Annotated in this window: 57 protein-coding genes (2 of these 57 running past the window's edge); 33 read left to right on the top strand and 24 right to left on the bottom strand. The window is 58.4% G+C overall.

All coding sequences use genetic code 11. The features are described from left to right. Window positions 1-863, bottom strand: the 5' portion of a protein-coding gene (gene ribA / locus AC2FD9_RS18845; protein WP_058272568.1) for a GTP cyclohydrolase II. 232 nt of this gene lie to the left of the window's left edge; the window shows 863 of its 1,095 coding nt (coding positions 1-863); its start codon is at window positions 861-863; its stop codon lies beyond the left edge, outside the window. 161 nt (window positions 864-1,024) lie between these two features. Between ribA and AC2FD9_RS18840 the strand changes: the two genes are divergently transcribed. Next, on the top strand, window positions 1,025-1,711 hold the full coding sequence (locus tag AC2FD9_RS18840; RefSeq protein ID WP_058272567.1) for a response regulator transcription factor: 687 nt from the start codon (window positions 1,025-1,027) through the stop codon (window positions 1,709-1,711). Between the two features lie 154 nt (window positions 1,712-1,865). Here AC2FD9_RS18840 and AC2FD9_RS18835 read toward each other — a convergent pair whose 3' ends face one another. Then, window positions 1,866-2,426: a hypothetical protein gene (locus AC2FD9_RS18835; RefSeq protein WP_496838347.1), complete on the bottom strand. Its 561-nt coding sequence runs from the start codon at window positions 2,424-2,426 to the stop codon at window positions 1,866-1,868. A 181-nt stretch (window positions 2,427-2,607) separates the two neighbouring features. Between AC2FD9_RS18835 and AC2FD9_RS18830 the strand changes: the two genes are divergently transcribed. The 4 genes from AC2FD9_RS18830 to AC2FD9_RS18815 all read left to right on the top strand — a co-directional run bounded on the left by AC2FD9_RS18830 (window position 2,608) and on the right by AC2FD9_RS18815 (window position 5,241). Then, window positions 2,608-3,396, top strand: coding sequence for an exodeoxyribonuclease III (locus AC2FD9_RS18830; RefSeq protein WP_496838346.1), 789 nt, complete (start codon window positions 2,608-2,610; stop codon window positions 3,394-3,396). Between the two features lie 76 nt (window positions 3,397-3,472). Next, entirely contained in the window at window positions 3,473-4,390 is a 918-nt protein-coding gene (trxA, locus tag AC2FD9_RS18825; RefSeq protein ID WP_496838345.1) for a thioredoxin, read from the top strand. Between the two features lie 27 nt (window positions 4,391-4,417). Then, entirely contained in the window at window positions 4,418-5,059 is a 642-nt protein-coding gene (locus tag AC2FD9_RS18820; RefSeq protein ID WP_282170494.1) for an LON peptidase substrate-binding domain-containing protein, read from the top strand. Next, complete coding sequence (locus AC2FD9_RS18815; RefSeq protein ID WP_496837976.1) at window positions 5,056-5,241, top strand: Trm112 family protein; 186 nt, start codon at window positions 5,056-5,058, stop codon at window positions 5,239-5,241. The genes AC2FD9_RS18820 and AC2FD9_RS18815 overlap by 4 nt, the downstream gene beginning before the upstream one ends. Here AC2FD9_RS18815 and AC2FD9_RS18810 read toward each other — a convergent pair. Then, a complete protein-coding gene (locus AC2FD9_RS18810; protein ID WP_496837974.1) occupies window positions 5,238-6,500 on the bottom strand; it encodes an FAD-dependent monooxygenase in 1,263 nt (420 codons plus the stop codon). The genes AC2FD9_RS18815 and AC2FD9_RS18810 overlap by 4 nt on opposite strands. A 54-nt stretch (window positions 6,501-6,554) precedes the next feature. Here AC2FD9_RS18810 and AC2FD9_RS18805 point away from each other — a divergent pair, with 54 nt between their 5' ends. The 4 genes from AC2FD9_RS18805 (at window position 6,555) to AC2FD9_RS18790 (ending at window position 12,722) form a co-directional block, all read left to right on the top strand. Next, a complete protein-coding gene (locus AC2FD9_RS18805; protein ID WP_496838342.1) occupies window positions 6,555-7,883 on the top strand; it encodes an amidase in 1,329 nt (442 codons plus the stop codon). 108 nt (window positions 7,884-7,991) lie between these two features. Beyond that, window positions 7,992-9,173 carry an aminotransferase class I/II-fold pyridoxal phosphate-dependent enzyme gene (locus AC2FD9_RS18800; RefSeq protein WP_496838340.1) on the top strand — a complete coding sequence of 394 codons (1,182 nt, stop codon included), beginning with the start codon at window positions 7,992-7,994 and terminating at the stop codon, window positions 9,171-9,173. 14 nt (window positions 9,174-9,187) lie between these two features. Further along, the gene (locus AC2FD9_RS18795) at window positions 9,188-12,085 is read left to right on the top strand and encodes a DNA translocase FtsK 4TM domain-containing protein (protein WP_496838338.1); all 2,898 of its coding nucleotides are present in this window, start codon (window positions 9,188-9,190) and stop codon (window positions 12,083-12,085) included. Between the two features lie 40 nt (window positions 12,086-12,125). Beyond that, on the top strand, window positions 12,126-12,722 hold the full coding sequence (locus AC2FD9_RS18790) for a LolA family protein (RefSeq protein WP_496838337.1): 597 nt from the start codon (window positions 12,126-12,128) through the stop codon (window positions 12,720-12,722). Between the two features lie 12 nt (window positions 12,723-12,734). Here AC2FD9_RS18790 and AC2FD9_RS18785 read toward each other — a convergent pair whose 3' ends face one another. Both AC2FD9_RS18785 and AC2FD9_RS18780 read right to left on the bottom strand, forming a co-directional pair. Next, the gene (locus tag AC2FD9_RS18785) at window positions 12,735-13,316 is read right to left on the bottom strand and encodes a transglycosylase SLT domain-containing protein (protein WP_058279757.1); all 582 of its coding nucleotides are present in this window, start codon (window positions 13,314-13,316) and stop codon (window positions 12,735-12,737) included. A gap of 60 nt (window positions 13,317-13,376) precedes the next feature. After that, entirely contained in the window at window positions 13,377-14,258 is an 882-nt protein-coding gene (locus tag AC2FD9_RS18780) for an AEC family transporter (protein WP_496838336.1), read from the bottom strand. A gap of 80 nt (window positions 14,259-14,338) precedes the next feature. On the opposite strand from AC2FD9_RS18780, the gene hspQ reads away from it, so the two are divergent. After that, window positions 14,339-14,665, top strand: a complete 327-nt coding sequence (gene hspQ, locus AC2FD9_RS18775) for a heat shock protein HspQ (protein ID WP_058272652.1) — start codon at window positions 14,339-14,341, stop codon at window positions 14,663-14,665. Window positions 14,666-14,699: 34 nt separating this feature from the next. On the opposite strand, the gene ggt is transcribed toward hspQ, so the two are convergent. The 3 genes from ggt to AC2FD9_RS18760 form a co-directional block, all read right to left on the bottom strand. Further along, window positions 14,700-16,277, bottom strand: coding sequence for a gamma-glutamyltransferase (gene ggt, locus AC2FD9_RS18770; RefSeq protein WP_282170486.1), 1,578 nt, complete (start codon window positions 16,275-16,277; stop codon window positions 14,700-14,702). Window positions 16,278-16,487: 210 nt separating this feature from the next. Further along, window positions 16,488-16,931 (bottom strand): ATP-binding protein, encoded by a 444-nt coding sequence (locus AC2FD9_RS18765; RefSeq protein ID WP_234416667.1) that lies wholly within the window; start codon window positions 16,929-16,931, stop codon window positions 16,488-16,490. 28 nt (window positions 16,932-16,959) lie between these two features. Further along, on the bottom strand, window positions 16,960-17,298 hold the full coding sequence (locus AC2FD9_RS18760) for an STAS domain-containing protein (RefSeq protein WP_108861130.1): 339 nt from the start codon (window positions 17,296-17,298) through the stop codon (window positions 16,960-16,962). Between the two features lie 102 nt (window positions 17,299-17,400). On the opposite strand from AC2FD9_RS18760, the gene AC2FD9_RS18755 reads away from it, so the two are divergent. Then, window positions 17,401-18,573: a thiolase family protein gene (locus AC2FD9_RS18755; protein WP_496838333.1), complete on the top strand. Its 1,173-nt coding sequence runs from the start codon at window positions 17,401-17,403 to the stop codon at window positions 18,571-18,573. A gap of 51 nt (window positions 18,574-18,624) precedes the next feature. After that, window positions 18,625-19,077 (top strand): GAF domain-containing protein, encoded by a 453-nt coding sequence (locus AC2FD9_RS18750; RefSeq protein WP_282120306.1) that lies wholly within the window; start codon window positions 18,625-18,627, stop codon window positions 19,075-19,077. Window positions 19,078-19,127: 50 nt separating this feature from the next. On the opposite strand, the gene AC2FD9_RS18745 is transcribed toward AC2FD9_RS18750, so the two are convergent. Then, on the bottom strand, window positions 19,128-19,517 hold the full coding sequence (locus AC2FD9_RS18745; protein ID WP_496838331.1) for an SHOCT domain-containing protein: 390 nt from the start codon (window positions 19,515-19,517) through the stop codon (window positions 19,128-19,130). A gap of 112 nt (window positions 19,518-19,629) precedes the next feature. Further along, on the bottom strand, window positions 19,630-19,911 hold the full coding sequence (locus AC2FD9_RS18740; RefSeq protein ID WP_282120305.1) for a DUF1294 domain-containing protein: 282 nt from the start codon (window positions 19,909-19,911) through the stop codon (window positions 19,630-19,632). 117 nt (window positions 19,912-20,028) lie between these two features. Between AC2FD9_RS18740 and AC2FD9_RS18735 the strand changes: the two genes are divergently transcribed. From AC2FD9_RS18735 to rarD, 10 genes are all read left to right on the top strand, one after another. Continuing rightward, complete coding sequence (locus AC2FD9_RS18735) at window positions 20,029-20,598, top strand: helix-turn-helix domain-containing protein (RefSeq protein WP_109310682.1); 570 nt, start codon at window positions 20,029-20,031, stop codon at window positions 20,596-20,598. Next, window positions 20,598-21,221 (top strand): LysE family translocator, encoded by a 624-nt coding sequence (locus AC2FD9_RS18730; protein ID WP_282170481.1) that lies wholly within the window; start codon window positions 20,598-20,600, stop codon window positions 21,219-21,221. Before AC2FD9_RS18735 ends, AC2FD9_RS18730 begins: the two co-directional genes overlap by 1 nt. Window positions 21,222-21,225: 4 nt before the next feature. Further along, window positions 21,226-21,606, top strand: coding sequence for a GFA family protein (locus AC2FD9_RS18725; protein ID WP_496838328.1), 381 nt, complete (start codon window positions 21,226-21,228; stop codon window positions 21,604-21,606). Window positions 21,607-21,621: 15 nt separating this feature from the next. Further along, the gene (locus tag AC2FD9_RS18720; protein ID WP_496838326.1) at window positions 21,622-24,072 is read left to right on the top strand and encodes a GcvT family protein; all 2,451 of its coding nucleotides are present in this window, start codon (window positions 21,622-21,624) and stop codon (window positions 24,070-24,072) included. Window positions 24,073-24,090: 18 nt separating this feature from the next. Further along, on the top strand, window positions 24,091-24,567 hold the full coding sequence (locus AC2FD9_RS18715; protein ID WP_496838324.1) for a cupin domain-containing protein: 477 nt from the start codon (window positions 24,091-24,093) through the stop codon (window positions 24,565-24,567). Between the two features lie 2 nt (window positions 24,568-24,569). After that, entirely contained in the window at window positions 24,570-25,622 is a 1,053-nt protein-coding gene (locus tag AC2FD9_RS18710) for an alcohol dehydrogenase family protein (protein WP_496838322.1), read from the top strand. A gap of 12 nt (window positions 25,623-25,634) precedes the next feature. After that, a complete protein-coding gene (locus AC2FD9_RS18705) occupies window positions 25,635-26,528 on the top strand; it encodes a homocysteine S-methyltransferase family protein (RefSeq protein ID WP_282120298.1) in 894 nt (297 codons plus the stop codon). A 10-nt stretch (window positions 26,529-26,538) separates the two neighbouring features. Next, the gene (locus tag AC2FD9_RS18700; protein WP_282120297.1) at window positions 26,539-27,513 is read left to right on the top strand and encodes a GlxA family transcriptional regulator; all 975 of its coding nucleotides are present in this window, start codon (window positions 26,539-26,541) and stop codon (window positions 27,511-27,513) included. An 89-nt stretch (window positions 27,514-27,602) separates the two neighbouring features. Continuing rightward, window positions 27,603-30,056, top strand: a complete 2,454-nt coding sequence (locus AC2FD9_RS18695; protein ID WP_496838320.1) for a GcvT family protein — start codon at window positions 27,603-27,605, stop codon at window positions 30,054-30,056. A 145-nt stretch (window positions 30,057-30,201) separates the two neighbouring features. Further along, entirely contained in the window at window positions 30,202-31,107 is a 906-nt protein-coding gene (gene rarD, locus AC2FD9_RS18690) for an EamA family transporter RarD (RefSeq protein WP_282170475.1), read from the top strand. Here the strand turns inward: rarD and AC2FD9_RS18685 are convergent. Together AC2FD9_RS18685 and AC2FD9_RS18680 are read right to left on the bottom strand one after the other, a co-directional pair. Next, window positions 31,098-31,808 (bottom strand): SGNH/GDSL hydrolase family protein, encoded by a 711-nt coding sequence (locus AC2FD9_RS18685; protein ID WP_282170474.1) that lies wholly within the window; start codon window positions 31,806-31,808, stop codon window positions 31,098-31,100. The genes rarD and AC2FD9_RS18685 overlap by 10 nt on opposite strands. A gap of 2 nt (window positions 31,809-31,810) precedes the next feature. Then, window positions 31,811-32,221, bottom strand: coding sequence for a nuclear transport factor 2 family protein (locus tag AC2FD9_RS18680; protein ID WP_496699363.1), 411 nt, complete (start codon window positions 32,219-32,221; stop codon window positions 31,811-31,813). A gap of 97 nt (window positions 32,222-32,318) precedes the next feature. On the opposite strand from AC2FD9_RS18680, the gene AC2FD9_RS18675 reads away from it, so the two are divergent. Next, window positions 32,319-32,966, top strand: coding sequence for an RluA family pseudouridine synthase (locus AC2FD9_RS18675; protein ID WP_496838318.1), 648 nt, complete (start codon window positions 32,319-32,321; stop codon window positions 32,964-32,966). Between the two features lie 2 nt (window positions 32,967-32,968). Here the strand turns inward: AC2FD9_RS18675 and AC2FD9_RS18670 are convergent, their stop codons facing one another. After that, window positions 32,969-33,154, bottom strand: a complete 186-nt coding sequence (locus AC2FD9_RS18670) for a hypothetical protein (RefSeq protein ID WP_058272537.1) — start codon at window positions 33,152-33,154, stop codon at window positions 32,969-32,971. Window positions 33,155-33,257: 103 nt separating this feature from the next. Between AC2FD9_RS18670 and AC2FD9_RS18665 the strand changes: the two genes are divergently transcribed. The 4 genes from AC2FD9_RS18665 (at window position 33,258) to AC2FD9_RS18650 (ending at window position 36,234) form a co-directional block, all read left to right on the top strand. Next, window positions 33,258-33,947 carry a helix-turn-helix transcriptional regulator gene (locus tag AC2FD9_RS18665; protein ID WP_496838316.1) on the top strand — a complete coding sequence of 230 codons (690 nt, stop codon included), beginning with the start codon at window positions 33,258-33,260 and terminating at the stop codon, window positions 33,945-33,947. Between the two features lie 108 nt (window positions 33,948-34,055). After that, entirely contained in the window at window positions 34,056-34,727 is a 672-nt protein-coding gene (locus AC2FD9_RS18660; protein WP_496838315.1) for a YiaD family glycine zipper/OmpA-like lipoprotein, read from the top strand. Window positions 34,728-34,841: 114 nt separating this feature from the next. Next, the gene (locus AC2FD9_RS18655; RefSeq protein ID WP_282170470.1) at window positions 34,842-35,384 is read left to right on the top strand and encodes an NADPH-dependent FMN reductase; all 543 of its coding nucleotides are present in this window, start codon (window positions 34,842-34,844) and stop codon (window positions 35,382-35,384) included. A 49-nt stretch (window positions 35,385-35,433) separates the two neighbouring features. Further along, window positions 35,434-36,234 carry an HTD2 family dehydratase gene (locus AC2FD9_RS18650; protein WP_282170469.1) on the top strand — a complete coding sequence of 267 codons (801 nt, stop codon included), beginning with the start codon at window positions 35,434-35,436 and terminating at the stop codon, window positions 36,232-36,234. Here AC2FD9_RS18650 and AC2FD9_RS18645 read toward each other — a convergent pair. After that, window positions 36,226-37,266: an NAD(P)/FAD-dependent oxidoreductase gene (locus AC2FD9_RS18645; protein WP_282170468.1), complete on the bottom strand. Its 1,041-nt coding sequence runs from the start codon at window positions 37,264-37,266 to the stop codon at window positions 36,226-36,228. The two genes, AC2FD9_RS18650 and AC2FD9_RS18645, sit on opposite strands and share 9 nt — an antisense overlap. A 49-nt stretch (window positions 37,267-37,315) precedes the next feature. Here AC2FD9_RS18645 and mnmC2 point away from each other — a divergent pair, with 49 nt between their 5' ends. Then, the gene (gene mnmC2, locus AC2FD9_RS18640) at window positions 37,316-37,981 is read left to right on the top strand and encodes a tRNA (5-methylaminomethyl-2-thiouridine)(34)-methyltransferase MnmC2 (RefSeq protein WP_282170467.1); all 666 of its coding nucleotides are present in this window, start codon (window positions 37,316-37,318) and stop codon (window positions 37,979-37,981) included. Further along, window positions 37,978-38,847, top strand: a complete 870-nt coding sequence (locus tag AC2FD9_RS18635; RefSeq protein WP_282120289.1) for a DMT family transporter — start codon at window positions 37,978-37,980, stop codon at window positions 38,845-38,847. Before mnmC2 ends, AC2FD9_RS18635 begins: the two co-directional genes overlap by 4 nt. Here the strand turns inward: AC2FD9_RS18635 and AC2FD9_RS18630 are convergent. Continuing rightward, entirely contained in the window at window positions 38,821-40,785 is a 1,965-nt protein-coding gene (locus tag AC2FD9_RS18630) for a lytic transglycosylase domain-containing protein (RefSeq protein ID WP_496838436.1), read from the bottom strand. The genes AC2FD9_RS18635 and AC2FD9_RS18630 overlap by 27 nt on opposite strands. Window positions 40,786-40,918: 133 nt before the next feature. On the opposite strand from AC2FD9_RS18630, the gene dapA reads away from it, so the two are divergent. Further along, complete coding sequence (dapA, locus tag AC2FD9_RS18625) at window positions 40,919-41,791, top strand: 4-hydroxy-tetrahydrodipicolinate synthase (protein WP_496838313.1); 873 nt, start codon at window positions 40,919-40,921, stop codon at window positions 41,789-41,791. Between the two features lie 126 nt (window positions 41,792-41,917). Here the strand turns inward: dapA and AC2FD9_RS18620 are convergent, their stop codons facing one another. The 6 genes from AC2FD9_RS18620 to pdxR all read right to left on the bottom strand — a co-directional run bounded on the left by AC2FD9_RS18620 (window position 41,918) and on the right by pdxR (window position 50,910). Beyond that, window positions 41,918-42,790, bottom strand: coding sequence for a dimethyl sulfoxide reductase anchor subunit family protein (locus AC2FD9_RS18620; protein ID WP_496838311.1), 873 nt, complete (start codon window positions 42,788-42,790; stop codon window positions 41,918-41,920). After that, the gene (locus AC2FD9_RS18615; protein WP_496838310.1) at window positions 42,790-43,539 is read right to left on the bottom strand and encodes a 4Fe-4S dicluster domain-containing protein; all 750 of its coding nucleotides are present in this window, start codon (window positions 43,537-43,539) and stop codon (window positions 42,790-42,792) included. Before AC2FD9_RS18615 ends, AC2FD9_RS18620 begins: the two co-directional genes overlap by 1 nt. 91 nt (window positions 43,540-43,630) lie before the next feature. Further along, window positions 43,631-46,444 carry a molybdopterin oxidoreductase family protein gene (locus AC2FD9_RS18610; protein ID WP_496838308.1) on the bottom strand — a complete coding sequence of 938 codons (2,814 nt, stop codon included), beginning with the start codon at window positions 46,442-46,444 and terminating at the stop codon, window positions 43,631-43,633. Window positions 46,445-46,522: 78 nt separating this feature from the next. Next, the gene (gene pta, locus AC2FD9_RS18605) at window positions 46,523-47,545 is read right to left on the bottom strand and encodes a phosphate acetyltransferase (RefSeq protein ID WP_496838306.1); all 1,023 of its coding nucleotides are present in this window, start codon (window positions 47,543-47,545) and stop codon (window positions 46,523-46,525) included. A gap of 4 nt (window positions 47,546-47,549) precedes the next feature. Further along, window positions 47,550-49,325, bottom strand: coding sequence for a sulfoacetaldehyde acetyltransferase (gene xsc, locus AC2FD9_RS18600; RefSeq protein WP_282153008.1), 1,776 nt, complete (start codon window positions 49,323-49,325; stop codon window positions 47,550-47,552). A gap of 124 nt (window positions 49,326-49,449) precedes the next feature. After that, a complete protein-coding gene (gene pdxR, locus AC2FD9_RS18595) occupies window positions 49,450-50,910 on the bottom strand; it encodes a MocR-like pyridoxine biosynthesis transcription factor PdxR (protein WP_058272523.1) in 1,461 nt (486 codons plus the stop codon). 134 nt (window positions 50,911-51,044) lie between these two features. On the opposite strand from pdxR, the gene AC2FD9_RS18590 reads away from it, so the two are divergent. Together AC2FD9_RS18590 and AC2FD9_RS18585 are read left to right on the top strand one after the other, a co-directional pair. Then, on the top strand, window positions 51,045-51,353 hold the full coding sequence (locus AC2FD9_RS18590; RefSeq protein ID WP_108861160.1) for an ArsR/SmtB family transcription factor: 309 nt from the start codon (window positions 51,045-51,047) through the stop codon (window positions 51,351-51,353). Then, window positions 51,346-52,374, top strand: coding sequence for a permease (locus tag AC2FD9_RS18585; protein WP_496838304.1), 1,029 nt, complete (start codon window positions 51,346-51,348; stop codon window positions 52,372-52,374). Before AC2FD9_RS18590 ends, AC2FD9_RS18585 begins: the two co-directional genes overlap by 8 nt. Window positions 52,375-52,412: 38 nt before the next feature. Here the strand turns inward: AC2FD9_RS18585 and AC2FD9_RS18580 are convergent, their stop codons facing one another. Both AC2FD9_RS18580 and AC2FD9_RS18575 read right to left on the bottom strand, forming a co-directional pair. Then, on the bottom strand, window positions 52,413-52,802 hold the full coding sequence (locus tag AC2FD9_RS18580) for a hypothetical protein (RefSeq protein WP_108861162.1): 390 nt from the start codon (window positions 52,800-52,802) through the stop codon (window positions 52,413-52,415). A 51-nt stretch (window positions 52,803-52,853) separates the two neighbouring features. Continuing rightward, window positions 52,854-53,615, bottom strand: coding sequence for a DUF1013 domain-containing protein (locus tag AC2FD9_RS18575; protein WP_108861163.1), 762 nt, complete (start codon window positions 53,613-53,615; stop codon window positions 52,854-52,856). Between the two features lie 128 nt (window positions 53,616-53,743). On the opposite strand from AC2FD9_RS18575, the gene AC2FD9_RS18570 reads away from it, so the two are divergent. Continuing rightward, window positions 53,744-54,385, top strand: a complete 642-nt coding sequence (locus AC2FD9_RS18570; RefSeq protein ID WP_496726606.1) for a ribonuclease T2 family protein — start codon at window positions 53,744-53,746, stop codon at window positions 54,383-54,385. Here AC2FD9_RS18570 and AC2FD9_RS18565 read toward each other — a convergent pair. Next, on the bottom strand, window positions 54,382-54,519 hold the final stretch of the coding sequence (locus AC2FD9_RS18565; protein ID WP_496838301.1) for a hypothetical protein. Its footprint extends 351 nt past the window's final position; only the last 138 of its 489 coding nucleotides appear in the window; the start codon falls outside the window, past its right edge; it ends in the stop codon at window positions 54,382-54,384. The genes AC2FD9_RS18570 and AC2FD9_RS18565 overlap by 4 nt on opposite strands.

The raw sequence follows: 54,519 nt of genomic DNA, 5'->3' as shown, positions 1-54,519 counted from the left end.
TTGGCCTCGACCGTGTCAAAACCCTGATCCTGTAGGAAATAGGCCCGCATTTTGTTGGCAAGGCCGATGCCGCGTCCTTCTTGATTGAGGTACAGCAACACGCCAGCGCCCTCGGACCCCATCTGGGCAAGCGCACCACGCAGCTGGGGTCCGCAATCGCATTTCAAGCTGCCCATCAAGTCGCCCGTGAAACAGGCCGAATGCAAACGGGCCAGCACAGGTTTGCTTCTGTCCGGGCGACCGATTTCCACGGCATAGTGCTCTTCTCCGCCATCTTCTGGGCGGAAAACGTGCAGCCGACCGGCCTCGGACACTTCCATCGGTAGGCGTGCGGCGGCAATGGCGTGCAGCGCGCTGCGGTCCGCGAGGTGCGGCGCGGCACGGGTGTGGTCGATGCAGGTCAGGCCATGTGCCACCGCAAAATCGCGACCGTCATCAATTGGAACCACCACGGCGGCCGGCAAGAGGCGTGCGGACTTCGTCAAAGCGATGGCAATTCGGTGCAGGTTTGCGCTACCCTGACGCTCGGACATCAGAGGGCCTTTCATCGGGGTATTTAGATCATCCGAGGGATCGGCGACCGCCTGAACCCATGCGATGTCGGTGTCTGATGGGATAATTACCCGTGCGAGGTCGCCATCATAGGCGCGTGCCTTCAGCGTTTCTGCGCGTCTTACGGTGATCGCGACCACAGGCTGACCTTCGAAGTTCCGTAGGTCGGCCAGCCGTTGTGCGCTTAATGTCTCGGACGCTATCGCTATGACGCTGAACCCGCTGTCATCAGTCAATACGACGGGAACGCCCATACGCAGATCCGCGCGGGCCCGTGCCAGCAATTCCGAGATATCGGGGATAAGACTCATCTATGTTACCCTATAACGTGTTGGTCTTCGTCTAACCCGAACAGAAGAAAAAGTGAAACAATTCCTCTGCGTCAGACACGAGGGCGTGAGACCATTGCAGTAAATCTTGTTGATTGCATCTTCCGCACGCAAATGGTGGAAAAGGCTTAGGAGGACCGGACATGGCTCAGCTCAAGAAAATCCTGCTGGTGGATGACGATGAAGATCTGCGCGAGGCGCTCAGCGAGCAACTCGTGATGACCGAGGATTTCGACGTGTTCGAAGCGGCAGACGGTCAATCCGCCATGGAGCGCGCACGCGAGGCGATTTACGATCTGGTCATTCTGGACGTCGGTCTGCCGGATACGGACGGTCGTGAGCTGTGCCGTCTGATGCGCAAACAAGGCGTCAAAAGCCCGATCCTGATGCTGACCGGCCATGACAGCGACGCAGATACCATTCTGGGTTTGGATGCCGGTGCCAATGATTACGTCTCTAAGCCGTTCAAATTTCCGGTCTTGCTGGCCCGCATCCGCGCGCAGTTGCGCCAGCATGAACAATCCGAAGACGCGGTCTTTGTGTTGGGGCCGTATACCTTTAAGCCGGCGATGAAGATGTTGATCACCGAAGAGGATCGCAAGATCCGCCTGACCGAGAAAGAAACCAACATTCTCAAGTTCCTATACCGCTCGGCAGATGGCGTGGTCGCCCGCGACGTCCTGCTGCACGAGGTCTGGGGCTATAACGCTGGTGTCACCACACATACGCTGGAAACCCACATCTATCGTCTGCGCCAAAAGATCGAACCCGATCCATCGAACGCGCGCCTTTTGGTCACAGAATCGGGCGGATATCGCTTGGTCTCGTAACTCCGGGTGGATTGACGTGGATCAAAGTGATACTCTGGATGTGTAATTAGAGTACTCCCAACCCGCGCATGTCCGGGTTATGACATGCACCTCCCTGTTGGACTGCCGGGCCTTATGGCCCGGCTTTTTTTGTTGGGAGGATTTAGGCTGCGGCCTACGAAGCAGCAATGCCACAGTTTCGGAACTCGGTGATTTTGGACCAAAAGTTCTTGTTTCTTGAACTCAAGGCAAGACCAAAGTGAGTGGTAGTTACAGTATCAACCGAGTATGTACCTGCGTCACCTGATCTGGCTTTAACGCGATAACGTGTAGGTCCTACTACAGTGGTCTTTGACGTTGTTTGTGAAACGATACCATCGGCGTTTCGATAGGTGTAAGAGCACTTTCCCGGAACACCAAAACAGCTGTGTGGTTCGAACATCTCCCACTTTCCGTTCGCCCAAGTGCGCTGGGTCATCAAGCCCTCTTTGTCGTACTCGGTTGTCTTTACTCTGTTTTTGTTTCCAGATTTATCCTTTGTGGTGACGATGTACTTGCCAGATCGCTGCCCGTCGAAGGTGTTGACCCAAGTATTGCCGTTCGAATACTCCACAGTCCAACTGCAGCCGGTCGGCATGTCCCAGAAACGGACTTCTTTGGCAAAGACTGCATTTGCAGCGACAAATGAAAGCGAGGCTGAGGCCGCAAACTGAATTAGATAAGTTCTGTTTTTCATAATATTATTCTCGTCAATAACACGCCCGCGCAGTGGTTCAAGTCTCAACTGATCTCAAAAGCAAGGTCGGCATCAAGCCCAAATTACGTTTTTGCAGAAGCTCACCCCGGGCACACATTTCTCATGGCACCCCATCCCACACCACGCTAACCTCCGCCCAACCGCGACAGAGGAATCCCCCATGCCCTTTACTCTTGCTACCTGGAATATCAACTCGGTCCGCCTGCGCGAGCCTATCGTGCTGAAATTACTGCAGGAAGAAGCTCCGGACGTTCTGTGTTTGCAAGAATGCAAGTCTCCGGTTGAGAAGATCCCGACCGAAGGATTTGCCGAACTGGGGTACACCCACATGGTTGCAAGGGGCCAGAAGGGGTATAACGGCGTCGCCATCCTGTCGCGCCTGCCGATGGAAGAGGTCGGCGACAAGGATTTCGCCGGTCTCGGTCACGCCCGCCACATCGCTGGGCGGTTGGAAAATGGTGTCACCATTCACAATTTCTACGTCCCCGCCGGTGGCGACATCCCGGACCGTGAAAAGAACGAGAAGTTCGGGCAGAAGCTCGACTATCTCACGGATATGCGCGACTGGTTCCATGCCGAAAAGCCCGAAAAGTCAATTCTGGTTGGCGATCTGAATATCGCACCGCGCGAGGATGACGTCTGGTCGCATAAGCAACTTCTCAAAGTCGTCTCGCACACACCGATCGAGGTTGAAGCGCTGGCCGAAACACAAGATGCAGGCGGCTGGATTGACATCACCCGTCAGGATATCCCCGAAGGGCAGTTGTACAGTTGGTGGTCCTACCGCGCCCGTGATTGGGACGCAGCCGACAAGGGGCGACGTCTGGACCATGTCTGGGCCACGCAGGATATCTCGAACGCAGGGCACTCCAGCCGCGTTCTGCGCGATGCGCGCGGGTGGGAAAAACCCAGCGACCACGCACCAATCTTTGCGACATTCGACCTTTGACCCTGCAACTCTCCCCTTGGTTTCTGCCCTTTGCAGTTGCATATAGGGGCCAAATTCGAACGAAAGAGTGAATGCCATGGACCTTCTGAACGCCGCAGCCGGACCTGATACTGCCGATCTGATCAAGGACGGATCCGAGGCCACCTTTATGGCCGATGTCGTCGAGGCCTCGCAGGAAACCCCCGTCATCGTGGATTTTTGGGCGCCCTGGTGTGGCCCGTGCAAAACCCTTGGCCCATTGCTGGAAGAGGCCGTGACAGCCGCCAAAGGCGCGGTGAAGATGGTCAAGATCAACGTGGATGAGGCGCAGATGATCGCCTCGCAAATGCGCGTTCAGTCGATCCCGACAGTGTACGCGTTCTACAAAGGCCAGCCGGTCGATGGGTTCCAGGGTGCCGTTCCAGGGTCCGAGATCAAGGCGTTTGTGGACCGGGTGATTGAGGCCGCAGGTGGTGAAAGCCCCGGCGGTCAGTTGGATGACGCAGTTCTGGCCGCTGAAGAAATGCTAGCCGAAGGTGCAGCCGTTGACGCCGCGCAGACCTTTTCCGCCATTCTGGGGGAAGACCCGAACCACGCTGCAGCCTATGGCGGCCTGGTACGTGCCCATATTGCAGCCGGTGATCTAGAGCAGGCCGAGGCCATTTTGAATGGCGCACCCGCAGAGATTTCAACCTCGGCCGAGGTTGAAGCAGCCCATGCCCAGCTTGAGCTGGCGAAACAAGCGGCTGATGCAGGTCCCGTGGGTGAGCTGAAAGCAGCGGTCGAGGCGGATGCCGACAATCATCAGGCGCGGTTCGATCTTGCGCAGGCGCTGCACGCCAATGGTGAAGTTGAAGAGGCTGTTACGCAATTGTTGGAACTGTTCCGCCGCGACCGCGAGTGGGATGACGGTGCCGCAAAGGCGCAACTGTTCACCATTTTTGACGCGCTGAAGCCCAATGATCCGATTGTTCTGAACGGGCGGCGCAAGCTCAGCTCGATGATATTTGCCTAATTCCTGATCAGGGCTACACTCGGGTACATGATGCATCCCGCTGATCTGCCGGAGACGGTATCCGTTTTCCCATTGCCCGGGGCGCTTTTGCTGCCCCGGTCTCGCTTGCCGCTACATATTTTTGAGCCGCGCTACCTGCAAATGCTGGACGACGCGCTGAAAACGCCTGAACGCTTGATCGGCATGGCCCAGCCGAACCCCTGTCAGTCCAACGAAAGCAAGCTGCACCAAATCGGTTGTGCCGGACGTGTGACACAGTTTTCTGAAACCGAAGATGGTCGCTACCTGATTACATTGTCCGGCATCTCGCGATTTCGGATCAAGTCCGAGCTGGATGCGTTTACGCCTTATCGCCGTTGTGCTGTTTCATGGGACGGGTTTGACCGCGATCTTGGCAAGGCCGAGGCGGACAATGCGTTCGATCGGTTGCGATTTTTGGATCTGCTTGAACGGTTTTTTTCCTCGCGCCAGCTGTCGACCGACTGGGACACGTTGAAGGATGCCGATGACGAGCTGCTAGTGAATTCTCTGTCGATGCTGCTGGATTTCGATCCCGAAGAGAAACAGGCGCTGCTTGAGGCACCTTGCCTTCGCACGCGCCGCGAGACATTGGTGACGTTGATTGAATTCGCCATGCGCGGCGGATCGAGCGAGGAAAAACTGCAATGACCGAACCTGAACACCTATTTGATCGCCACATGCTTGAGGCGCTGATCTGTCCGCAGACGCACACTACTTTGCACTACGACGCCGAAAAGCAGGAACTGGTGTCCAAAGCTGCCAATCTAGCCTTTCCGATCCGCAACGGTATCCCGGTGATGCTGGTGGATGAAGCCCGGCACCTTGACTAAATCGCGCGCCCTTGCAGAAGTTTCGGCAGATCTCCGGTCAGCCCGGCGGCCTCACGGACAAAGCCGCGACGTAGTCCGGGGATCGAGCCGACGATCTCCATCCCGATGTCGCGCCCGAAGCGCAGAATCGGGTTGTCGTTCGAAAACAGCTTGTTGAACACATCGGTCGCCATGGCCAGCGCCGCCGTGTCGAACCGTCTCCATTCCTGGTAACGTTCCAAAACCAATACCGAACTGATATCTTCGCCACGCCGTCCGGCCAGTGTCAGAACTTCCGCCAAGGCACCTACGTCCCGAAGACCTGCGTTCAAACCCTGACCTGCAATTGGATGCATGCCGTGGGCGGCGTCCCCGACCAAAGCCATGCGGTCACCGATAAAGGAATTGGCGATCGTCAGGTTTAGCGGATAGGTGAATCGGTCGCCCTGAAGGCGGATGTCACCCAGAAAATCACCAAAGCGCGGGCGCAATACCTGCAGATAGTCCGCCTCGGGCATGGCGTTGATGCGTTTGGCCATTTCGGAGCGTTCGCTCCAGACGATCGAGCTGCGATTGCCGGTCAGCGGCAGAATCGCCAAGGGGCCGGGGGGCATGAAGAACTGATGCGCCACGCCGTTATGGGGCAGGTCATGCTCAATGGCACAGACCAGCGCGGTCTGGCCGTAGTCCCAACCGGTGCGCTTGATCCCAGCACGCGCTGCGGTGCCACTGCGGCGCCCGTCACAGCCAACCAACAATCCGCCGGTCAGGGTCGTGCCATCATCCAGCGTCAGCGTTACGCCGGTGTCGTCGGTGGCTTGTGCGACAACGGTTTTGCCGCTGATCTGCGTGATGCCGTCCTGTTCGGCCATGGCATCCAGAAACGCGCGGCGCAGGTGGCGGTCTTCGACCATGTAACCCATCGGGCCTTCTTCAATCTCGGCATGGTCAAAATGCAGGAAAAACGGGGATGGGCCTGCACCAGAATGCCCATCAGTGACTTTGATCTCAAGCATGGGTTGGGCATGTTCTGTCACCTTGTCCCAGACGCCAACCGCATCCAGCAGCCGCTGCGAGGCCAGCGCCAGCGCATAGGCGCGCCCGTCAAAAGCCGCGTTTTTCCGTGCTTTTTCGGCCAATGCGTCGATGACGGTGACAGAATGCCCTGTCTGGGCCAGTGCCAGTGCCAGGGCCGGGCCGTTTAGGCCGCCGCCTACAATCAGGATATCCGAGTTGTGTTCCATGGCCTGCAATATGCGCGCCCTTTCGGGATTGTCCATGTGCGGTCCTGTCGCTACCGTCCCTCAAAGTGCTTTTTTCGCAAGGGGGCAGGGATGCAGGGCTGGCTGACCATGACGGCGTGTGATCTGGGTCGGGGTATCGGCATGGGACAGATCGATCCAGTTGAATTGACCGAGACCTATCTGACCGCCATCGACGCGCATCCGCACCGCGACAGGATCTATGCCCGCGTTACGCATGATCGTGCCAGGGCCGAGGCACAGGCTGCGCAGGAGCGCGCCAATCTGGGCCTGCGGCGGTCCCTGTTGGATGGTGTGCCGATCAGCTGGAAAGATCTGTTCGACACCGCCGGCACCGCGACTGAGGCAGGCTCGGCCTTGCTGAAAGGCCGGGTGCCCGAAATGGACGCGGTCGTTGTGCGTAACGCCACCGCCATGGGCACGGTCTGTCTGGGCAAGACGCATATGAGCGAGCTGGCCTTCTCAGGCCTTGGCCTGAACCCGATCACTGGCACGCCCCCATGCATTGACGATGAAGACGCCGTATCCGGAGGCTCTTCTTCCGGCGCGGCCGCATCGGTGGCCTGGGGGCTTGCCGCCTGTGGGATTGGTTCGGATACGGGCGGGTCAGTGCGCATTCCAGCGGCCTGGAACAATCTGGTCGGGCTGAAAACCACCGCCGGGCGCGTCAGCCTTGAGGGTACAGTGCCCTTGTGTCTGCGGTTCGACACTGTTGGTCCACTGACCCGCTCAGTCGAGGACGCGGCTCAGATGCTGGCCTTGCTCGAGGGGCGCTCTCCACCGGATCTTCGCGGTGCCAGCCTGAAAGGCCGCCGCTTTGCCAATCTTCAGACTGTGGCACAGGACGACCTGAGGGATGAACCGCGTAAGGCCTTTGAGGATGGGTTGCAAAAACTCACCGAGGCAGGCGCCGAGATCGTACCGCTGGACGTCCCCGAGCTGCACGACGCCATGGCGCTGTCCGGCATTCTGTACACGACCGAAGCTTATGGGTTGTGGCGCGATGTGATCGAGGCCAACCCTGACGCCATGTATCCCGAGATACTGGAACGGTTTCGGTCGGGTCAAAACGCGACCGGTGCCGATTACATCGCGGCCTGGTCCAGGCTGAAAGCCTGTCGGGCTGCATGGGATGCCGCCACATCCGGGTTTGATGCGGTGCTTGCGCCGACAGCGCCCATTTTGCCGCCGAATCTGGATCGGTTGATGAATGACCATGACTACTATGTCACGGAAAATCTGTTGGCGCTGCGCAACACCCGTATTGGCAATCTGATGGGACTTGCTGCACTGACACTGCCGACCGGAATACCCGGGTGTGGCGTGATGATGATGGGATATCCCGGCTCGGAAGAGGCCCTGCTAAGGCTGGGATCAGCCGTCGAGACGGCGTTGGCCTGAATGCCACAATCCCCTGATTCGCCACCTCTTTGTCTGGACGAAACCGGGTGCGATCTGTAGTCTGCCTGTAAAACGGGGCGAAATGATCCCGGTATTGAGGCAGTAGTTATGAATTTCCCCGAACGGTTTTCGGACCTACCGGAATATGCATTCCCGCGTTTGCGCACCCTGTTGGATCACCACCAGCCGGGCGGTGAAGTGATTCACATGACCATTGGTGCGCCGATGCATGATTTTCCGGCGTGGGTCACCGATGTGATCACAGAAAACGCGGCCGGGTTTAAGGGATACCCTCCAAACGAAGGGTCGCCCGAGTTGCGGTCGGCGATTACTGACTGGATTGATCGCCGCTATGGCGTTTCGATGGACCCTGACACCAACGTGATGGCGTTGAATGGCACGCGCGAAGGATTGTACAACGCCGCGATGGCGCTGTGCCCCGAGCAGAAAAACGGTGAAAAGCCCGTTATTCTGTGCCCGAATCCATTCTACCAGGTCTATATGGTGGCCTCGCTGTCTGTTCGTGCCGAGCCTGTATTCGTATCCGCAAATGCTGCCACAGGTCACTTGCCGAACTATTCGGGGCTACCGAAGGACGTTCTGAACCGCACCGTGGCGGCCTATATCTGTTCTCCCGCCAATCCGCAGGGCGCAGTCGCCTCGCGCGACTATTGGGTCCAACTGATCCAACTGGCCGAAACCTATGATTTCCGCATCTTCGCGGATGAATGTTATTCCGAGATTTACCGCGACACGGCACCAACAGGTGTACTGACCGTCGCGCAGGAACTTGGGGCCGATCCGGAGCGGATCACCTTGTTCAATTCACTGTCGAAGCGGTCCAATCTGGCTGGTCTGCGCTCGGGCCTGATCGCCGGTGGTCCCGAGACCATCAAGAGGGTCAAGCAGTTACGCAACTACGCAGGTGCGCCTTTACCGCTACCTTTGCAGGCTGCCGCCGCAAAAGTTTGGGCAGATGAGGCGCATGTTGTAGAGAACCGCGCGCTGTATCAGGAAAAATACACGATCGCGGATGAGGTTTTCGCGGGCGTGCAGGGCTATATGGCGCCTGAAGCCGGGTTTTTCCTATGGCTGCCAGTCGAAAATGGCGAGCAAACCACATTAAGGCTGTGGCAGGAAACCGGTGTTCGGGTGCTGCCTGGTGCATATCTTTCTCAAGGTGATCCGGGGCAAAACCCGGGCGAACAATTTATCCGGGTCGCAATGGTGGCCCCAAAAACAGAGTTGCGGCAGGGGCTGATTACGCTCCGTGACTGCATCTATTCGTGAGGTACGAGGGCAAAATGGCATCATATAACGCGCGCAACCGCGATCCATTGCTGGACAGTACGACCCAAGCCGCCATCGAAAGGCGTAGCAAGGAACTGATCGGGATCGCCCTGATCCTGCTGGGGCTGGCTTCAGCCGCGATGATCTGGTCCTACACGCCGGATGATCCGAACTGGATGGTGTCGACAGACGCGCCAGTGCAAAATTGGATGGGGCGGATTGGGGCGTCGATCGCCGCGCCGCTGTTCATGATCGTTGGATGGGGCAGTTGGAGTATCGCGCTGGTGCTGATCGGTTGGGGCATACGCTTTGCCGGGCACTTCGGCGAGGAACGCGCAGTGGCCCGCCTGATCTTTGCGCCGATCTGGATTGCCATCGTTTCAGTCTACGCCGCGACTTTGGTGCCGGGTGAGGCATGGCGCACGACCCACAGCTTTGGTCTGGGGGGCTTGTTTGGTGATACCGTAATGGGTGCGTTGCTGACACTGCTGCCTATATCGTCACATTTCATGGTCAAACTGATGTCGCTGGCGATGGCAGCTGGCATGCTGGTGCTGGGTACATTTGTCCTTGGATTCACAAAAGCCGACGTGCGCAAAGGCACGCGTGCCTTCTTGTTGGGCCTTGTGATGTCCTATGACATGTTGATGAACCTCTTGGGTCGCAGTGCGTCGGTTACCGCACAGGCGGCACGAGATCGCCGGGCACAGTGGGAAGAGCGCAAGGCCATCCGTGTAGAGGCCAACGACGCGGTGTTTGACGATGATATGGCGTATGCCGATCTGATGTTCGAAGAGCCGGATTTCGAAGAGCCCGAACCCACAAAACCCGGACTGCTGGCGCGGATGCCAAGCCTGATTCGCCGCGCCGATCCCATGCCGGAGCCTGAACTGGTCGCTCGCGAACCGGTTGCCGGATTCGATGAAATGCCGGGTGAAGATCGTATTAAGTCCAAGATTTCCGCAGCCGTACGCAATCGCAAAGTGGCCGCGGGTGAAGTGGCGCCAGAGGTCGATCCAACCCTGCCTTTGACCAAAGGGCGTGGCCGGGGGCCGGACCCGTTGATTTTGAACGCCAGAGGCGGAGAGGAGCTTCCGCCCGAGCCGCCGATGACATTGGACGATCTGCCGCCTGAGCCGATGCTGACAGCAGAGCCAGAACCCGAGTGGCAGCAGGAACCCCTGCATCATGATTTTGCGCCCGAGCCCGTCTATGAGGATGAGGCCGTATTTGAAGACGCACCCGAACCCGAACCGACCCCGCTTCCTGCGATGAAAATTCCAGTGGCCGAACCGCGCAAACCCGTAGTGGCACAGCCTGTTCGCCGCACCCCTGCGCCGTCGCGTCGTGCACAGGCCGAAGCTCAGCCTGGGTTGTCCTTTGAAGACCGGCATTCGGACTTTGAGTTGCCGCCTCTGAGCTTGCTGTCCAACCCTTCCAGCATTCAGCGCCATCACCTCAGCGATGAGGCATTGGAAGAAAACGCGCGCATGTTGGAAAACGTGCTGGACGACTATGGCGTCAAGGGTGAGATCACCAGTGTCCGCCCCGGCCCGGTTGTTACCATGTACGAACTAGAGCCTGCTCCGGGCCTGAAAGCGAGCCGGGTTATCGGTCTGGCCGACGATATCGCGCGCTCGATGTCGGCACTGTCGGCACGTGTTTCGACCCTGCCGGGTCGCTCGGTGATCGGGATCGAATTGCCCAATGAAAACCGCGAGATGGTGGTTTTGCGCGAAATCCTTGCCAGCCGTGATTTTGGTGATGGTAACCACGCGCTGCCACTGGCGCTGGGCAAGGATATCGGCGGCGAATCCATGGTCGCAAACCTGGCCAAGATGCCCCACTTGTTGATTGCGGGGACAACCGGTTCCGGTAAGTCGGTTGCGATCAACACCATGATCCTATCGCTGCTATATAAGCTGACACCGGACGAATGTCGCCTGATCATGATCGACCCCAAGATGCTGGAACTGTCCGTCTATGATGGCATTCCGCATCTGCTGTCGCCCGTTGTGACCGACCCGAAAAAGGCGGTTGTCGCGCTGAAATGGGTCGTGGGCGAGATGGAGGACCGCTATCGTAAAATGTCCAAGATGGGTGTGCGCAACATCGCGGGCTACAATGGCCGCGTGAAGGACGCGTTGGCCAAGGGCGAGATGTTCAGCCGCACCGTGCAGACCGGGTTCGACGATGAAACCGGCGAGCCAACGTTCGAGACAGAAGAGTTCGCGCCCGAAGCGATGCCCTACATCGTCGTGATTGTTGATGAGATGGCCGACCTGATGATGGTCGCGGGCAAAGAGATCGAGGCCTGTATCCAGCGACTGGCGCAGATGGCAAGGGCCTCGGGTATTCACCTGATCATGGCCACGCAGCGCCCCTCGGTCGATGTGATTACCGGTACGATCAAGGCGAACTTCCCAACCCGGATTTCGTTCCAGGTGACCTCGAAAGTCGACAGCCGCACTATTCTGGGCGAAATGGGGGCCGAGCAACTGCTGGGGCAGGGCGACATGCTGTATATGGCAGGTGGTGCCAAGATCACCCGTTGCCACGGCCCGTTTGTTTCGGACGAGGAAGTCGAGGAAATCGTCAACCACTTGAAACAGTTCGGCCCACCGGACTATGTGAACACCGTACTGGACGGCCCATCTGAGGATAAAGCCGACAACATCGATGCCGTATTGGGCCTCAACACCGGTGGCAACACCAACGGGGAAGACGCGCTATACGATCAGGCGGTGGCGATTGTGATCAAGGATCGCAAATGCTCGACCTCGTACATTCAGCGGAAACTTGCCATTGGCTACAACAAAGCTGCGCGACTTGTTGAGCAAATGGAAGATGAAGGCGTTGTTTCGTCGGCAAATCATGTCGGGAAACGCGAAATCCTCGTACCCGAACAATAGGATATTTAATAACAAGGGCAGAGCGCTTATCTGGGAACTTATGAAACAGATTGCCTTTGCCCTTGCTTTGACACTCGCCGCGCCTGCGGCCTGGGCGGCTGATAAGCTGCCGTTGTCCCAAATCTCAAACTACCTCAATGGCCTCAAAACCGTTGAGACCACGTTTACACAAGTCAACGATGACGGCTCGCTGAGCACCGGAAAGCTGTGGATAGAACGCCCCGGTAAGATGCGGTTCGAATATGACCCGCCCAACGGCGCTGTGGTTCTGGCGCGCGCAGGTACGGTGCAGATCTTTGATCCGAAATCGAACCAGCCGCCGGAACAGTATCCGTTGAAACGTACGCCGTTGTCGCTGGTGCTGGCGCGTAACGTCAATCTGGGACAGGCGAACATGGTGGTTGCCCATGATTTTGACGGGACGGCCACGGTTGTTACCGCTCGGGACCCAAAAAATCCCGAATCCGGCCGGATTGAACTGATGTTCACGGGGGACCCGATCGAGCTGCGCAAATGGGTCATTCACGACAATGCTGGCAGTCAGACGACCGTGTTGCTGGGTCAGTTGACCACTGGTGGCAACCTCAGCAACGATTTGTTTTCCAGATCAAAAAGAAGCGGGTCAGGCAATCGCTGACCCGCACCCCTGTCAGTAGCGGCAATTGGCCAGCTGCGCCTGATAAAGCTTGGCGCGTGCGTCGACGTCATTAGCGACGTTCAACAGCCAAGATTTGCTGTTATGGCTGCCGCGGGCAAAGCCGGTGTGCCCCTCGTGATAGGCCAGATACTGGTTGCGGGTATCTGTGGGGTGAATACCGTTCCGCTGTTGGCTTTTGTTCATGTACCAGCCGATGAAATCCGACGCATCGCGGATGCGGTCCCGCTTGGCGCGGCGTTTGCCGGTCTCTTTGCGGTATTCATCCCAGGTGCCGTCCAGCGCCTGACTGAAACCGTAGGCGCTGCTTTGACGGCCCATCGGGATCACACCCAGAACGTATTGGTGCGGCGTACGTGCGTCGTGCTTATAGCGGCTTTCCTGATAGATCGTCGCCATCTGAACGTGAATTGGGACGCCCCATTTCCGTTCGGTGCTTTTGAACGCCTTGATAAAATCAGGCCGTTCGCGCGCAATGCTGCACGCGTCGTTCAATCTGCTCGGTGGCTGTTTGGACCCGCCACCGCAGGATGCCAAAAGCAGCACCCCGAAGAGTACGAAAAGAATTCTGCTCATGTGCCTCGTGCCTTTTTTCTTTATTCTAGCGCAAATTGAGCGTTTAGGAAATCACAATCGTCATAGGACAATGGCTAGAATTATAGGCAAAGCGCCCACGCTAAGCACAGTTGAAACCATGACCATCCCTGCAACCGCGTCCGAATCCGCGTCAAACCGCTCGGCCAGCAGGTACGATGTAACCGCGACTGGAGTGCACATCTGCAGGACCAATACTCCAAAGGCGGTTGAATCCAGATCAAAGAAGCGGGCGATTGTCCAGCCAAGCGCGAAGCAGACCACCAACTTCAGGACAGACAGCCGGATCGCCTGACTCAGTTTGCGCGTCGTCAGCCTTGCAATTGCCACGCCGACTGTAATCAACATCATGGGGATGGCCATTTGGCCTAGCAGCTCTAGCGTATTGGTCAGGAACAGTGGCGTTTCCCAGTCTTGCCATAGGAATAAGGCCCCAAGCAGGGTCGCCCAAACCATCGGTTCGCGCGCAACTTTGCCGAATGCACCCTTTCCAGCGACGAGGTAAATTCCATAGGTGAAGGAAAACAGGGCGGTAATTGCCAGGAAAATGACTGCAAAACCCAGACCTGCCTGACCAAACGCAAAAATGCACAGCGGCAGGCCCAGATTTCCGGTATTGCCAAAAATCAGTGGCGACAGGTAAGTCCGACGGTCCAGGTTTGAAAGTCGAACGAAAACGCCAAAGGCCACGGCAAGGCCAATATGACCCGCAATTGCGGCCAGTGTGAAGCGGGTCAACTCTCCTGCCGGGATCTCGGTTTGCATCAGCGCCACAAAGATCAGGCTGGGCACGGCAAGCGTCACGGCAAGGCGCGTCACAAACTCCAAACGGTACTCAAAACCAAGTTTGACCCAGGTGAATCCAATGCCCGCCAGCAAGAAAACCGGCGCCACAATTTCGAACACTGTCAGTAAGATGTTCACAGACTGTTTCCTTTAATTTCCGATCAATGATTGGCATTCCGGCCCGGAAAGAGGTAGTAAGATCTCTGGGGGCTGAGATAATGCTGAAGACAAATGCCAAGTACCGCCTGGGACAGGTGGTCCGCCATAAAAAGCATCCCTTCCGAGGGGTGATTTTTGACGTGGACCCGGAATTTTCCAACACAGAAGAGTGGTATCAGGCCATTCCCGAGGACAGCCGGCCCATCAAGGATCAGCCGTTTTATCATCTGCTCGCAGAAAACGACCAATCCTTCTATGTGGCTTATGTTTCAGAACAAAATCTGATTGCGGACCAATCCGGGGAACCGGTGGAGCATCCTGATATTCCTGACATGTTCGGTCCTTTCGAGAATGGCGCGTACCCGCTGCACTTTAATTTGAACTAAGTGATTTGGTGCGCCAGATTGCGCGCCTAGGCGGTTAATAACCTAACGCACAACCGTCTTTTCTGGGGTCACTTGCGCCTTCCAGAACACCATCTGTGCGGATTCGGATTGCTTGCGCTCCGCCAAGGGGCGTTTCTGGAACCTGAACGTTGTGCCCAAAATCGCTCAATTGTTGAGATGTGCTGGGCGGAATTCCGCGTTCAAGTTTCAGAACGCCGCCGTCTGCAAAGGCGCGCGGGGCGTCCACAGAGGCCTGCAAACCCAACCCATGATCCGTGAGGTTGGACAATAGGCGTGCGTGGCCTGTTGGCTGAAAAGCTCCGCCCATCACGCCAAACGGCATCAGTACCCGGCCATCCTGTTTGAGCATACCGGGAATGATCGTGTGCATCGGGCGTTTGCCCGGGCCAAGCTCGTTTGGGTGACCGGCGCTCAGGTTGAAGCCTGAGCCGCGGTTTTGCAGCAAAATCCCGTATTTTTCCGATGCGATGCCAGACCCAAAGCTGTGAAATATGGAATAGATCAGCGAAACGGCCATCCGATCCCGGTCAACAACCGTAATATAGACTGTGTCCTTGTGAATGGACTCGGTTAGTGGGGCTGCCGCTGGCATGGCGCGCTTGGGGTCAATCAACGCGGCCAGCTTATTCGCCACGCTCTGGTCGAGGAATCGTTCAGCGTGGGTTGTGTGATCGGGGTCCGCAATGAACCGATTGCGCGCGTCATAAGCGAGTTTCGAGGCCTCGGCCTCAAGATGGATGAGTTCTGGGCCAAATGGGTCAAGACCGGTCAGATCGAAGTTCTTTAGGATGTTCAAAAGCAGGATTGCAGTCGCACCTTGGCCGTTTGGCGGGTGTTCGACAAGATCGATGCCGTTGTAGTTTCCGCTGACAGGCTGGGATTTTGTGCATTGCGTGGCTAGAAAATCCTCGGCCGTGTGAACACCACCCAATGCTGTTAGGGCGTCAATCATATCCTGTGCAATTTCACCGGCATAAAAGGCGTCACGACCATTGCGCGCAATCTGGCGCAGAACCTCGGCTTGCCCTGGCGCGCGAAAGACCTGACCTGTTTTTGGCGCTTCGCCGTCAGTCAGGTAGTGCCTGCGCGCGGCGCCCTGTAACGTGGCGGCCCCCGTTTTCCAATCATAGGCGACGCGGGGTGCAACCGGGACACCCACCTCGGCATAGTGTATGGCTGGCTGTAGAATTGCGTCCAGCCCAAGCTTTCCTTCGGATTCTGCCAAATGGCATAACGCATCAATTGCACCGGGAATAGTCACAGCATCGGGCGTGTTCAATGGCACTGAATCCAGCCCTTCGTCCCGCAACCGATCGGCATCCGCAGCTGCTGGCGCACGGCCAGACCCGTTCAGAGCCCGAATTTGATCTTCGCCCGCGCGATTGAACAGAACAAAGCAATCACCGCCGATTCCAGTCATCTGCGGTTCACAAATGCCCAGCAGCACGGCACCTGAGATGGCGGCGTCCATGGCATTGCCGCCTTGTTGGAGAATACTCACCGCAGCCTGCGCGGCCAGAGGATGTGATGTGGCGCACATTCCTTCGGTTGCCAAAACTTCGGACCGACCCGGAGTGTGAAAATCCCGCATAGCTTTGCCTTCTCCCTTTGAACGCGCCGAAGGTAAAGCGTGGTCAGAGATTGTCTAGTCACATCAAGGAGAAGATCCTCGGCGCCGTTCACTGGGTGGGGGCTGTGACACGAGGCGCCGAGGGAAGCTATCTGAGCTACGGATACCTTTTTGCCCTTTGTTTGCGGCGCGGCAATGGTGCGATCTGGGCCATTATGTGACTATTTTGGGTCAGGTGGTCGGGTTTGGAAAGTCAAACCGCAGGGACAACCGGTTGCAGCCATTGCGATGTTCATAGCGAATGTCGCTGGTCAGTTCGTGGATCAGGAACCAGCCAAACCCGCCTTCGGGCAACTCGTCGAGTGTCGATCCCAAAGGCGCGGGCACACCATCGGGCACGCGAAATCCCGGCAAAGGAGTCCCGGTGTCAGAGATCAAAATATCCAACCAATTTTGGTGCAGCCGACAATGCACCCGGACCTTGGCCGGGGTGACGTCCGAATAAGCATGCTCCACCACATTGTTGATCGCCTCGGCCAGAGCGATTTTCACGTCGCTCGCCTTGTGTGGCGGTAGACCCTGCGCCTCCAGCCCTTTGCTTAGCTGGGCGATACCAACACTGGCTTCGGTTTCGGTTGCAGTAAAGCTCAGATCCAAGCAGTTCCCGTTCCCCATCGACATCGCGCCTATTCAATCCGTGAAGTCATTCCGCCGGCGGTGCCAGAGCGTCGTCCAGGGTAGGATAGAGGTTGAAAACCGTATCCATGCGGGTCAGCCGAAACACCTTTTCGACAAACGGGTGCAACCCGGCCAAATCCAACCTGCGGTCACTGCCCAGTTGTTTCATCGACGCGACGATGGCCCCAAGGCCGCTTGAATCGATAAATTCGACCCCCGTCAGGTCCAGAACAACGCGCGACGCGCCACCGTCGGCCTCATTGCGCATGTCTTCCTTGAACTGAATGGCCATTGCGGCATCAATCCGGTCCGAATGCACGGTAATGATCTGCGTCGTGTCTGTTATCTTACTGGTCAGGGCCATGCGCACGGGCTCTCTAAACTGAAAATCACTCGTAGAAATACGCTAGACGACAATTCTTACCATTCTGTATCCATTCCAGTAGAAAAGCGAAGGAGCATCCAGATGAAGCAAGTCGTTATCGCCGGCGCGGCGCGGACCCCGATGGGTGGGTTTCAGGGGATGTTCGATACCGTGACAGCGGCCGATCTGGGCGGCGGCGCCATCAGGGCAGCGTTGCAAGGGGCCGGTACTGAAACCGTTGACGAAGTCCTTATGGGATGTGTTTTGCCGGCCGGGCAGGGGCAGGCGCCCGCGCGCCAGGCCGGTTTTGCGGCAGGGTTGGGCGAAGACGTTCCCGCCACAACGCTGAACAAAATGTGCGGATCGGGCATGAAAGCGGCCATGATGGCCTATGACCAGATCGCTTTAGGGCATGCCGATACAATGATCGCAGGTGGGATGGAGAGCATGACGAACGCGCCATACCTTTTACCCAAAATGCGCGAAGGCGCGCGATTGGGTCATACGCAGGCAATGGATCATATGTTCTTGGACGGGCTCGAGGACGCTTACGACAAAGGTCGCCTGATGGGCACATTCGCCGAAGACTGCGCCGAGGCCTATCAGTTCACGCGCGAAGCGCAGGACGAATATGCGCTGCGTTCATTGTCAAATGCGCTGGCCGCACAGGAAAACGGCGCATTCGCGGATGAAATCACGCCGGTTACGGTCCGCACCCGAAAGAGTGAGGTCACGCAGGCCACGGATGAACAGCCGCTTTCGGCGCGGCCCGAGAAGATCCCGACGCTCAAGCCGGCGTTTCGGAAGGATGGCACTGTCACGGCGGCAAACTCTTCTTCGATATCGGACGGTGCCGCTGCATTGGTGCTGGTATCCGAGAACGCAGCCCATGCGCAGGGTCTGACTGTTCGTGCCCGTATTGTCGGCCACGCTAGCCATGCGCAGGCACCGGGGCTGTTTACGACGGCACCTGTTCCGGCCGCGCAGAAACTGCTGACCAACATCGGCTGGTCGAAAGAAGATGTCGATCTGTGGGAGGTCAACGAAGCCTTTGCGGTCGTGCCGATGGCGTTCATGCACGAAATGGGTCTGCCCCGCGATATCGTCAACGTGAACGGCGGGGCTTGCGCACTTGGACATCCGATCGGTGCGTCGGGTGCGCGGATTATAGTCACGCTGCTGAACGCGTTGGAAAAGCGAAACCTGAAACGCGGGGTGGCGGCGATCTGCATCGGCGGCGGCGAAGGAACGGCGATCGCCATCGAACGCGTTTGACGCTTCACCTTTTTCCAAATACTCCGGTACAAACGTGCCACGAGTTCTGACATGACAGCTGATTATAATACACTTGCCAAAACCATCGCAGCCCTGACCGAGGGGGAAACCGATGACGTGGCCCTGATGGCTACAGTCGCGTGCGAGGTGCATCATTCCGATGATCGATTTGACTGGACAGGCTTCTACCGGGTCACCGAGCCGGGGCTTTTGAAGATTGGACCTTATCAAGGTGGGCACGGCTGTCTGGTCATCCCGTTCGACCGCGGTGTCTGTGGCGCTGCCGCCCGTACGGGCGAGGTACAGTTGGTGCCGGATGTGGATGCGTTTCCGGGCCATATCGCCTGCGCATCTTCGACCAGATCCGAGGTGGTGCTGCCTGTGCACAACGCCGCCGGTGACGTCATTGCGGTGTTCGATATCGACAGTGATCAACCCAACGCGTTCAATGAACAAGACGCAAGGCAACTGAGCGGAATTCTGTCCAACGTATTCGCCAAGTAAAAATGGCCGGGGGCGTACCCCCGGCCATATTGATTAGTGTGTGCTTCCTATCAGGTGCTCAGAAGCTTGGCTTTCTGCGCTGCAAATTCCTCATCCGTCAGAACGCCTTTTTCCTTGAGCGTTGCAAGCCGTTCCAGCTCATCCGCGGCGGACACGGTCGCGACTGAGCGGATATAGTCCTTTTGCGCCTGTTCGATCTGGCTCATGGCTTCGGCATTGTGCTGGTGCATTTTGTCGCCGCGGACAATCAGGTAGGCCAGAACACCCATCCAAGGAATCAGGATGACAAAGGCAATCCAGACTGCCTTTCCACCGCCACTTAGGTCCTTGGATCGGAAGACATCGGCCACAACCGAAATCATCACCCAGAACCAGGCCACCATCAGGAACAGCCAGAAGATTGACCAGACTATGTCGAAGAAACCGATGCCGTTGTCCATTTGTCATTCAACCCTTTGCGAATGCGTAAGAATAATCATATTCAGATAGAATGAGAGTGTAGCAGACAGTTTCCCAAATGGTTAGCACCTAATCCCTGATGGAAATCTCGCGCTAGACTAGGCTGGGCAATTCCAAGGCCGCCAGAAGATAGGCTAGGACAGCCTGAGCGCCGAAAATCCCAAAGATGTAGTATGAAAACAGCCGCTTGCGGGTTTTGTGTCTGAAAATCCACCGCCCCAGCAATGCGCCTGGACTGCCGCCCAGCGCCGCCAGCCACAATAGTTTTCGTTCCGGGATACGCCCTTTCCGCCGTCTTGCCCGCAGCTTATCCCAGCCAAAGGCAAGCAAAGTCAGGGTGTTGACGACCCACAGATAAATCACCGCAATCCACATGGTTGACGGATATCCAAACAATGTCGTGGACCCAAGTGAAAAAAATCTTGGATTTTTCACGGAATCAATGCATCGTGAAAAACGAGGAGAAAATTTCACCAAACTTCGGAGCGTTCAGTGAACAGCCAAGCCCCGCACAGCGCCACACTCGGAGCCGACCTTCGCGCATTGCGCAAAGCGCGCGGGCTGACGCTGACCGAGATCGCTGCACGTCTGGGTCGTTCTGTAGGTTGGCTTAGCCAAGTCGAGCGCGACAAATCCGACCCCTCAATTTCCGACCTGCGCCAGATTGCCGAATGTCTGGGCGTGCCGATGTCGATGCTGTTCGCGCATTCCTCCGCTCCGGCAGATGAGCAGGGGTATGTGGTGCGCGCCGGAACGCGCCGCCCGATGGGGTCCGGTGAGGAAGGGTTGATCGAAGAACTGCTGTCGCCCGATCTGACCGATGATTTCGAAATGGTGCATTCCACGTTCAAGCCCCGATCGAAAATGCAAACCCCGGCCAACCGACCAACGCAGGAGGTAGGGTACATGGTGTCAGGGCGGTTGGCACTGACGATCAGTGGGCGCCAGTTTTCGGTCGGCCCCGGCGACAGCTTTCGGATCAAACATGAACCCTATCAATGGTCGAACCCCTATGATGAGCCCGCAGTGGCCATCTGGGTTATCGCTCCGCCGGTGTACTGATGAGCTTTGAAGCCTGGACCATATTCGCGCTGTTTTGGGTGGTGTTCGTCACCACTCCGGGTCCGAATGCGGTAAACTGCATCTCGAACGGAATGAGCCTGCCGTTTCCCAAGGCGATGCTAGGTGTTTTGGCGATTCTGACGCAGGCCAGCACGTTTTTGATTCTGTCAGCACTAGGTGTGACCGCGTTGATCGCAGCCTCCCCAACCGGGTTTTTCATCGCCAAACTGGTTGGTGCAGGGTTCCTGATTTGGGTTGGGGTTCGCGGTTGGATGAATGCCACGCGTCCGGCACCAGTTACCGAACGCCCTGCGCGTCACGTGTATCTACACGCACTGGCGGTTGCGACGATCAATCCTAAAAGCGTGGCAGGGTATCTCGCCGCCTTTTCGCAATTTGTGCAACCGGATGTGCCGATCTGGCAGCAGATGGTCGTCATCATGCCCACGGCGCTGGTCATTACCACGCTCAGCTATACCGGGTTCACCCTGATGGGCACATTGATGGGCAAAGCGGCGCTGGGAGCGGTTTTCAACACTTGGGTGCGTCGTGTCATGGCCGCCTGTTTCATCATCTATGGCGTGTTGCTGGGTGCCAGCTCCACGCCCGCAGCTAGGGGGTAATCAGATGCAAAACGGTTCTTGCCTCTGCGGCGCAGTCGCGTTCACGATTGACGGAGAGCTGTCGCCGCCCTCGGCCTGCCATTGCGGTCAATGCCGCAAGCAGTCCGGCCATGTTTGGTCTTCGACCTGGACACATCAGGATAACTTGAGCTTCACCGCCAGCGATACGTTGACTTGGTTCCGCGCTTCGGACACCGCCCGCCGCGGTTTCTGCCGTTCCTGCGGCTCGTTCCTCTTCTGGCAGCACAATGACGAGGACACGATTTCAATTTCCATGGGTGCGCTCAGCGAGCCCACGGGTCTAACGCTCTCGAAGCATATCTTTGTCGCCGACAAGGGCGATTACTACGACATCACAGACGATCTGCCCCAACGGGCACAGTAACAAGGATCAAGACCAATGAGCGATTTTCCGACAAAAGCCCGCGTGGTTGTTATCGGTGGCGGTGTGGTGGGGGCCTCCTCGCTGTACCATCTGGCCAAGAAGGGCTGGACTGATTGTGTTCTGCTGGAAAAGAACGAACTTACCGCTGGCTCGACTTGGCACGCGGCGGGTAACGTTCCGACGTTCTCGAATTCCTGGGCGATCATGAACATGCAGCGGTACTCAACCGAGCTGTATTCGCGTCTGGGCGAAGAGGTCGACTATCCGATGAACTACCACGTTTCGGGTTCGATCCGTCTGGCGCACAGCAAGGAGCGGATGCAAGAGTTCGAACACGCCATGGCGATGGGACGCTATCAAGGCATCCCGATGGAGATGTGGACACCGGAAGAAGCTAAAGAGCGCTATCCATTCCTGGAAACGCACGATCTTGAAGGCGTACTGTACGACCCGACAGATGGCGATATTGATCCGGCGCAGCTGACACAGGCGTTGGCCAAGGGTGCCCGTGATATGGGCCAGAAGATCATCCGCTTCTGCCCGGCGACCGGCGTAACTCAGCACGACGACGGCACCTGGACCGTACACACTGACAAGGGCGATATCGCCTGCGACTATGTTGTGAATGCCGCCGGGTACTATGCCCAGCGCGTGGGAGAGTGGTTCAAACCTTTCGGCGGCCGCACAGTTCCCGCGATGGTCATGAGCCATCAGTACCTGCTGACGGACGAAGTTCCAGAAATTGAAGAATGGTCCAAAGCGAACGGTGGTAAGAAACTGCCACTGCTGCGCGACGTGGATATCTCGTACTACCTGCGGCAGGAAAAGAATGGCTTCAACCTTGGTCCGTATGAGCCCAACTGCAAGGGCCACTGGATGACCGAAGACGACGCTATGCCCGAGGATTTCTCGTTCCAGCTGTGGAACGATGATCTGGACCGCATCGAGGATATCGTCACCGACGCGATGGAGCGGGTTCCACTGATGGCGACCTCGGGCGTTGGCCGTGTCATCAATGGCCCGATCCCCTATGCACCGGATGGCCTGCCGCTGATCGGCCCGATGCCGGGTGTGAAAAACGCGTTCGAGGCACATACATTCACCTTCGGCATCGCTCAGGGCGGTGGTGCAGGCAAGGTGCTGGCCGAATGGATCGTCGATGGCGCGACCGAGTGGGACATGTGGGCCGTCGATCCGCGCCGCTACACCGACTACACAGATCAGGACTATTGCAACCAGAAAGGTCTGGAGGTTTATGGCAACGAATACGCCATGCACTTCCCCCATCACGAATGGCCTGCCGCACGCGACAAGAAACTGTCGCCGGTGCATGACAAGGTCAAAGCGCTGGGCGGCGTGATGGGTGCCTATAACGGATGGGAGCGGGCCAACTGGTTCGCAAAGCCGGGCGACGACACGTCGCTTGATGCTACCCATACCTGGGGCCGGTCCGGCCCGTGGGAGCAGCGGATCCAAGAAGAATGCGAGGCCGTGCGAGATGATTGTGGAGTGCTGGATCTGCCAGGCTTCTCGCGCTTCATGGTCAAGGGAGAGGGCGCCGCTGAGGCGCTGCGCGGTCTCGCAACCGGAGGACTGCCAAAGGTTGGCCGGATGAACCTCATCTATGTCTCTGACGACCGTGGCCGCATACTGACCGAGATGTCCTGTATCCGTCTGGGCGAGGACGAATTCGTCATGATCACCGCCGCCACCGCGCAGTGGCATGACCGTGACATCCTGATGAACGCAATGCCTGCCAGTGTGTCGATCGAGGACGTGACAACCTCGCGTGATACTCTGATCGTCACGGGCCCGAAATCGCGCGAGATCCTGTCGAACCTGACGGACGCCGATCTGACCACTGGTTGGCTGACCCACCAGTCCGCCACCGTTGCTGGCCAGCCCGCCTACCTGATCCGCGTCTCTTTTGCCGGTGAACTGGGCTGGGAAGTGCATGCCCTGAACGAGCATATGCCTGCGATCTATGACGCGATCATCGGCGCCGGTGCCACGCCGTTCGGGATGTATGCCCTGAACTCACTGCGTATCGAAAAAGGCTATCGGGCATGGAAGGGTGACCTGTCGACCGACTACTCTCTGCTGGAAGGTGGGCTGGAGCGGTTCGTCAAACTCGACAAGCCGCAGGACTTCCCCGGCAAGGCCGCGATCCTGAACGAAAAGCAGCAGGGCGTAAAAAAGGCCTTTGTCACCATTACAGTGGATGCAGGAGACTGCGACGCGCCCTACATGTCCTGCATCTGGCAGAACGGCGAGATCGTGGGCGAGACCACTTCGGGCGCATGGGGTTACCGCGTCGGCAAGTCCATCGCGCTGGGCATGGTCAAGGCCGAGCTTGCCAACCCCGGCACCGAGCTTGAAGTCGAAATCTACGGCCAAAAGTGCCGCGCCGTGGTAGAGCAGGATCAGCCGCTCTGGGATCCTGAGAACGAGCGGTTGCGCGCTTAACTTCTCACGGAGACCGCCATGAGCAAACGATACGCCAAACTGGGACCCGGTGAGGGTCCCAACTATGACTGGGAAAATGACCACACCTTTGTGAAGGTGTCTGGTCAGGATACCGATGGCGCATACACGCTCATGGAAGATAATCTGAAGGCCAGCTTCGCGCTTGGCCTTCATCGCCATGATACCCACGCTGAGACTTTTTACTTTCTGGAAGGCGCGGTGGATTTCTACGTTGATGGCGACTGGCATCGCTGTACTCCGGGCACAACCATGCATGTCCCGCCCGGAGTACCCCATGCGTGTCGCGTCGCCGATGGCGCGCCCGCCAGAATGCTGATGATCTTTCAGCCCTCGGGGTTCGACGGGTTTCTGGTTGAACTGGCGACGATGACCGAGGCTGACTTTGCAGATGAGGCGAAAATGGCCGAGCTGAACGCGCGTTTCGACATTGTGCCGATGGGGCCGGTTCCAGCCCATCCGGAAGACAGGGCCTGAAGATGACCACGCCCACGAAAATGTCCGGCGTTTACCTGACGCGCCACGGCGGTCCCGAAGCGCTGGAATGGCGCGAGGATATTCCGATTCCAACGCCCGGACCGGGGCAGGTTCTGGTTCGGGTCGCGGCTGCAGGGGTAAACAACACCGACATCAATACACGGGTCGGCTGGTATTCCTCGGACGTGACCGGGGCAACGGACGCCGTTGATCAGGATGTTGATGCCGGAGGCTGGGGAGGTGCGCTGTCGTTCCCTCGCATTCAGGGTGGCGATCTGTGTGGGATAGTCGAATTGGCAGGGCAAGAGACCGGGTTTCAGGCCGGGCAACGGGTGACCTGCCCGATCAACTTTCCACGCCCGCGTCCCGGCAATCCGACTGGCTTTATCGCATTAGGCTCTGAAATCGACGGCGCGTTTGCGCAATACTGTCTGGTTCAGGCCGGCGACCTGTATGACGTGACGGCCTCACCCCTGTCAGATGTCGAAATCGCCGCCATCCCCTGTGCATTTGGCACGGCCGAGAACCTGTTAACCCGTGCTGGCGTGACCGCTGGACATAAGGTGCTGATTACCGGTGCCTCAGGTGGCGTGGGCCTTGCCGCCGTGCAACTGGCTGCGCTGCGCGGGGCGACGGTTTGGGGCGTTACGGGTCCAGCCAAGGCCGAGGTGGTCAAAGCGCAGGGGGCCGAGGACACCTTTGACCGCAACGCGCCGCTGCCCAAGGACATGTTCGACGTCGTGATCGACGTGGTCGGAGGCCCGGCATGGCCCGGCCTGATCCTGGCCCTGAAACCCGGCGGGCACTATGCTGTTTCAGGCGCAATCGCAGGACCAATCGTTTCGGCTGACCTGCGTGAGATCTACCTGCGCGACATCACGATTCACGGCTGCACACATCAGGCATTTGAAGTCTTTGGCCGCCTTGTCGAGATGATGAATGCGGGCCGCATCAAGCCTTTGGTTTCCAAGACCTATCCACTAAGAGACATCGCCAAGGCGCAGGAGGACTTTCAGTCCAAGGCGCTGCCGGGAAAACTCGTTCTAATTCCGTAGGGAGGTTGGCAAATGGCAGATATAACGCTTCTGGATGGCTCGATTGGGCAAGAACTGGTCAAACGCAGCGGGGACAAGCCCACGCCGCTGTGGTCGACGCGCGTGATGATCGACCACCCGGAACTGGTGGAAGAGGTCCATGCCGAGTACTTCCGCCGTGGCGCGACGGTTGCAACGACTAACACCTACGCGGTCCATCGTTCTCGACTGGAGCGTCTGGATATGGAGGATCAACTGCCCGACCTGGTCCATGCTGCGGTTACCCAGGCGAACCACGCACGCAAGGGCGGTTCCGGGCGCATCGCCGGGGCGCTGGGTCCTTTGCTGGCGTCCTATCGCCCCGATCTGAACCCTGATGTGGAAGACGCCGCTGAAAAGTTTGCCGAGTTGGTTACCCTCATGTCCGATGACGTCGACCTATTCCTGATCGAAACCGTTTCCTCGGTACAAGAGGCCGAAGGGGCCCTGCGTGGTACGATCGATGCGGCCAAGCCGGTCTGGCTTGCGCTATCCGTTATGGATGATGACGGAACACGGCTGCGGTCTGGTGAACCGCTTGCCGATATTGCGCCTCTTGTGGATCGGTTTAACCCTGACGCTGTTCTGATAAACTGTTCGCGCCCCGAGGCTATTCCCGCCGCGCTCAAGGTCATAGCCACGATGAGGCGACCATTTGGGGCCTATGCAAACGGGTTCACAGGGATTGCACAGGATTTCCTGAAAGACGCGCCGACTGTCGACGTGTTGACACAACGCCGCGATCTTGGACCCGAGGCTTACGCCGATCATGCCATGGAATGGGTAGCGCAGGGGGCAACGATTGTTGGCGGATGCTGCGAAGTCGGGCCGGATCACATAGAGGTCCTTGCCGGCCGATTGCTGTCCGCCGGGCACCGGATTGTCTGAGAGGAAAGTGATGCCATCGCCGTCGAACATCCCGGCTTCTAACGCGCAGCGACATTTCGACATCGTTGTCGCGCCGGGCTATGTGCTGCTGGAACTGGCGTCATTGGTTGAGGTGCTGCGGTTGGCCAACCGCGTTTGTCCGAGCCCGCCATTCACCTATGCCTATCGCTCTCTGAGGGGTGGCCCGGTCGCCAGCAGCAGCGAGGCGACGATCCAGACCGACCGCATTCCGTCGCAGCCCAACGCGGATTACCTGTTCGTCATCGGAAATTCCGACCCCGATCATCCTGATCTGTCGCTGGGGCGTGTTGTGTCGGATTATACTTTCCGCGGTGCACAAGTCTTTTTGCTGTCCGAAGCTGCAAGCCGCTATATCGACGAGCAGGGGACCGAGGACATGTCGACCCACTGGGAAAACGCGTCCTTCCTGCGTGAGCGCCGCGCCCAGTTCGAGGCCAAACTGTCGATTGCAACAGAACAGGGCGCCGTGGTGACTTGCGCCGGGATGGAGGCCACTACCGATGTCGCGCTGGCCGTGATCGGGCGTCATATTTCCGGGCCAACCAGAATGACGGTGGCCGACATCATGCTGCACGAGAACATCCGGGATTTCTCGTCTCTCCAGCCATTTTCCGGATCAAAGACCACAGCTACCGGTGATGCCAAACTGGACCAGTGCATCAAGGTGATGCAGGCCAATATCGAAGACCCACTGCCGATTAACGAGATCGTCGAAGCGCTAAAGCTTTCGAACCGATCGCTGGAACGGAAGTTTAAGAACTATTTCGGAACCACACCAAACGGCTTTTACCGCGAGATGAGGCTGGCCAAGGCCAATAACCTTCTGCTGAACACTACGATGAGCGTGCGCGAAATCGGACTGGCCTGCGGGTTTCCCAACGGTTTCTCGTCGGTCTACAAAAGCTTTTTCGGCGTGACACCCTTTGTGCTGAGGCGTGAAAAACGGCAAGTCAAACAACGTTGATTTTTGCAAATGGGCTGACGTTTTTCGTGCATTCTGTGTCGCTCTTTCGTGTCATTTTGGGTGGAAACTCATAAAGCGGAATCATGAGAATGGCTGATCTTCCAAACAAGGCCCGTGTTGTCATTATCGGTGGCGGTGTCATCGGATGTTCGGTGGCGTATCACCTGACCAAGAAAGGCTGGAAAGACGTTGTCCTGCTGGAGCGTAAGCAGCTGACCAGCGGCACGACCTGGCATGCGGCGGGTCTGATCGCTCAGCTGCGCGCAACGGCGAACATGACAAAGCTGGCGAAATACAGCCAGGAACTCTATGGTTCGCTCGAAGAAGAAACCGGTGTGGCCACAGGCTTTAAACGCTGTGGATCAATCACTGTTGCGCTAACCGAAGAGCGCAAAGAAGAGATCTACCGTCAGGCGGCCATGGCGCGCGCTTTCGGCGTCGAGGTCGAAGAAATCGAGAATGAACGTGTTCAGGAGCTGTATCCCCACATCAACCTCGAAGGCGTGAAGGGTGCTGTTTACTTACCGCTGGATGGTCAGGGTGACCCGGCCAACATTGCCTTAGCGCTGGCAAAGGGCGCCCGTCAGCGTGGCGGTATCGTCAAAGAACGTGTGAAAGTCACCGACATCGTCAAGCAGGGCCGCAAGGTGACCGGAGTAGACTGGGTCGCGGATGACGGCAGCGCTTCAGGTCATATCGAATGCGACATGGTGGTGAACTGCGCCGGTATGTGGGGGCATCAGGTCGGCCAGATGGCTGGCGTGAACGTGCCGTTGCACGCCTGCGAACACTTCTACATCGTTACCGAAAATATCGACGGTTTGACTCAGCTGCCGGTTCTGCGCGTTCCCGACGAATGCGCGTATTACAAAGAGGACGCAGGCAAAATCCTGTTGGGTGCATTTGAACCGAATGCCAAGCCCTGGGCGATGGACGGTATTCCTGATACCTTTGAATTCGACCAGCTGCCCCAGGATTTCGACCATTTCGAACCGATACTCGAAGCCGCGTGTGAACGTATGCCGATGCTGGCCGAAGCGGGTATTCACACCTTCTTCAACGGGCCCGAGTCGTTTACCCCCGATGACGCCTATCATCTGGGCCTCGCGCCTGAGATGGACAATGTCTGGGTCGCGGCGGGCTTCAACTCGATTGGCATCCAGTCCGCCGGTGGCGCTGGCATGGCGCTGGCCGAATGGATGGATAGCGGTGAAAAACCGTTCGATCTGGGAGACGTGGACATCAGCCGGATGCAGCCGTTCCAGGGCAATAAGCAGTACCTGTTTGAGCGCTCGAAAGAGACTCTGGGTTTGCTCTATGCCGACCATTACCCCTATCGCCAAAAGGCCACTGCGCGCGGCGTGCGTCGGACCCCATTCCACCACCACCTGCTGGAACAGGGCGCGGTCATGGGCGAGTTGGCGGGTTGGGAACGTGCCAACTGGTTCGCGAATGAAGGGCAGGAGCGCGAGTATCAATACAGCTGGAAACGCCAGAACTGGTTCGAGAACTCGGCTGCCGAGCATAAAGCCGTGCGCGAGAATGTCGGCATGTATGACATGTCGTCCTTTGGCAAAATCCGCGTTGACGGCCCGGATGCCGTAGCATTCATGAACTATATTGGTGGCGGCGATTACTCGGTCCCGAATGGCAAGATCGTCTATACTCAGTTCCTTAACCGCACAGGTGGGATTGAGGCGGACGTGACTGTCACCCGCCTGACCGAGACCGCTTATCTGGTGGTGACCCCGGCAGCGACCCGTTTGGCTGACCAGACCTGGATGCAGCGCCATGCGGGCAACTTCAACGTCGTCGTCACCGATGTTACGGCGGGTGAGGGTGTTCTGGCCATTATGGGTCCAAATGCGCGTACGCTGCTTGAAAAGGTCTCGCCCAACGACTTCACCAACGCGACCAACCCGTTTGGCACCGCGCAGGATATCGAGATCGGCATGGGCCTGGCCCGGGCCCACCGTGTGACCTATGTTGGAGAGCTTGGCTGGGAAATCTACGTCTCGTCTGACATGGCAGGTCACGTGTTCGAAAACTTGCACGAAGCAGGTCAGGACATGGGATTGAAACTGTGCGGCATGCATATGATGGACAGCGCCCGGATCGAAAAAGGCTTCCGCCACTTCGGCCACGACATCACTTGCGAGGACCATGTGGTCGATGCCGGGCTTGGCTTTGCGGTCAAGGTCGACAAGGGCAGCGATTTCATCGGGCGTGAAGCGGTGATCGCGCGCAAGGAAAGCGGACCGCATAACCGCCTGGTTCAGTTCAAACTGACCGATCCGGAACCGCTGTTGTTCCATAACGAGCCGATCATCCGAGACGGCGAGTATGTGGGCTATCTGTCCTCAGGCAACTATGGCCACACGCTGGGCGGTGCGATCGGTCTGGGTTATGTGCCCTGCGAAGGCGAAAAGGCCGCTGACGTTTTGGCCTCGACCTACGAGATCGATGTGTGCGGCGTCAAAGTCAAAGCCGAGGCGTCGCTCAAGCCGATGTACGACCCAAAATCCGAGCGCGTTAAAGTTTAGCGCCAAGGTTTGACACACGGGGCGCTGCGGCGCCCCGTTTTATTGGTACATATCAATTTTCTTGATGCGACCGTTCACGGTTTTCGCAGTTTCCAAACCCTCCGGAACAGCCGTATAGACAAACGGTATCACCCGGAGATCCATGATGGCGGACGTCGCAACATCACCCCAGAATGAGGACACGCCAAAAGGATTGGCTCTGGCGGTGACCGCCTACGTTCTATGGGGTTTCCTGCCGCTTTACATGAAAGCTCTGGCGCATATCGGGCCGGTCGAGATCGTGGCGCATAGGATTGTATGGTCGGTGCCTGTGGCCGGGCTGTTGCTGGTGGCGCTAGGGCGAACCGGGGATTTGAAGGCTGCCTTGCAAAACCCGAAAATGCTGGGCATGGCCTGTCTGACAGCGGCTTTGATCTCGGTGAATTGGGCCATTTACGTCTGGGCGATTGCCAGCGGTAACGCATTGGACGCAGCGTTGGGCTATTACATCAACCCGCTGTTCAGCATTGCGCTAGGGGCGATCCTGTTACGTGAGCCTTTGAATCGTACGCAATTGGCGGCGGTGGGGTTAGCTGCTTTGGGTGTGCTGGTATTGATCGTCGAAGCGGGTCGGCTGCCGTGGGCCGCGCTGGCCCTGACGGTCAGTTGGGGGTTTTATGCTTTCTTCAAACGCTCGCTACCCATCGGCCCCAATCAGGGCTTTCTGCTAGAGGTTCTGATCCTGCTGATCCCAGCCTTGGTCTACATCACTTGGTTGGGGGCAAAAGGAACCGGCCACTTTGGCGCTGCCGCTGGGGACACCATGCTGCTGGCCTGTGCCGGCATCGTCACCGCTGTTCCGCTGCTGGTCTATGCCAACGGGGCCAAATTGGTGCGGTTGTCCACAATGGGAATCCTGCAGTACATCGCGCCGACGATGATCTTTATCACGGCGATTGCCGTGTTTGGGGAACAGATCGATCGGGGCCGTATGATCGCCTTCCCGCTGATCTGGGCGGCTTTGGTGGTCTATACGATCCCGATGATCCGTCAGATGCGGGGTCAGCGCTGATGCAATAAGTCGGCCGCGGCCTCTGCCCACAAGCGATAGGCTTTGGGGCTTGGGTGATATCCGTCCGGAGCAGCCAGTGCCGGGTCATCCGGAAACTCCAATGAAAGGTGCCGGGCTTGCGGGAATGTCGCAGCGGCCTTTTGCAAACCCCGATCCAGCCGGGCCGCCTGTCGCCCCAGTGCCCAGGCCAGAGGTTGGGGCAGGGCCGGAAAACGGTTCATCTGTGGCACGGCGGTGACCACGACACGGCGAACACCCAGTTTGCTCGTCAGATGATCCAGAAGTTGAGTCTGCAAAGCCGTGAACTTTTGCCGGGATACTCCACGCGTGACGTCGTTTACACCCAAGGCTGTCACGGCGGCGTCATAGTTGCCTTCAAGGCGGTTCAATCGTTCCAGCGTATCCTGTGTTGTGTGGCCCGTCGTCGCCTCCAGTCGCCACTCCACGCTGTAATGGCGGGCCAACCGCGCCACCAGAAACCCCGATAGTGCCTGTTGCTGTCGCCCAGCCCCCACACCCGCGGCCGAGCTGTCACCAGCGATGAGCAGCCGCAACCGGGGGCCGCGCCCTTCGCGCCCTTGGCGCGGGCCGGACGGTTCGGGCAGCAGCTGAGCGTTACGACGCACGGAAATCGCCTGTGCTGCCAGAACCGGCAACAGTGGGACACGCAATATCTGATCGGCGGCAATCGGGGCAGTCATGGTTAGCCGAGCGCGTTTTTGTATTCGAGGAAGCGGGCGTCCGTCATAACCCGAGCCATCATCGCCTCGCGCAGGGTACCAATGGTCTTGTAAGGGCGCATGACGACCTCGAATTCCTGTATCAGACCCTCATCGTTCAATGTGATCAGATCGACGCCGACCGCGTCCAGATCCCCGACCTTGCATTGAAATTCCAACGCCCAATCATTGCCTTCACCCATAATCCGGCGATAGCGGAAGTCGGAAAACACCTGTCCCACGTGACCCAGAACAGCCGCCACCGGTTCGCGTCCGGTCCAGGTGCTGTAGTAAGTTGGCGGGGAAAACCGTACGTCTTCGGCCAGCAATTCGTGGATCAGGGTTTCATCGCCCTTGGCGACAACGTCTTGCATGCGCGCGATTGTGGGGTGCATGGTCTCTCCTCTGCTTTGGGTCCGAGAGTTGCTGAACCGATCCGTTCAGGCAAGGCCGACGTTGCGGGAACCAAATCCGTGCGTTAGGCAGGCGCGCATGAGCGAAACCTATAATCCCCCGAATACGCCGTTGGATGTGCTGCATGAGGATGCACAGCTGATCGTGGTGAATAAGCCCTCGGGGTTGTTGTCTGTGCCGGGGCGTGGCGCGCATCTGGCCGATTGCCTGTTGACCCGCGTGCAGGCGTCGTTTCCTCAGGCTTTGCTGGTGCATCGGTTGGATCGGGATACCTCGGGTGTCATGGTGTTTGCCCAGTCACCGCACGCACAGCGGCATCTGAGCATGCAGTTTGAAAAGCGCCAGACCCGAAAAACCTATGTTGCGCGCGTTTGGGGGCGCATCGAGCAAAAGTCAGGAACCGTCGATCTGCCGTTGATCGTGGATTGGCCCAACCGCCCGCGCCAGATGGTATGTCACGAGACTGGCAAACCCGCCGTCACTGACTGGCGGTTTGTGAAATTCGAAGGTGAGACAACGCGCGTCCGATTGTTCCCCAAAACGGGCAGGTCGCATCAACTGCGCGTTCATATGCTGGCGCTGGGCCACCCCATTCTGGGCGATCCGTTCTACGCCGAGGGCGAAGCGCGCGAATTCCCGCGTCTGATGCTGCATTCTGAGGAACTGCGCCTGAAAAGCCCCGAGGGCGGAGTTTCGATGAAATTCCGCGCCCCGGCTAATTTCTAACCTCAGGCCGTGCTTGTCCACAGCATCTTGAGGTTGCCTAGCGAGAACCGTTTGGTCCGTTTGCGCGGTGCGCAGGGCTGACGGGCAGCCATAATTTCACGTTCGATCTCGAACGCGCGCAAAGTGTGATCCTGCGCCCAGCGGTCCAGTTTCAATGTCATCATCACGTGATTGTCGAGGTATGGCATGGTCGACCTCCTTTGGTTTGTTTCCCAAAGATCGCAGATCACTCCTGACACCACCCTGTCAGTGGGGTGTGCTAGGATGTCAGCAGACCGCCCGGAGAACCTTATGCGCCGCTCAACCCGCCTTTTTGAAATCATCCAGATCTTGCGTTCGGCCGAAATGCCTGTGACGGCGGAGGCACTGGCAGAAAAGCTGGAAGTGTCAGCGCGTACCGTCTATCGCGATATCGCCGCTTTGCAGGCACAGCGAACCCCGATCGAGGGTGAAGCCGGCGTGGGATACTTGATGCGGCGGGGATATGACCTGCCACCGTTGAATTTCGACGCTGAAGAGGTCGAGGCGCTGTGGGTCGGGTTGTCGATGCTGGCGCGCACCGGGGATAGCACCCTGCAACAAGCTGCGGACCGTGTATGCCGCAAGATCGACGCTTTGCGCGCGCCTGCGGATTGGCTGCAAGTCGCCCCATGGGGTGCGCCGATGGACGATCCGGCCAAGGGGTGCGTGCCAGTCGTAAACTATCGCGAGGCCATCCGCTCTGAACGCAAAATTCTCATCACCTATGTGAATGCCCAAGGTGAGCGAACCGAGCGGATCGTCAGGCCCGTCGCCCTTATCTACCACATTGAATGCACGATGTTGGCGGCGTGGTGTGAGCTGAGGAATGGGTTTCGCCATTTTCGTACGGATCGCATTTGGGCCTGCGACGTGACAGACGATCATTTCTGCGGGCAGGGGGAGCCTCTGCGAGCGATCTGGCAAGACCAGAACCAATTGGATCCTGTTGAACGGCGGTAATTTGCCGACTTCACCCGATTGTTGCTTGAGCCTAAGATAAGGTAACGCGATATACTGCGCCAAACAAAGCGGGTTCGGTGAACGGGCCCCAGAGCAGAAGGTGATTTTATGACGATTTCCAAGAGTGTTCTTGCCGCAGGGCTGTGTTCGGCCATGTTTTTGGGGGCCTGTACGGACCCCGGCACATTGAACCTGCCCTCGGACCCGAACCAGAACACCAAGCAGGGTGCACTCCTCGGCGGTCTGATCGGCGCGGGTGTCGGCGCGATTGCCAATGGATCTGATCCGCTTTTGGGCGCGGTGGCAGGCGGTGCGATCGGTGCGGCAGGGGGTGGCCTGATCGGCAACCAACTGGACAAACAAGCAGCAGAACTGCGTCAGCAACTGGCCAATCAGGGCATCATCGTTACCAACGCTGGCGACCGACTGATTGTGACCGTCCCGAATGATATCACCTTTGACACCGACAGCGCGACCGTGCGCCCGGCACTGCGGGCCGATCTGGTCCGGGTGGGGCAGAATCTGGTGAATTACCCCAACTCGAACGTGCAGGTCATCGGCAATACCGACAGCGACGGCGATGCTGCGTATAATCAGGGCCTGTCCGAACGCCGGGCGCGCTCTGTCGCCGATATTCTTCAGGCCAATGGTGTAAGTGGTGCACGTATCTCGACCATTGGTCAGGGAGAAAATCGCCCGATTGCCTCTAACCTGACGCCCGAGGGGAAGGCCCAGAACCGCCGGGTCGATATCGAGATCATTCCGAACGGAAACACATAATGACATGGGCACTTTCGGGTGCCCATTTTTCGCACATTGACTGCGCGTCATCCGGTCTTTGGTGCGCCCGAAAGTTGAGTTAGCTATTGGGAAACACCAAAGCGGAGTTTCCCAATGTCTGACCCCATCCTTCTGAGCCTGTCCGGCTCTTTGCGCCAAAGCGCGACCAACCGCAAATTGCTGCGCGAAGCGGCACGGTTGTTCGAGCCGGGAACGCATATCGAAGCTGATCTGAACCTGCCGCTTTATGATGGTGATCTTGAAGATGGCGAGGGCATCCCCGAAGCCGTACAAACCCTTTCCGATCAGATCGCCCAAGCCCATGCCGTGATCATTTCGACCCCGGAATACAACAAAGGCCCGTCAGGTGTTCTGAAGAATGCCCTGGACTGGGTCAGCCGAACAGATGGCCGCCCCTGGGCCGACAAACCGGTTGCTGTGATGTCAGCCGCCGCAGGACGCGCAGGTGGCGAGCGGGCGCAGATGGTTTTGCGCGGCTATATGGTTCCGTTCCAGCCTCGTATCCTGCAGGGTCCGGAAATTCATCTGGCCAGCAGCTCGAACGAGTTTGACGAGCAGGGCAGATTGCTGAGCGATCGTTACGAAAGCTCTCTGCGGATACTCATGCAGAAACTACGGACCGAGGCCGGGTTCTGAGATCAAGACGCCGCTTGCCGGGGCAGGTCCGTCTACATAATCTGCCGACATGACTGAGGAAATACAAACCGATGTGATGGACCCGGCCCGCGCCGCCGCGCTGCTGGCGGCGCTTGGATCCAACGACAGGGTCGCAGCAGGCGATCAACTGCCGCCGTTCTTTCACCAGTTGTATTTCTGGTCCCCTCAGTTGCCTGCCAGTTTGGGGCGGGACGGGCATCCAAAGGTTGGGGGCGGTCTGATCCCCGATATGGGCTTGCAACGTCGGATGTGGGCCGGGGGACGGTTGCAGTTTCACGCGCCGCTGGTCGCGGGCTCAAAAGCCGTGCGCCGGTCTGTTCTTGAAAGTGCGGCGACAAAAACCGGACGGACGGGACCGCTGGGGTTTGTTACCCTGCGACACGAGATTTCTCAGGACGGTCAATTGTGTCTGAGCGAATGGCAGGATCTGGTCTATCGGCCTGACCCTTCGGATACTGACATCAAGCCCAAGGCACCCGTGGCCCGTACCGATGAAACCCACAGGCGAGACGTCACTTTCGACAGCACGTTTTTGTTCCGATACTCGGCGCTGACCTTCAATGGGCACCGTATCCATTACGATTTGGACTACGCGCGGGATGTCGAAGGCTATGACGGCCTGGTCGTTCATGGCCCTTTGCTGGCACAATTATTGATGCTGTTTGCCGAGGATCTGGCAGGTCCCTTGGCTCAGTTTTCATTTCGCGCGTCATCGCCGCTAATGCACTCTGAGACGGCGACCTTGTGCTGGAATGGCCAAGCGATGTGGGTGCGCGGACCAGATGGGCGGCAATGCATGTCCGCCGAGTTTGTCCCGCGATCAGAGTGATGCTTCGGGTCTGAAATCACTCGGGATCGCGTCCCGGTTCTCAAGAACCAGATCCGCCATGACCTCAGCTACTTTCGGGGCCATGCCAAAGCCGATCTTGAAACCACCATTGGCAATGAATTGACCTTTGTGTACCGGGTGCGCGCCCAGCATCGGTGCGCGGCTTTTGCTGCGCGGCCGTACACCCGCCCATCGTTCGATGACCTCTGCGCCATGCAGGACGGGAACGGCCCGCATCGCCCGGTCTAAAACGTCATCCAGAGCCGCGTCCGTGCTGGTCGGATCGTCATAGTCACGCTCCGAGGTCGAACCGATTGCCAACGTCCCGTCCGCATGCGGTATGAAGTGGATTGTGTCCGCAAACAGTTGTGGAACCTCTCCCGCATCAAACCGCAGAAGTGCGGCTTGACCCTTGACGCCGTTGCCAACGGTTTTGCCAAGAGCTTCGGTCAGTTCCTGCAGACCGGCAAGGCCGGTGGCATGGACAACCTGTCCGCGATCTGGTGCGTCGGCTACGACCTCGACCCCCATCACCGCCAGTGCGGCAACCAATGCAGCACAGGCCCGGCGGGGATGCATGCGTGCGCTGAGTGTATCATGGACGACAAAGCCCGTGGGGCTGGGTGGGCACCAAGCACCGATTGCGGCTGTTTCAACAACGCTCCATTTGGCGCGGGCTTGCCACAGTTCCGCTGCTGTGATGGCGCGCGCATGGGCAAGATCCAGTGTTCGGGTGTCGGCGATGGGTTGCAGCCGTCCCAGCCGCGCATATCCGGGTGAGACACCGCCTGTGGCCTCGACCTGTTTCCAGAATGGTTCGGCCATGATCAGGCTGTCGAACTGAAACGCCTTCTTGGCATTCCAGTTTTCGGGCACATGCGGTGCCAGTGCGCCAACCAGGCCGCCGCTGGATCCGGCTCCGGGACCAAAAGGGTCGACGATCTGCACCTTTGCGCCTCGCCGTGCGCAGGTCCAGGCGATTGACAGGCCGAAAATCCCTGCACCGCGCACCGTCACATCGACCATTGCCATTCCCCTTTACCTTGTTCAGTGTCGCGCCGCTTAGCTACAGGATTCCCCGATGGCAGACCAGCGTGCCGAACTGACATGGACTGAGGATCAGATCCCGGTCTCGGATCGTTTCGACGATCCGTATTTCTCGTTGCAAAACGGGCTGGAAGAGACGCGGCATGTGTTTCTGGCGGGCAATGAGCTGCCTGCGCGGTTCGCACCTGGCTTCCACATTGCTGAATTGGGCTTTGGCACCGGGTTGAACATGCTGACTGTCTGGTCAGAGTGGGAGAGATCGGGCCAGACCACGCCGCTGTCCTTTACCAGTTTTGAGGCCTATCCGATGGCACCCGCGAACATGTCCCGAGCGCTGGCGGCCTTTCCTGAACTTGCGCCTTGGTCTGACCGGTTCCTTGCGCAATGGGAGGGCGGCACATGTGATTTGGGCACCCTGCGGCTGGAGGTTGTTGAAGGCGATGCACGTCAAACCCTGCAAGCATGGGAAGGTGCCGCCGATGCGTGGTTCTTGGATGGGTTCTCTCCGGCTAAAAACCCCGAATTATGGGGTGCAGACCTGATGCAGCAAGTCGCCGACCACACGGCCACTGGCGGAACGGCGGCAACGTATACAGCCGCCGGGTTCGTGCGACGGGGGCTTGAGGACGCCGGTTTCACAGTTACACGCGCACCCGGTTATGGCCGCAAGCGCCACATGACCCGGGCGGTCAAATCATGACGCAGCAGAACAATACGCGCGCCGGGATTGCGTTGATGATCGGGGCGACCATCGTCTTCGCACTGCAGGATGGTATTTCGCGCCATCTGGCGGGAACATACAACACATACATGGTGGTGATGATCCGCTATTGGTTCTTCGCCGCCTTTGTCATCGCTTTGGCCGCACGTGCGCCCGGCGGATTGAAGGCCACCACCCAGACAAGCCAGCTGAAGCTGCAGATATTTCGTGGCCTTCTGCTGGCGGCCGAGATCTGTGTCGCGGTGTTCAGTTTCACTGTTCTGGGCCTGATCGACGCGATGGCCGTATTCATCTGCTACCCGTTGTTGATCGCCGCTCTCAGCGGGCCGGTATTGGGCGAACAGGTCGGCTGGCGACGCTGGGCCGCAATCGGCGTTGGGTGCATCGGTGTTCTGATCATTCTCCAGCCCGGCGTGGGTGTCTTTAACCCTTGGGCCATTGTACCGCTGATCTCGGCTTTCATGTTTGCAGTCTATGGTTTGCTGACCCGTTACGTGTCCCGCCGGGACAATTCCGCCACCAGCTTTTTCTGGACGGGCGTCAGCGGTGCCGTCGCCATGACGCTAGTGGGAATGTGGTTCTGGGAACCGATGGCCCAAACGGATTGGGCCTGGATGGCGCTGCTATGCGTGAGTGGCGTTCTGGGGCACTGGTTGCTGATCAAATGCTATGAGATGGCCGAGGCCAGCGCGGTGCAGCCCTTCGCCTATTTCCATCTGGTCTGGAGCGCGATCCTGGGAATCTCGGTCTTTGGTGAAACGCTGCGCCCTGAAGTGGTCATAGGCGCAGCGCTGGTTGTCGCCGCCGGGCTGTTCACCCTATGGCGCGAAAGACGCCAGCGTTGACCCGACCAGTTCCTGCGAGAACGGGATCGGCAAGGCAGGTTGGCCAAGACGGGCGCGGTAGACCGGCAGGCTTTCCGACACACGCATCACGTAGTTGCGGGTCTCGCTGAACGGGATCGCCTCAATCCAGTCGACGACATCGATTTCGCCTGCGCGCGGATCGCCATAGCGATCCATCCACGACATCGGCCGACGTGGACCTGCGTTGTATCCGGCCGCCATCATCACGACGTTTCCGTTGAAATCAGCGGCCAGACCGGACAGGTAATTGGCACCCAACTTGGCATTATATTGCCAATCCGAAGTCAGCTTGATCGTCTTGTGGCCGCTTAGGATACCCAATTCCTTGGCCACAAGCTTTGCCGTGGCCGGCATGACCTGCATCAGCCCGCGCGCTCCGGCTCCACTGATCACAACGGGGTCAAACTCGCTTTCCCGGCGGGCAATGGCCAGCGTCATTTCCTTGGCCATGGGCAACCCCATGTCGGCCACCGGATGCACCGGGTAATAGGCGGCTGGCAAAACCAAGCCGACTGTTGCAGCGCGTTTGGCAATCATTACGGCCAGATGCGGCTGCTTCAACTCGATCACCAAATCGCCCAACTGATTGGCCTGAACCGGGTCCAGCCCTTCAACCAGATGGGTCAGGAACCGTTCAGACAGGGTGTCTTCGTCAGCCTTCAGCAGCAGTAGACCCGCCTCCAGCACGCTTGAATTGGAGAAATCAGCTTGTTTCCAATGGGGTGCCCTGCGTGGGTTGGCCAGTTCACTATCGAAAGGACGCCCGATCTGCTCTGCCGCCAGCAAGCCGTAGAAAGAGGACTGATAATCTGCACCCATCGCATAGGCGTCATAGGCTTTTTCGGCGTCACCATGGGCCGCATAGGCACGACCCAACCAATACCCGGCGCGTCCTTTCGAGATCGGCGATTTTACCGCGTCCGAGAAGTTCTGGAAATGCCGGATCGCGGTCGAAGGATCATTCAGCTTCCGCAAGGCTAGAAACCCGGAAAGCCACTCCAGATCCGCATAGCCATAACCCATTTCTGGCGTCATGTGGTGATTGGCAGCAATCTGATAAGCGCGGTTCTGGTCCCCATTTCGCATCTCAAGTCGGGCCAACCGGCGGCGGCCTTCGGCCCATTTGTCAGGTTCCCCCAACGCATCAGGGCCGGAAGAACGCGCCAGCATCAAGTCAATCGCGCTGTCGTCCAACTCTTTCTTGTCACGCCAGACGAACCTGTCAAAAGCCAGGCCCGGTGAATCGACCAGCGATTTCGGAACTGCCGCCACCTTGCCGTCGACGCCGGGTTGCCGTTTCTGAAGGCCGATCCGCGCCTCAGCCAGTTTACGCTGATCAGCGCTGACCAGCGGCAGCATCTGACCTGCGCTGACAAGGTGGTTGTCCCATAGCATCCGATCCAGACGGGCAGCGTGATGGGGTTTCAGAAGTTTTCCAAAGTTCTCAAGATAGTCTTTTTGCAGACCCGAGCCCATTGGCATCGTCCGCCAGGCCGCGACGATATCGGCCTCGGCATCTCCCTGACGACCCTTTGCCTTCAATGCGACTGCATAGTTCAACGCACCCTCTGCGGTTTGCGGCGGCTGTTTGGCATAGAATCTAAGAACGCGGTCCGGATCGGCGCCAGTAAAGGCGGGCTCACTTTTGCGCCGCAACCAAGCCAGACCAGGCCAGTCTGGACGACGATCCAAAAACACCAGAACGTCACCCGAACTGCCAAACCCTTCGCGCAGCCAGTGCCAAACGATGATGTCCCGAGACACTGAACCCCGCGCACCAGAAACACGCAGGGCTTCATTCCAGTCCCCCTTGCGCATTTCATTCATGCCGGCCCGCAGATCACCTGCGGCGTCGGCCCGCACTTGTGTGCCCGAAATCAGAATTACGACCGTCAAAAACGCCAGAAAGCGTGTCATCCCTTGCATTTCCCAACCAACCAAGGATACAGCCATTCAGGATAAAGCTTGCGCCGTCGGGTTCAACTCAAGAAAGACAGATTTCTGGCAAACCGAGGCGTAAAAATTACAAACTGCACCTAAGGAGCGTGTCATGTTCAAAGGCTCTATGCCAGCCCTCGTCACACCGTTTAGCAACGGCGAGTTGGACCTGAAGACGCTCAAACACTTGGTGGAATGGCAGATTCAGGAAGGCTCCACCGGACTGGTTCCCGTTGGCACCACCGGCGAAAGCCCCACTCTGAGCCACGAAGAGCATGAAACTGTTGTCGACGAGGTTGTCAAAGCCTCGGCTGGTCGTGTTCCTGTGATCGCAGGTGCCGGGTCAAACAACACTGTTGAGGCCATCCGGTTTGTGCGATTCGCGCAGAAAGTAGGCGCCGATGCAGCTCTGGTCGTGACGCCATATTACAACAAGCCCACGCAAAAGGGTCTGCTGATGCATTTCCGTGCGCTGCATGATTGCGCGGATATTCCGATCATCATCTACAACATTCCCGGTCGGTCAATCATCGACATGACCCCTGAAACCATGGGTGAGTTGGCGAAACTGCCACGCATCGTCGGTGTAAAGGACGCAACCGGAGATCTGGCCCGCGTCAGCCAACAGCGCGTGTCCTGCGGCCCGGACTTTTGCCAGTTGTCAGGCGAGGACGCGACGGCGCTTGGTTTCAACGCGCATGGCGGTGTGGGCTGTATTTCGGTCACCGCGAACGTCGCACCCAAACTGTGTGCCGAATTCCAGCAGGCGACGCTGAACGGCGACTATGCCAAAGCGTTGGAGTATCAGGACCGCCTGATGCCCCTGCACGAAGCGATCTTTATCGAGCCCGGCCTCGTGGGTGCCAAATACGCGCTCAGCAAATTGGGTCTGTGCAGCGAAGAAGTCCGCTCGCCCCTGTCCGGGCTGGAAAGCAGCACCAAATCCGCGATCGACGCGGCGCTCCAACACGCCGGCCTTATCTAAGGCGAATTCAAAAAAAACAGGCGGCCTCGAACCTCGAGCGCCGCCTTTTTTGTTCCGGTTCCAGACTTCATCTGGCCCAAAATATCCCGGGGGAGTCGCGGCTTGCCGCGACGGGGGCAGAGCCCCCTATCGTTTTCCGTAATACAGTCCAACGACATGCTCGGCCTGTGCGAAGAACAGCCAGCGTGACGTCGCAACACCGGCCAGATGGGACAGCACTGCCAGCAGCGCGAAGAAATGGCCGAATGGCAACAGCAGCAGGATAGCCGGCAGGACAAAGGCCAGCATAAACGAGATGATGCGCAGCTTTTCAGCATGCTTGCGGCCAACGACGTGAACGAATTCACGCAGCAAATAGTTGGTGCCGGTATGAGGAGGCTCAAACGCACGCACGGTGCCGCGATCGCCCAATCCGGTAGCCGTGCCCAGATTTGTGCCGGACTCCTCCAGCGCTTTGTCGCCCTTTTTCCAATACAATATCTGCACCAGCGCCGCGATCAGCAGCAGCGGCAGCGCCACTCGGACCTGTCCGGCCAGCAGGGCACCGCCCGCAAGGCTGAAGCTGAGGAACATGGCCGGAGTCAGGTTCATATTCCAGCGGGGAATGGTTTTGAGCTGCGTGTAGATCATCGACGTGGTGAATACGGTCAGTAGCGAAAACAGAGCGCCGATCCAGCCAAGAAGGCTCCAGCGTTGGTCCAGGAAGATCACGCCAATCGCATAAAGCCCCATGACGATCAGAGCGATGACCGCGCACCAGCCTTCGCGACTGAGCCAGCTGGTCTTCCATTGCGTAAACGCTTTCCAGGCCCGCTCGGGGTGGCCAAGGTGAAAGGTGGACGCCATCAGGCCGCCAACGGACAGGGCGTAGGCGATGGCGAAAAAGACAAAAGCGACCCAGCCAGAGACGTCTGGCAGACCGAGGCTCAAAAAGAACAACAGTCCAAAGCCAAGACCCGACAGGGTGGTGAAAATGATGACGGAAGGTGCTGGATGCATCAGAGCTTCTCCAAGGTCTTGTCCAGCCAGCTAAGGAACCCTTTGGGCTCTTCAGCGACCGGGGCCAGCAACGGGGCCAGGATGTCGATCTGATCTTCGACGTTATCCTTGGGCCGTGGCGGCAGGTATTTGTTGACTGGTTTGGTGCCCATTTCCGGCATCAGATCCATGCCACCGCGTTCGGCGACCAGTTTGCTGACATCGCTGTCCGCATCGCCCAGATCACCGAAGTGGCGCGCGCCTGCGGGACAGGTGCGTACGCAAGACGGAACACGGTCTACTTCCGGCAGGTTTTCGTTGTAGATACGGTCAACGCAGAGGGTGCATTTCTTCATCACCCCTTCGGCCTGATCCAGTTCACGTGCGCCGTAGGGGCAGGACCACGCGCACAGGCCACAGCCGATGCAGTCGCTTTCATTGACCAGAACGATGCCGTCCTCGACCCGCTTGTAGCTGGCCCCTGTGGGGCAAACGGTGACGCAAGGCGCGTCCTCACAGTGCAAGCAGGATTTGGGGAAGTGGATCAGCTGGGCGTGACCTTCCGCCGGTTGCACCTCATAGGAATGCACCCGGTTCAGGAAAGTGCCGGACGGGTTGGCACCATAAGCGTCCTGATCGGATAGCGGCGCGCCGTAGTTTTCCGTGTTCCAGCCTTTGCATGAGATGACGCAGGCGTGGCAGCCAACGCAAGTGTCCAGGTCGATGACCAGACCCATCCTGCGGTCGGTGGATGTGGGGAGCTGGGTCATGACTACCTTGCCTCCGCTTTTGTGGTGAGGGCGGACTGGGGCGCTGCCCCAGACCCCGCGATATTTATGGCCAGATGACACAGGGACCGGGTCATTTGCCTACCTTCCATGCCAAATCCTTCGGTCCAGTTCCGACCGGAGATTCAATCGGTGGGAATTCCGGTTGGCTTTCCGCATCCGTTGGTGGCTCAGCTTTTTCGATCTTCACTTTCAGGTCGAACCAGGCTGCCTGGCCGGTGATCGGGTCAGAGTTTGCCCACCGCAGACCATCGCCCTTGGGCGGCAGCAGTTCGTGGATCAGGTGGTTCAGCAGGAAGCCCTTGGTGGCCTCGGGCGCGTCGTCTTGCAGCGCCCATGCGCCTTTGCGTTTGCCAATGGCGTTCCAGGTCCAGACGGTGTTTTCGTTCAGGGCCGCCATTTCCATGACCGGCACCGTGATCTCGCCATGCGGCGAGGTCACCTTGGCCCAATCACCGTCGCTCAGGCCATTCTCGCGCATCAGCTTAGTCGGAACATAAAGTGGGTTGCGGCCGTGCAACTGGCGCAGCCATGCGTTCTGGGTTCCCCAGCTGTGATACATTGCCATGGGGCGCTGGGTCAGAGCGTTGACAGTAAAGCCTTCGTTGCCGGTCTGGTCGGTCTCGTACCAGATGGGCATCGGGTCCAATGTCTCTTTGATGCGTTCCCGCAGGTGTTCCGGGGGCTGACGTTCGCCGTGGCCTTCGGCGGCAAGCTGGAATTTGCGCATCGGCTCGGAATACAGCTGGAACAGGTATGGCTGCGGGCTGTCATAGATGCCGATGCCGACAGCCCAATCCTGATAGGCTGCGTTCCATGGTTTGTAGTAATCCGCGCCTTCGGGGATATGGGCCACGTAAAAGCCGCCGTTTTCGATATAGCGGTTCAGCTGGTCAGGGTTGACCTCGCCGCGGCCTTCCTTATCGCCGTTTTCACCACGGAACCCGGCAAGCGGTCCGATACCGGGCTTGCGTTCGTGATTGACGATATAGTCGGCGTAATCTGTCCATTTGGCGCTGCCGTCTTCATTGGTGAAGCCCGGCAGGCCCATGCGGTTGGCCAGTTCGACCAGCGCTGATTGGAAGCCTTTAACATCCCGATCCGGTTCGATCACCGGCCAGCGGATTGCGTCAGCTGCCGCATCCGCTTCGCAGATCGGGCGATCGAGAAGCGAGATACAGTCATGCCGTTCCAGATAGGTGGTATCCGGCAGGATCAGGTCGGCATAGGCCACCATTTCCGACGAATAAGCGTCGGAATAGATGATATGCGGGATTACGTAATCGCCGTTTTCATCTTTGTCCGTCAGCATTTCCATGACGCCTTTGGTGTTCATGGATGAGTTCCAGGACATGTTGGCCATGTACATGAACAGCGTGTCGATCTTGTAGGGATCGCCCGCATGTGCGTTCGAGATTACCATATGCATCAGCCCGTGGCTGGACATCGGGTTGTCCCACGTAAATGCCTTGTCGATCCGCGCCGGGCTACCGTCCGCCTTCAGCGCCAGATCCTCCGGCCCTTGAACAAAGCCCAGATGCGGGCCGTCCAGCGGCGTATTCGGGGTCACCTTGCAGTGCGGTCTCGGGTGCGCCTCGACCGGTTTGGGATAGGGCGGCTTGAAGCGGAAGCCGCCGGGGACTTCGACTGTGCCAAGGATAATCTGCAACACGTGCAGTGCGCGGCAAGTCTGGAAGCCATTGGCATGGGCCGAGACACCGCGCATCGAGTGCATGGCAACCGGGCGGCCGATCATCTTGGTGTGCTTTTCGCCGCGGAAATCAGTCCATTCGCGCTCCAACTCGAACGCCTCGTCAAAAGCAACGCGGGCCAACTCGCCCGCGATGGCGCGGATACGGGTGGCGGGGATGCCGCACTGCTCGGCGATGTTCTCAGGCGCGTATTCGTCGCTGAGGTAGCGTTCGGCCATCAGGTGGAACACGGGGCGGTGGGTGACGCCATCCTTTTCAAAGGTGGCCGACAGGTCGGGGCGGACGCCCGGTTTGTCAAACGCCGTCAGTTCGCCCGTGTTGCGGTCAACAACCAGTGGTTTGCCGTCCTCATCGCGCAGGAACAGACCCTTGGTGGGGCCTTCGGACGCGTCGACCAGAACCGGCGCGTTGGTGTAACGGCTGAGATAGTCCAGATCGATCTTGCCGGCCTTCATCAGCACGTGGATCATTGACAGGATGAACAAACCATCGGTGCCAGGAGTGATCCCGACCCAATCGTCAGCAACTGCGTTATAGCCCGAGCGGATCGGGTTGACACCGATCACCCGTGCGCCACGGGCCTTGATCTTGCCGATGCCCATCTTGATTGGGTTGCTGTCGTGGTCTTCGGCAACACCGAACAGCATGAACAGTTTGGTGTGATCCCAGTCAGGCTGGCCAAACTCCCAGAACGCGCCGCCCATCGTGTAGATGCCGCCGGCGGCCATATTGACCGAGCAGAACCCGCCGTGGGCCGCATAGTTACAGGTGCCAAAGTTCTGTGCCCAGAAGCTGGTGAAGCTTTGGCTTTGGTCCCGGCCGGTGAAGAAGGCCAGTTTCTCGGGGTTGTCCTCGCGGATCGGCTTGAGCCAGCCAACGGCGATGTCCAGGGCCTCGTCCCAGCTGATCTCTTCGAACTTGCCCGAACCACGTGGACCGACGCGTTTCAGTGGGGCGCGCAGACGCGAAGGAGCATTGACCTGCATGATCCCAGCCGAGCCCTTGGCGCACAAGACGCCCTTGTTAACCGGGTGATCGCGGTTGCCTTCGATATAGGCAACCTTGCCGTCCTTCATGTGTACGTTGATGCCGCAGCGACAGGCGCACATGTAGCACGTTGTTTTTCTGACCTCGTCAGAGACCTTGGGAGAGGTATTAATGATTGGCTGGTTCATTTCTGGTCCATGTGGCTTTTGATCCGATTATTCTCATGAGCAGAGATCAATCGGAACAGTATTTCGCTTTAGCCGGATTTACGAGGCGTCTGTCCGGGTTTTGGATGTTTCTGCTTGCACGGCCGTAACCGCGATCATGTGCAGAACGTCCTCAGCGGAGCATCCGCGTGAAAGGTCGTTGGCCGGTTTCGCCAGTCCCTGAAGGACCGGGCCGATTGCCTCGGCACCCCCAATACGCTGCGCGATCTTGTAGCCAAGGTTGCCTGCGTCGAGGTTTGGGAACACAAAAACATTTGCCTCGCCGTGCAGGGGCGAATCCTTGGCTTTCTTTGCAGCCACCTCGGGGACGAATGCGGCGTCAAACTGCAGCTCGCCGTCGATCAACAGATCGGGGTCAGCCGATTTTGCAATCTGCGTGGCCTCACTGACCTTCGTGACTTTCGGATGATTGGCGCTGCCGCCGGTTGAAAAGGACAGCATTGCAACGCGGGGCGTCTCGTGCGTCAGCGCCTTGAAAGACGCGGCAGATGCCCGGGCGATTTCGGCCAGTTCCTGTTCGTTCGGATCAACCACCAGGCCGCAATCGGCAAAGATGTGCGCTCCGCGGACCGTGTGGTGATCGCGGCAGTAGAGCATCAGGAAAAAGCTGGAAACCATGGCCGCGTCGGGCGCTTTGCCGATGATCTGCAAAGCGGCGCGCACTGTGGCCGACGTGGTCTCAACAGCTCCGCCGACGGTTCCGTCTGCATTACCGGTATGAACCAGCATCGCGGCATAGTTCAGGCGGTGTTTGATTTCTTCAGCGGCCTTTTCAGGCGTCATGCCCTTGTGCTTGCGCCGCTCAAAAAGCTCAGCTGCAAACGCTCCGGCATGGGGAGAGTCCGATGGATCGTGGATTTCGATGCCGTCGACATCCTGACCAGCCTGTTCGGCCAGCAGGGCAGTTACTTTGGCTTTGTCACCAACCAGAATGATGCGCGCGACACCTTCCTTGCGGGCCTTCAAAGCACCTTCAACAACACGTGGATCATCGCCCTCAGCGAGGGCGATGATCTTGTCGGAGCTGCTGGCAGCTCCGAGAATTGTGCGTAGTGGCTTCACGCGATTATGCCCCGGCCGACGTATTCATGTCAGCCGCGTCGATACCGGCAACACGGACCGGCTTTTTCATGGCGTCGCGACGGAAGGGATCGCCCAGTTCCTGGTTGATCATGGCTTCGATCAGAGTGGTGATGCCATTTTTCTGGTCAATGATCGCCTGGTTCAGGGCAGCGGTCAGCTCGTCCTGGGTGCGTGCGACGACGCCTTTCAGACCACATGCGGTTGCGATACCGGCATAAGAGACCTGTTGGTCCAGTTCGGTGCCAACGAAGTTGTCGTCGAACCACAGGGTCGAGTTACGCTTTTCAGCGCCCCACTGGTAGTTGCGGAAAACGATCTGAGTCACGGCGGGCCATTCTTCGCGGCCAATCGCGGTCAGTTCGTTCACAGCGATACCAAATGCGCCGTCACCCGAGAAACCGACAACCGGAACGTCCGGGCAACCGATTTTCGCGCCAACAACGGCAGGCAGACCGTAACCACAGGGGCCAAACAGGCCAGGTGCCAGGTACTTGCGGCCTTCTTCGAAGGATGGGTACGCGTTACCGATGGCGCAGTTGTTGCCGATATCGGACGAGATGATTGCCTCGGTCGGCAGCGCCGCCTGAATTGCGCGCCATGCCATGCGGGGGCTCATCCAGTCCGGCTTGGCGGCACGTGCACGCTCGTTCCAGGTGGTGCCCGGATCGTCGTTCTCGTGGGTCAGCGAGCTCAGTTCTTGCGCCCAAGCCGATTTGGTTGTGGCGATCAGGTTCTTGCGGTCTTCGCGACCTGCTTCACCGGCGTTGTCGCCCAGACGTTCCAGCAGACCTTCGGCCACTTTCTTGGCGTCGCCGACGATGCCAACGGTCACGTCTTTGGTCAGGCCGATACGATCAGGGTTCAGGTCAACCTGAATGATCTTGGCATCGGTCGGCCAGTAGTTGATGCCGTAGCCAGGCAAGGTCGAGAACGGGTTCAGACGAGTGCCCAGAGCCAGAACAACGTCCGCTTTGGCGATCAGCTCCATGCCGGCTTTCGAGCCGTTATAGCCCAACGGGCCAGCAAACAGCGGGTGCGAGCCGGGGAAGGCGTCGTTGTGCTGATAGCCAACGCAGACCGGTGCGGTCAGACGTTCAGCCAGATCGGCGGATGCGGGGATCGCGCCGGACAGAACAACACCGGCACCGTTCAGGATGACCGGGAATTTGGCGTCGGACAGCAGGGCTGCCGCTTCGTCCAGCGCTTCGTCGCCGCCAGCAGTTGCGGCAAATTCGACGATCTTAGGCAGTTCGATGTCGACAACCTGGGTCCACATATCACGCGGGATGTTCATCTGAGCAGGGGCCGAAGCACGCTTGGCTTGCAGGATGACGCGGTTCAGAACTTCGGCGACACGGCTGGGGTCACGCAGTTCTTCCTGGTAGGCAACACAGTCCGCAAACATGCGCATCTGTTCCATTTCCTGGAAGCCACCCTGGCCGATGGTCTTGTTGGCTGCCTGCGGAGTGATCAGCAGAACCGGGGTGTGGTTCCAGTATGCGGTTTTAACGGCAGTCACAAAGTTGGTGATGCCGGGGCCGTTCTGCGCGATCATCATCGACATCTTGCCGGTGGCACGGGTGTAGCCGTCCGCCATCATGCCGCCCGAACCTTCGTGGGCGCAGTCCCAGAAATTGATGCCTGCGGCCGGGAAGATATCCGAAATCGGCATCATGGCCGAACCGATGATACCGAACGCATGTTCGATACCGTGCATTTGCAGAACCTTAACAAAGGCCTCTTCAGTGGTCATTTTCATCTGAGTGTTCTCCGCACAATTGAAGAAAGGTTCGGGCACAGCACCCGCCTTTGATACGGTTTTGGCGCAAGGGGCGAAGCGGCGTTAGGGCCAGAACGTTAGGCGGGATATGTCCAGAGTTGTGCTAGGCGGAACGGATGGCATCCGCGATCAGTTTAACGCCCGGCCCGATGCGGTCTCGGCCAATGGACGAGTATCCAAGGCGATAGAAGTTGCGCGGTTGGTGCAACCCATTGAAGAACGAGGCGCCTGGTTCGATGTGCACGCCCTGGCTCTGCAGCTTTTTGGCAAGTTTGGTCGTGTCCACACGATCGGGGGCCGACATCCAAAGCGACGACCCGCCCATGATTCCGCGTCCGGCAACGGTAAGCCCGTACTGTTCGACCGCGCTGTCCAACGCTTCGCGTCGCCGGGCAAGGGTCTTCGACATACGTCGAATCTGAGCATCATAATGGCCTAGGGACAGGAAATAGGCCGCGGTGCGCTGGATATGGCCCGGCGGGTGGCGCAGCACCAAAGAACGCAAAGCACGGGCCTCGCGGATAAAAGGCTCGGATCCGACAATGTAGCCAAGGCGCAATCCGGGAAACAGCGATTTCGAGAAGCTGCCTACATAGATCACCCGTCCGTCGCGATCCATTGACTTGAGGGCCGGGGAGGGAGATCCCAGAAAGGCCATTTCAAACTCGTAATCGTCCTCGACGACCATGGCGTCCAGTTCGCGGGCGCGTTTCAGCAACTCGTGGCGGCGATCGACGGGCATGGTTGCGGTCGTCGGGCTTTGGTGGCTGGGGGTGGTGAAAATTACATCTGTTTCATCCGGCAACGCATCCGGAGTCAGTCCGTCACGGTCAACAGCCAGTGGTGAAACTTTGCAGTCGGAGTGATTTAGCAAATCCCGCAGTGCATAATAGCAAGGGTCTTCAATCACGGCCGTGCGGTTGCGGTTCAACAGGATGCGTGAGGCCAGCCACAGGGCGTTTTGCGCGCCCATAGTGATCAAGATCTCTTCGGGGCGGGCGGCGATTCCACGGCGCGGCAACGTGTGACGGGCGATGAATTCGATCAGCAGCGGATCATCCTGATCCATGTAGTCCCCGGTCAGGGAGGCAAAATCCTTGTGACCCAGTGCACGGACCGCGCAGAGACGCCAATTGGCGTGGTCGAACAATTTCCGATCTGCCTGACCATAGATGAAAGGGTATTTGTAATCGCGCCAATTACTGGGCTTGGGCAGCACGTCCCCGTCCGAGAACCTGCGTGCGAGGGCCGTGTCCCAGTCGACATTTTCATCGCGTTTTTGCACGGGCGAATACTTGGGTGGCACGGGCGCGTTTTGCGACACGAAATACCCCGACCGGCCTTTGGCAGTCAGGTAGTCATTGGCCAGTAGTTCAGTATACGCCAGTGTCACCGTGATCCGGCTAACACCCAGATGCGCCGCCAGTTTACGAGACGAGGGCAGCTTTTCCCCAACGTGAAACCGGCCAGACAAGATGCCTTCGGCAATCATCTGTTGGATCTGCGCCTGCAGTGTGCCCTGTCCGTTCAATTCCAGAAAGAATGTGTCGACCGATATTCCCATAGCGCCTTATAGAGTGGACTTAAGGTGAGGGCAATCTGGACTTAATCTCGTCTCGAGAATTCGTGAACAAGGCGCTTGACGAAAAAGAACGACTCACCTAAATAACTAGAAATCTAGTTTAATGGAGAAATCAGATGTGGGAAACAGCTGCAGCAGGATTCTCGGCCATGGGCTCTGAAGCGCGACTGAAGGTTCTCAAGACATTGGTTCGGGCTGGTGAGGCTGGGTTGACCGTTGGGGAAATCCAGAACCGCACAGGCATTGCCCCTTCGACATTGGCCCATCACCTGCGGTTCCTCGCGGCCGGCGGGGTCGTCGAGCAAGAGAAAATCGGGCGCGCCACCATCAACCGCGCAAATTACGAAGAATTGAGAGACCTCGCGCAGTTCATTCTTAGCGAATGCTGCGCGGACGAAGTGGGAAAGGCTGCGAACGATGGCTGAGCTGACACAAAACCCAAAGGCACCGGCAAAGGTGGCCGTTGATCTGATCAAAACCCCGTGGGCGGTGATCGTGGCCATTTTGGCGCTTGTGGCCGTCCTTGACCCCGGCAATTGGGGAGAGGTTGTAACCTTTGCGGGCAAAGCCCTTGCACATACCGGCCAGTATATTCTGTTCGCCGTCTTGCTGCTGTCTTACCTCAAGGCGACCGGTGCCGAAGTGATGGTTGCGCGCGCCTTTGAGGGGCGCGAAACGCGGATGATCTTTTTGGCCGCAGTCTTCGGCGGCCTCGCACCGTTCTGTTCTTGCGAAGTCATTCCGTTCATTGCTGGTCTGCTGGCGCTTGGTGCGCCATTGTCGGCTGTCATGGCGTTCTGGCTCAGCTCGCCACTGATTGACCCACCGACCTTGTTGATCACGGCAGGCGCATTGGGTTGGCCATTTGCAATCGGCAAGGCCATTGCAGCGGTCGCATTGGGTCTGTTTGGAGGCTTTGCCGTCCGTGCCCTGATGCGAGGCGGCGCGTTTGCCCAGCCTCTGCGCGATTACAAACCGGCTGGCTGCGGATGCGGACCTAAACAGGAGGACAAACCTGTCTGGAAGTTCTGGCAGGTACCCGAGCGTCGTCAGCGCTTCCGGTCCGAGTTCATTCACAACAGCTTGTTCCTGCTTAAATGGTTGGCTCTGGCCTATGTGCTTGAGGCGTTGTTGGTCAGCTATGTGCCGGCCGATCTGATCGCGCGCGTTGTCGGCGGTGACGGTGTTGTACCCATTGTCATTGCCGCGTTGGTCGGGATGCCCGCTTACTTGAACTCCTACGTCGCGCCGCCGCTGCTGGCTGGCCTGATGGAACAAGGGATGAGCGCAGGGGCCGCGATGTCCTTCATGGTCGCGGGTGCCGTCAGTTCGATCCCGGCAATGGCCGCGGTCTGGTCATTGGTCAAACCACGGGTCTTTGCGACCTATCTGGGGCTGGGGATCACTGGGGCCATCACCGCTGGCATTCTGTTCCAGATGATCTGAAACCAAAGCCGCCCGGTGTTCTTACCGGGCGGCTTTACTTATCCTGCTTCGCAGTGGCGCGGCAGTTTGAACCGATACCGAGCCTCGCCACTGTCCACGTACACACGTTTTTCGATGCATGCCGTGGTGCCAACGGTTTGTGAGACCGGAGCGTCGGTCGAAGTGACCGAGGTCGCAGACCCGTCCGGCAGTCGGACCGAAGCAATGACGCCGTTCTTGAGGTCCCCGTTGATGGGTGTCGCTGACAAGACGTTGACGGTCATGAATGCCTCATGCTCGTGCTCGCCGCTGTCGTTGAAGATCAGCAAACCAGCAGCGACGGCAACAAGACCAACACCGCCTGCCACGGGCAAACCCCAGGTCTTCAGGAAGGCATAGATCGAAACGGCGCGATGCGGTCCAAATAGTTTGGAAAGAACGTTCAGCATGGTTTTCTCGTAAAAAAGCCCCGGTCCGTTCAGGCCGGGGCTGTCTGTGCTTTAGGGGCGCGGATCGTCTTCGTCTTCGTCGTCGGCACCGCCTTTGGGCAGGTTGAAGAAGCTGTCCGCGTCGAGGATTGGTTCTTCTTCTTTCTCTTCCGCAGGCTCGTCCGACAGCGAGAAGGTTTCCAGACCTTCGATGGCAGTCGGGATCTTCGGCGCCGCGTCCATTTCCAGCGACTGTTCGGTCGAGACCAGCTTGCGGCGCTCGTCATCGCTCATGACGCCACCTTCGGCAGCTTTCTTTGCTGCGGCTTTCTGCACGATCGCGTCCAACTCGGACTGTTTGCACAGGCCCAGGGCAACGGGGTCAATCGGCTGCATGTTGGAAATGTTCCAGTGGGTCCGTTCACGGATCGACTGGATGGTCGGTTTGGTGGTGCCCACCAGCTTGGCGATCTGACCGTCGCTGAGTTCAGGGTGGAACTTGACCAGCCACAGGATCGAGTTCGGACGGTCCTGACGCTTGGACAGCGGGGTATAGCGCGGACCGCGGCGCTTTTCTTCGCCGCTTGCGGCAGGGTTGAACTTGAGCTTCAGTTTGTGCAGCGGGTTGTTCTGCGCGGTATCGATCTCGTCCTGGGTCAGCTGGTTGTTGGCGATGGGGTCAAAGCCTTTCACGCCAGCGGCCACATCGCCGTCTGCGATGCCCTGCACCTCAAGCTCGTGCATGCCTACGAAATCCGCGATCTGCTTGAAGCTGATCGTGGTGTTGTCCACCAGCCATACGGCTGTTGCCTTGGCCATAAGCGGTTTTGCCATCAGCCCGTCTCCTATAAATACATCTTTCCCGTCGCCGGAATTCGGCGGCCCCTTTTTTGGGGCAGGTTTCCGTTGTCGGGGAACTTGGTCCGTATATAGTCGCGCCAAGGCAAGAAGGGAAGAGGCGAATGCGCTGGGTTGTTTTGGGGCTGGTTTCGTGGATTTTCGGTGCAATGGCGGCGCTGGGCGATGGCGAAAAAGCGGGCGAGTTTGACTACTACGTCTTGTCGCTTAGCTGGTCGCCAAACTGGTGCGCCCGCGAAGGCGATGCGCGCGGATCGGATCAATGCGACACCCGGCATGACCATGGCTGGATCCTGCATGGTCTGTGGCCTCAGTACCATCAGGGCTGGCCCGCCTTCTGCCGCACGCCCGAGGCACCGCCATCGCGCGCTATGTCACGCAAAATGACGGATATTCAGGGCAGTTCCGGTCTGGCGTGGCATCAGTGGAAAAAGCACGGGACCTGCTCGGGCCTCAGCGCGTCCGACTATTATGCGCTGTCCCGGCAGGCGTATGAGGCGGTTGAGCGTCCTCAGGTATTCCGCAAGCTGGACGCCTCGGTCAAATTGCCTGCATCGGTCGTGGAAGAAGCATTTCTGAAAGCCAACCCCGGCCTTGAGCGCGACATGATCACTGTGACCTGCAAGCAAGGCTATATCGAAGAGGTCCGCCTGTGCCTGTCGCGCGACCTTGAACCCGTACCCTGCGGTCGCGACGTGATCCGCGATTGTACGGCCAAAGACGCCCTGTTTGATCCGATTCGTTAGAGTTTCTTGTTCTGGCAGTCCCGGGCATATTCCAGCGCTTTGGCCGTGCCTTTCAGATCAATCGCCATGACCACCTCACCTGCGGGGTTGTAGACCGTCATGGTCTTGTTCTGGGCAATCGCATTCACGAAGCT

This window comes from Ruegeria sp. YTSC230 (assembly GCF_059609665.1).
This window is presented reverse-complemented; position numbering and strand designations above follow the sequence as displayed.

Excerpts from the sequence above, each read along its gene's own strand:
- AC2FD9_RS18840 (WP_058272567.1), top strand. The coding sequence starts at position 1,025 with ATGGCTCAGCTCAAGAAAATCCTGCTGGTGGATGACGATGAAGATCTG.
- AC2FD9_RS18835 (WP_496838347.1), bottom strand. The coding sequence starts at position 2,426 with ATGAAAAACAGAACTTATCTAATTCAGTTTGCGGCCTCAGCCTCGCTT.
- AC2FD9_RS18830 (WP_496838346.1), top strand. The coding sequence starts at position 2,608 with ATGCCCTTTACTCTTGCTACCTGGAATATCAACTCGGTCCGCCTGCGC.
- trxA (WP_496838345.1), top strand. The coding sequence starts at position 3,473 with ATGGACCTTCTGAACGCCGCAGCCGGACCTGATACTGCCGATCTGATC.
- AC2FD9_RS18820 (WP_282170494.1), top strand. The coding sequence starts at position 4,418 with ATGATGCATCCCGCTGATCTGCCGGAGACGGTATCCGTTTTCCCATTG.
- AC2FD9_RS18815 (WP_496837976.1), top strand. The coding sequence starts at position 5,056 with ATGACCGAACCTGAACACCTATTTGATCGCCACATGCTTGAGGCGCTG.
- AC2FD9_RS18810 (WP_496837974.1), bottom strand. The coding sequence starts at position 6,500 with ATGGACAATCCCGAAAGGGCGCGCATATTGCAGGCCATGGAACACAAC.
- AC2FD9_RS18805 (WP_496838342.1), top strand. The coding sequence starts at position 6,555 with ATGCAGGGCTGGCTGACCATGACGGCGTGTGATCTGGGTCGGGGTATC.
- AC2FD9_RS18800 (WP_496838340.1), top strand. The coding sequence starts at position 7,992 with ATGAATTTCCCCGAACGGTTTTCGGACCTACCGGAATATGCATTCCCG.
- AC2FD9_RS18795 (WP_496838338.1), top strand. The coding sequence starts at position 9,188 with ATGGCATCATATAACGCGCGCAACCGCGATCCATTGCTGGACAGTACG.
- AC2FD9_RS18790 (WP_496838337.1), top strand. The coding sequence starts at position 12,126 with ATGAAACAGATTGCCTTTGCCCTTGCTTTGACACTCGCCGCGCCTGCG.
- AC2FD9_RS18785 (WP_058279757.1), bottom strand. The coding sequence starts at position 13,316 with ATGAGCAGAATTCTTTTCGTACTCTTCGGGGTGCTGCTTTTGGCATCC.
- hspQ (WP_058272652.1), top strand. The coding sequence starts at position 14,339 with ATGCTGAAGACAAATGCCAAGTACCGCCTGGGACAGGTGGTCCGCCAT.
- ggt (WP_282170486.1), bottom strand. The coding sequence starts at position 16,277 with ATGCGGGATTTTCACACTCCGGGTCGGTCCGAAGTTTTGGCAACCGAA.
- AC2FD9_RS18765 (WP_234416667.1), bottom strand. The coding sequence starts at position 16,931 with ATGGGGAACGGGAACTGCTTGGATCTGAGCTTTACTGCAACCGAAACC.
- AC2FD9_RS18760 (WP_108861130.1), bottom strand. The coding sequence starts at position 17,298 with ATGGCCCTGACCAGTAAGATAACAGACACGACGCAGATCATTACCGTG.
- AC2FD9_RS18755 (WP_496838333.1), top strand. The coding sequence starts at position 17,401 with ATGAAGCAAGTCGTTATCGCCGGCGCGGCGCGGACCCCGATGGGTGGG.
- AC2FD9_RS18750 (WP_282120306.1), top strand. The coding sequence starts at position 18,625 with ATGACAGCTGATTATAATACACTTGCCAAAACCATCGCAGCCCTGACC.
- AC2FD9_RS18745 (WP_496838331.1), bottom strand. The coding sequence starts at position 19,517 with ATGGACAACGGCATCGGTTTCTTCGACATAGTCTGGTCAATCTTCTGG.
- AC2FD9_RS18740 (WP_282120305.1), bottom strand. The coding sequence starts at position 19,911 with ATGTGGATTGCGGTGATTTATCTGTGGGTCGTCAACACCCTGACTTTG.
- AC2FD9_RS18730 (WP_282170481.1), top strand. The coding sequence starts at position 20,598 with ATGAGCTTTGAAGCCTGGACCATATTCGCGCTGTTTTGGGTGGTGTTC.
- AC2FD9_RS18725 (WP_496838328.1), top strand. The coding sequence starts at position 21,226 with ATGCAAAACGGTTCTTGCCTCTGCGGCGCAGTCGCGTTCACGATTGAC.
- AC2FD9_RS18720 (WP_496838326.1), top strand. The coding sequence starts at position 21,622 with ATGAGCGATTTTCCGACAAAAGCCCGCGTGGTTGTTATCGGTGGCGGT.
- AC2FD9_RS18715 (WP_496838324.1), top strand. The coding sequence starts at position 24,091 with ATGAGCAAACGATACGCCAAACTGGGACCCGGTGAGGGTCCCAACTAT.
- AC2FD9_RS18710 (WP_496838322.1), top strand. The coding sequence starts at position 24,570 with ATGACCACGCCCACGAAAATGTCCGGCGTTTACCTGACGCGCCACGGC.
- AC2FD9_RS18705 (WP_282120298.1), top strand. The coding sequence starts at position 25,635 with ATGGCAGATATAACGCTTCTGGATGGCTCGATTGGGCAAGAACTGGTC.
- AC2FD9_RS18700 (WP_282120297.1), top strand. The coding sequence starts at position 26,539 with ATGCCATCGCCGTCGAACATCCCGGCTTCTAACGCGCAGCGACATTTC.
- AC2FD9_RS18695 (WP_496838320.1), top strand. The coding sequence starts at position 27,603 with ATGGCTGATCTTCCAAACAAGGCCCGTGTTGTCATTATCGGTGGCGGT.
- rarD (WP_282170475.1), top strand. The coding sequence starts at position 30,202 with ATGGCGGACGTCGCAACATCACCCCAGAATGAGGACACGCCAAAAGGA.
- AC2FD9_RS18685 (WP_282170474.1), bottom strand. The coding sequence starts at position 31,808 with ATGACTGCCCCGATTGCCGCCGATCAGATATTGCGTGTCCCACTGTTG.
- AC2FD9_RS18680 (WP_496699363.1), bottom strand. The coding sequence starts at position 32,221 with ATGCACCCCACAATCGCGCGCATGCAAGACGTTGTCGCCAAGGGCGAT.
- AC2FD9_RS18675 (WP_496838318.1), top strand. The coding sequence starts at position 32,319 with ATGAGCGAAACCTATAATCCCCCGAATACGCCGTTGGATGTGCTGCAT.
- AC2FD9_RS18670 (WP_058272537.1), bottom strand. The coding sequence starts at position 33,154 with ATGCCATACCTCGACAATCACGTGATGATGACATTGAAACTGGACCGC.
- AC2FD9_RS18665 (WP_496838316.1), top strand. The coding sequence starts at position 33,258 with ATGCGCCGCTCAACCCGCCTTTTTGAAATCATCCAGATCTTGCGTTCG.
- AC2FD9_RS18660 (WP_496838315.1), top strand. The coding sequence starts at position 34,056 with ATGACGATTTCCAAGAGTGTTCTTGCCGCAGGGCTGTGTTCGGCCATG.
- AC2FD9_RS18655 (WP_282170470.1), top strand. The coding sequence starts at position 34,842 with ATGTCTGACCCCATCCTTCTGAGCCTGTCCGGCTCTTTGCGCCAAAGC.
- AC2FD9_RS18650 (WP_282170469.1), top strand. The coding sequence starts at position 35,434 with ATGACTGAGGAAATACAAACCGATGTGATGGACCCGGCCCGCGCCGCC.
- AC2FD9_RS18645 (WP_282170468.1), bottom strand. The coding sequence starts at position 37,266 with ATGGCAATGGTCGATGTGACGGTGCGCGGTGCAGGGATTTTCGGCCTG.
- mnmC2 (WP_282170467.1), top strand. The coding sequence starts at position 37,316 with ATGGCAGACCAGCGTGCCGAACTGACATGGACTGAGGATCAGATCCCG.
- AC2FD9_RS18635 (WP_282120289.1), top strand. The coding sequence starts at position 37,978 with ATGACGCAGCAGAACAATACGCGCGCCGGGATTGCGTTGATGATCGGG.
- AC2FD9_RS18630 (WP_496838436.1), bottom strand. The coding sequence starts at position 40,785 with ATGACACGCTTTCTGGCGTTTTTGACGGTCGTAATTCTGATTTCGGGC.
- dapA (WP_496838313.1), top strand. The coding sequence starts at position 40,919 with ATGTTCAAAGGCTCTATGCCAGCCCTCGTCACACCGTTTAGCAACGGC.
- AC2FD9_RS18620 (WP_496838311.1), bottom strand. The coding sequence starts at position 42,790 with ATGCATCCAGCACCTTCCGTCATCATTTTCACCACCCTGTCGGGTCTT.
- AC2FD9_RS18615 (WP_496838310.1), bottom strand. The coding sequence starts at position 43,539 with ATGACCCAGCTCCCCACATCCACCGACCGCAGGATGGGTCTGGTCATC.
- AC2FD9_RS18610 (WP_496838308.1), bottom strand. The coding sequence starts at position 46,444 with ATGAACCAGCCAATCATTAATACCTCTCCCAAGGTCTCTGACGAGGTC.
- xsc (WP_282153008.1), bottom strand. The coding sequence starts at position 49,325 with ATGAAAATGACCACTGAAGAGGCCTTTGTTAAGGTTCTGCAAATGCAC.
- pdxR (WP_058272523.1), bottom strand. The coding sequence starts at position 50,910 with ATGGGAATATCGGTCGACACATTCTTTCTGGAATTGAACGGACAGGGC.
- AC2FD9_RS18590 (WP_108861160.1), top strand. The coding sequence starts at position 51,045 with ATGTGGGAAACAGCTGCAGCAGGATTCTCGGCCATGGGCTCTGAAGCG.
- AC2FD9_RS18585 (WP_496838304.1), top strand. The coding sequence starts at position 51,346 with ATGGCTGAGCTGACACAAAACCCAAAGGCACCGGCAAAGGTGGCCGTT.
- AC2FD9_RS18580 (WP_108861162.1), bottom strand. The coding sequence starts at position 52,802 with ATGCTGAACGTTCTTTCCAAACTATTTGGACCGCATCGCGCCGTTTCG.
- AC2FD9_RS18575 (WP_108861163.1), bottom strand. The coding sequence starts at position 53,615 with ATGGCAAAACCGCTTATGGCCAAGGCAACAGCCGTATGGCTGGTGGAC.
- AC2FD9_RS18570 (WP_496726606.1), top strand. The coding sequence starts at position 53,744 with ATGCGCTGGGTTGTTTTGGGGCTGGTTTCGTGGATTTTCGGTGCAATG.